The organism is Paraburkholderia sp. BGA-UO-ETr-F12 (genome assembly GCF_059567945.1).
Genome location: NZ_JCAQOZ010000013.1, coordinates 1 through 56,830, shown reverse-complemented (window position 1 = coordinate 56,830; position 56,830 = coordinate 1). Strand labels below are relative to the sequence as shown.

The 56,830-nt window shown below is 62.6% G+C and carries 52 protein-coding genes and 1 pseudogene (1 of these 53 cut by a window edge); 22 read left to right on the top strand and 31 right to left on the bottom strand.

Going from position 1 to position 56,830, the window contains the following annotated elements; translation table 11 throughout:
- The 3 genes from AC57B6_RS05875 to AC57B6_RS05865 form a co-directional block, all read left to right on the top strand.
- Positions 1–699, top strand: partial view of an L-carnitine dehydrogenase gene (locus AC57B6_RS05875; RefSeq protein WP_144193679.1) — the 3' portion only. It extends 267 nt beyond the left edge of the window; only the last 699 of its 966 coding nucleotides appear in the window; the start codon falls outside the window, past its left edge; the stop codon is at positions 697–699.
- 94 nt (positions 700–793) lie between these two features.
- Positions 794–1,312, top strand: coding sequence for a thioesterase family protein (locus AC57B6_RS05870; RefSeq protein WP_144193678.1), 519 nt, complete (start codon positions 794–796; stop codon positions 1,310–1,312).
- The gene (locus tag AC57B6_RS05865) at positions 1,305–2,264 is read left to right on the top strand and encodes an alpha/beta hydrolase (RefSeq protein WP_496420825.1); all 960 of its coding nucleotides are present in this window, start codon (positions 1,305–1,307) and stop codon (positions 2,262–2,264) included. Before AC57B6_RS05870 ends, AC57B6_RS05865 begins: the two co-directional genes overlap by 8 nt.
- A gap of 78 nt (positions 2,265–2,342) precedes the next feature.
- Here AC57B6_RS05865 and AC57B6_RS05860 read toward each other — a convergent pair whose 3' ends face one another.
- Complete coding sequence (locus AC57B6_RS05860; RefSeq protein ID WP_028198236.1) at positions 2,343–3,185, bottom strand: alpha/beta hydrolase; 843 nt, start codon at positions 3,183–3,185, stop codon at positions 2,343–2,345.
- 219 nt (positions 3,186–3,404) lie between these two features.
- Positions 3,405–4,181: an NAD(P)H-dependent oxidoreductase gene (locus AC57B6_RS05855; RefSeq protein ID WP_496420824.1), complete on the bottom strand. Its 777-nt coding sequence runs from the start codon at positions 4,179–4,181 to the stop codon at positions 3,405–3,407.
- 70 nt (positions 4,182–4,251) lie between these two features.
- Here AC57B6_RS05855 and AC57B6_RS05850 point away from each other — a divergent pair, with 70 nt between their 5' ends.
- A complete protein-coding gene (locus AC57B6_RS05850) occupies positions 4,252–5,166 on the top strand; it encodes a LysR family transcriptional regulator (RefSeq protein ID WP_496420823.1) in 915 nt (304 codons plus the stop codon).
- 89 nt (positions 5,167–5,255) lie between these two features.
- Here the strand turns inward: AC57B6_RS05850 and AC57B6_RS05845 are convergent, their stop codons facing one another.
- Entirely contained in the window at positions 5,256–6,137 is an 882-nt protein-coding gene (locus tag AC57B6_RS05845; protein ID WP_496420822.1) for an aldo/keto reductase family oxidoreductase, read from the bottom strand.
- Between the two features lie 106 nt (positions 6,138–6,243).
- On the opposite strand from AC57B6_RS05845, the gene AC57B6_RS05840 reads away from it, so the two are divergent.
- Positions 6,244–7,155, top strand: a complete 912-nt coding sequence (locus AC57B6_RS05840; RefSeq protein ID WP_281664964.1) for a LysR family transcriptional regulator — start codon at positions 6,244–6,246, stop codon at positions 7,153–7,155.
- A 75-nt stretch (positions 7,156–7,230) separates the two neighbouring features.
- Here AC57B6_RS05840 and AC57B6_RS05835 read toward each other — a convergent pair whose 3' ends face one another.
- Complete coding sequence (locus AC57B6_RS05835) at positions 7,231–8,394, bottom strand: porin (RefSeq protein ID WP_028198242.1); 1,164 nt, start codon at positions 8,392–8,394, stop codon at positions 7,231–7,233.
- Positions 8,395–9,106: 712 nt separating this feature from the next.
- Here AC57B6_RS05835 and AC57B6_RS05830 point away from each other — a divergent pair.
- The 3 genes from AC57B6_RS05830 to AC57B6_RS05820 all read left to right on the top strand — a co-directional run bounded on the left by AC57B6_RS05830 (position 9,107) and on the right by AC57B6_RS05820 (position 13,201).
- Positions 9,107–10,324 (top strand): sensor histidine kinase, encoded by a 1,218-nt coding sequence (locus tag AC57B6_RS05830; RefSeq protein ID WP_030100214.1) that lies wholly within the window; start codon positions 9,107–9,109, stop codon positions 10,322–10,324.
- 587 nt (positions 10,325–10,911) lie between these two features.
- Positions 10,912–12,744, top strand: coding sequence for a S10 family serine carboxypeptidase-like protein (locus tag AC57B6_RS05825; RefSeq protein ID WP_496420821.1), 1,833 nt, complete (start codon positions 10,912–10,914; stop codon positions 12,742–12,744).
- A 61-nt stretch (positions 12,745–12,805) separates the two neighbouring features.
- A complete protein-coding gene (locus AC57B6_RS05820; RefSeq protein ID WP_028198246.1) occupies positions 12,806–13,201 on the top strand; it encodes a hypothetical protein in 396 nt (131 codons plus the stop codon).
- Between the two features lie 99 nt (positions 13,202–13,300).
- Here the strand turns inward: AC57B6_RS05820 and AC57B6_RS05815 are convergent, their stop codons facing one another.
- Complete coding sequence (locus AC57B6_RS05815; protein WP_253044985.1) at positions 13,301–13,696, bottom strand: hypothetical protein; 396 nt, start codon at positions 13,694–13,696, stop codon at positions 13,301–13,303.
- Positions 13,693–14,679, bottom strand: a complete 987-nt coding sequence (locus AC57B6_RS05810; protein ID WP_496420820.1) for a hypothetical protein — start codon at positions 14,677–14,679, stop codon at positions 13,693–13,695. The genes AC57B6_RS05815 and AC57B6_RS05810 overlap by 4 nt, the downstream gene beginning before the upstream one ends.
- A gap of 347 nt (positions 14,680–15,026) precedes the next feature.
- Between AC57B6_RS05810 and AC57B6_RS05805 the strand changes: the two genes are divergently transcribed.
- Complete coding sequence (locus tag AC57B6_RS05805; RefSeq protein WP_496420819.1) at positions 15,027–16,493, top strand: metallophosphoesterase family protein; 1,467 nt, start codon at positions 15,027–15,029, stop codon at positions 16,491–16,493.
- Positions 16,494–16,672: 179 nt separating this feature from the next.
- A complete protein-coding gene (locus AC57B6_RS05800) occupies positions 16,673–19,006 on the top strand; it encodes a patatin-like phospholipase family protein (protein ID WP_081922948.1) in 2,334 nt (777 codons plus the stop codon).
- A gap of 21 nt (positions 19,007–19,027) precedes the next feature.
- Here the strand turns inward: AC57B6_RS05800 and AC57B6_RS05795 are convergent, their stop codons facing one another.
- The 3 genes from AC57B6_RS05795 to AC57B6_RS05785 form a co-directional block, all read right to left on the bottom strand.
- Entirely contained in the window at positions 19,028–20,158 is a 1,131-nt protein-coding gene (locus AC57B6_RS05795; protein ID WP_252890439.1) for an ATP-binding protein, read from the bottom strand.
- Positions 20,159–20,211: 53 nt separating this feature from the next.
- Entirely contained in the window at positions 20,212–20,955 is a 744-nt protein-coding gene (locus AC57B6_RS05790) for an alpha/beta hydrolase (RefSeq protein ID WP_052660791.1), read from the bottom strand.
- A gap of 224 nt (positions 20,956–21,179) precedes the next feature.
- A complete protein-coding gene (locus AC57B6_RS05785; RefSeq protein ID WP_028198250.1) occupies positions 21,180–21,884 on the bottom strand; it encodes a response regulator in 705 nt (234 codons plus the stop codon).
- A 286-nt stretch (positions 21,885–22,170) separates the two neighbouring features.
- Here AC57B6_RS05785 and AC57B6_RS05780 point away from each other — a divergent pair, with 286 nt between their 5' ends.
- Together AC57B6_RS05780 and AC57B6_RS05775 are read left to right on the top strand one after the other, a co-directional pair.
- Complete coding sequence (locus AC57B6_RS05780; protein ID WP_178370990.1) at positions 22,171–23,175, top strand: DUF535 family protein; 1,005 nt, start codon at positions 22,171–22,173, stop codon at positions 23,173–23,175.
- A 248-nt stretch (positions 23,176–23,423) separates the two neighbouring features.
- On the top strand, positions 23,424–23,804 hold the full coding sequence (locus AC57B6_RS05775; protein ID WP_028198251.1) for a DUF2917 domain-containing protein: 381 nt from the start codon (positions 23,424–23,426) through the stop codon (positions 23,802–23,804).
- A 96-nt stretch (positions 23,805–23,900) separates the two neighbouring features.
- Here the strand turns inward: AC57B6_RS05775 and AC57B6_RS05770 are convergent, their stop codons facing one another.
- The 12 genes from AC57B6_RS05770 to araD form a co-directional block, all read right to left on the bottom strand.
- On the bottom strand, positions 23,901–24,473 hold the full coding sequence (locus AC57B6_RS05770; RefSeq protein WP_496420829.1) for a hypothetical protein: 573 nt from the start codon (positions 24,471–24,473) through the stop codon (positions 23,901–23,903).
- 547 nt (positions 24,474–25,020) lie between these two features.
- A complete protein-coding gene (gene pcaF, locus AC57B6_RS05765; RefSeq protein ID WP_028198253.1) occupies positions 25,021–26,223 on the bottom strand; it encodes a 3-oxoadipyl-CoA thiolase in 1,203 nt (400 codons plus the stop codon).
- A 432-nt stretch (positions 26,224–26,655) separates the two neighbouring features.
- Positions 26,656–27,636 carry a D-erythronate dehydrogenase gene (denD, locus tag AC57B6_RS05760; RefSeq protein WP_281664958.1) on the bottom strand — a complete coding sequence of 327 codons (981 nt, stop codon included), beginning with the start codon at positions 27,634–27,636 and terminating at the stop codon, positions 26,656–26,658.
- A 24-nt stretch (positions 27,637–27,660) separates the two neighbouring features.
- Complete coding sequence (otnI, locus tag AC57B6_RS05755) at positions 27,661–28,449, bottom strand: 2-oxo-tetronate isomerase (RefSeq protein ID WP_281664957.1); 789 nt, start codon at positions 28,447–28,449, stop codon at positions 27,661–27,663.
- Positions 28,450–28,530: 81 nt separating this feature from the next.
- Positions 28,531–29,193, bottom strand: coding sequence for a 3-oxo-tetronate 4-phosphate decarboxylase (gene otnC / locus AC57B6_RS05750; RefSeq protein WP_144193668.1), 663 nt, complete (start codon positions 29,191–29,193; stop codon positions 28,531–28,533).
- Positions 29,190–30,500, bottom strand: coding sequence for a 3-oxo-tetronate kinase (gene otnK, locus AC57B6_RS05745; RefSeq protein ID WP_496420818.1), 1,311 nt, complete (start codon positions 30,498–30,500; stop codon positions 29,190–29,192). The genes otnC and otnK overlap by 4 nt, the downstream gene beginning before the upstream one ends.
- Positions 30,501–30,514: 14 nt before the next feature.
- Positions 30,515–31,405 (bottom strand): L-threonate dehydrogenase, encoded by an 891-nt coding sequence (gene ltnD, locus AC57B6_RS05740; RefSeq protein WP_030100200.1) that lies wholly within the window; start codon positions 31,403–31,405, stop codon positions 30,515–30,517.
- A gap of 68 nt (positions 31,406–31,473) precedes the next feature.
- Positions 31,474–32,178, bottom strand: coding sequence for a FadR/GntR family transcriptional regulator (locus AC57B6_RS05735; protein ID WP_496420817.1), 705 nt, complete (start codon positions 32,176–32,178; stop codon positions 31,474–31,476).
- A gap of 158 nt (positions 32,179–32,336) precedes the next feature.
- Complete coding sequence (locus AC57B6_RS05730; RefSeq protein ID WP_178370987.1) at positions 32,337–33,404, bottom strand: LacI family DNA-binding transcriptional regulator; 1,068 nt, start codon at positions 33,402–33,404, stop codon at positions 32,337–32,339.
- A gap of 118 nt (positions 33,405–33,522) precedes the next feature.
- On the bottom strand, positions 33,523–34,848 hold the full coding sequence (locus AC57B6_RS05725) for an MFS transporter (protein ID WP_496420816.1): 1,326 nt from the start codon (positions 34,846–34,848) through the stop codon (positions 33,523–33,525).
- 69 nt (positions 34,849–34,917) lie between these two features.
- Complete coding sequence (locus AC57B6_RS05720; RefSeq protein ID WP_496420815.1) at positions 34,918–35,652, bottom strand: ribonuclease activity regulator RraA; 735 nt, start codon at positions 35,650–35,652, stop codon at positions 34,918–34,920.
- A gap of 17 nt (positions 35,653–35,669) precedes the next feature.
- On the bottom strand, positions 35,670–37,469 hold the full coding sequence (gene araD, locus AC57B6_RS05715; RefSeq protein ID WP_496420828.1) for an L-arabinonate dehydratase: 1,800 nt from the start codon (positions 37,467–37,469) through the stop codon (positions 35,670–35,672).
- A 561-nt stretch (positions 37,470–38,030) separates the two neighbouring features.
- On the opposite strand from araD, the gene AC57B6_RS05710 reads away from it, so the two are divergent.
- Complete coding sequence (locus tag AC57B6_RS05710; RefSeq protein ID WP_028198265.1) at positions 38,031–38,855, top strand: IclR family transcriptional regulator; 825 nt, start codon at positions 38,031–38,033, stop codon at positions 38,853–38,855.
- A gap of 86 nt (positions 38,856–38,941) precedes the next feature.
- On the opposite strand, the gene AC57B6_RS05705 is transcribed toward AC57B6_RS05710, so the two are convergent.
- On the bottom strand, positions 38,942–40,243 hold the full coding sequence (locus AC57B6_RS05705; RefSeq protein WP_496420814.1) for an MFS transporter: 1,302 nt from the start codon (positions 40,241–40,243) through the stop codon (positions 38,942–38,944).
- Between the two features lie 108 nt (positions 40,244–40,351).
- On the bottom strand, positions 40,352–41,542 hold the full coding sequence (locus AC57B6_RS05700; RefSeq protein WP_496420813.1) for a M20 aminoacylase family protein: 1,191 nt from the start codon (positions 41,540–41,542) through the stop codon (positions 40,352–40,354).
- Between the two features lie 130 nt (positions 41,543–41,672).
- Between AC57B6_RS05700 and AC57B6_RS05695 the strand changes: the two genes are divergently transcribed.
- Entirely contained in the window at positions 41,673–42,581 is a 909-nt protein-coding gene (locus tag AC57B6_RS05695; RefSeq protein ID WP_030100191.1) for a LysR family transcriptional regulator, read from the top strand.
- Positions 42,582–42,588: 7 nt separating this feature from the next.
- Here the strand turns inward: AC57B6_RS05695 and phnN are convergent, their stop codons facing one another.
- From phnN to phnF, 3 genes are read right to left on the bottom strand one after another with little or no spacing between them, the layout of a single operon-like run.
- Positions 42,589–43,179, bottom strand: a complete 591-nt coding sequence (gene phnN / locus AC57B6_RS05690) for a phosphonate metabolism protein/1,5-bisphosphokinase (PRPP-forming) PhnN (RefSeq protein WP_454807212.1) — start codon at positions 43,177–43,179, stop codon at positions 42,589–42,591.
- Between the two features lie 2 nt (positions 43,180–43,181).
- Positions 43,182–43,904, bottom strand: a complete 723-nt coding sequence (locus tag AC57B6_RS05685) for a DUF1045 domain-containing protein (RefSeq protein WP_496420812.1) — start codon at positions 43,902–43,904, stop codon at positions 43,182–43,184.
- Entirely contained in the window at positions 43,901–44,659 is a 759-nt protein-coding gene (gene phnF / locus AC57B6_RS05680) for a phosphonate metabolism transcriptional regulator PhnF (protein WP_496420811.1), read from the bottom strand. Before phnF ends, AC57B6_RS05685 begins: the two co-directional genes overlap by 4 nt.
- A gap of 181 nt (positions 44,660–44,840) precedes the next feature.
- Between phnF and phnG the strand changes: the two genes are divergently transcribed.
- The 7 genes from phnG (at position 44,841) to AC57B6_RS05645 (ending at position 50,805) form a co-directional block, all read left to right on the top strand.
- Positions 44,841–45,326 (top strand): phosphonate C-P lyase system protein PhnG, encoded by a 486-nt coding sequence (phnG, locus tag AC57B6_RS05675; RefSeq protein WP_025496562.1) that lies wholly within the window; start codon positions 44,841–44,843, stop codon positions 45,324–45,326.
- Positions 45,326–45,949, top strand: coding sequence for a phosphonate C-P lyase system protein PhnH (phnH, locus tag AC57B6_RS05670; RefSeq protein ID WP_496420810.1), 624 nt, complete (start codon positions 45,326–45,328; stop codon positions 45,947–45,949). Before phnG ends, phnH begins: the two co-directional genes overlap by 1 nt.
- The gene (locus AC57B6_RS05665; RefSeq protein WP_496420809.1) at positions 45,949–47,088 is read left to right on the top strand and encodes a carbon-phosphorus lyase complex subunit; all 1,140 of its coding nucleotides are present in this window, start codon (positions 45,949–45,951) and stop codon (positions 47,086–47,088) included. Before phnH ends, AC57B6_RS05665 begins: the two co-directional genes overlap by 1 nt.
- Positions 47,085–48,008 carry an alpha-D-ribose 1-methylphosphonate 5-phosphate C-P-lyase PhnJ gene (locus AC57B6_RS05660; protein ID WP_025496559.1) on the top strand — a complete coding sequence of 308 codons (924 nt, stop codon included), beginning with the start codon at positions 47,085–47,087 and terminating at the stop codon, positions 48,006–48,008. The genes AC57B6_RS05665 and AC57B6_RS05660 overlap by 4 nt, the downstream gene beginning before the upstream one ends.
- A complete protein-coding gene (gene phnK, locus AC57B6_RS05655; protein ID WP_025496558.1) occupies positions 48,005–48,775 on the top strand; it encodes a phosphonate C-P lyase system protein PhnK in 771 nt (256 codons plus the stop codon). Before AC57B6_RS05660 ends, phnK begins: the two co-directional genes overlap by 4 nt.
- An 8-nt stretch (positions 48,776–48,783) precedes the next feature.
- Complete coding sequence (gene phnL, locus AC57B6_RS05650) at positions 48,784–49,551, top strand: phosphonate C-P lyase system protein PhnL (protein WP_496420808.1); 768 nt, start codon at positions 48,784–48,786, stop codon at positions 49,549–49,551.
- A gap of 120 nt (positions 49,552–49,671) precedes the next feature.
- Positions 49,672–50,805, top strand: a complete 1,134-nt coding sequence (locus tag AC57B6_RS05645; RefSeq protein WP_028198274.1) for an alpha-D-ribose 1-methylphosphonate 5-triphosphate diphosphatase — start codon at positions 49,672–49,674, stop codon at positions 50,803–50,805.
- Positions 50,806–50,814: 9 nt separating this feature from the next.
- Here AC57B6_RS05645 and AC57B6_RS05640 read toward each other — a convergent pair whose 3' ends face one another.
- Entirely contained in the window at positions 50,815–51,105 is a 291-nt protein-coding gene (locus AC57B6_RS05640) for a hypothetical protein (protein ID WP_035519556.1), read from the bottom strand.
- Positions 51,106–51,212: 107 nt separating this feature from the next.
- Between AC57B6_RS05640 and AC57B6_RS05635 the strand changes: the two genes are divergently transcribed.
- Positions 51,213–51,968 (top strand): glycosyltransferase family 2 protein, encoded by a 756-nt coding sequence (locus tag AC57B6_RS05635; protein WP_306173233.1) that lies wholly within the window; start codon positions 51,213–51,215, stop codon positions 51,966–51,968.
- A gap of 44 nt (positions 51,969–52,012) precedes the next feature.
- Here AC57B6_RS05635 and AC57B6_RS05630 read toward each other — a convergent pair whose 3' ends face one another.
- The 4 genes and pseudogenes from AC57B6_RS05630 to AC57B6_RS05615 all read right to left on the bottom strand — a co-directional run bounded on the left by AC57B6_RS05630 (position 52,013) and on the right by AC57B6_RS05615 (position 56,539).
- Positions 52,013–53,023 (bottom strand): lysylphosphatidylglycerol synthase transmembrane domain-containing protein, encoded by a 1,011-nt coding sequence (locus tag AC57B6_RS05630; protein ID WP_496420807.1) that lies wholly within the window; start codon positions 53,021–53,023, stop codon positions 52,013–52,015.
- Positions 53,024–53,185: 162 nt separating this feature from the next.
- Positions 53,186–53,338, bottom strand: a pseudogene (locus AC57B6_RS05625) (hypothetical protein); the annotation flags it as partial.
- 259 nt (positions 53,339–53,597) lie between these two features.
- The gene (locus tag AC57B6_RS05620) at positions 53,598–55,391 is read right to left on the bottom strand and encodes a diguanylate cyclase domain-containing protein (RefSeq protein ID WP_030100182.1); all 1,794 of its coding nucleotides are present in this window, start codon (positions 55,389–55,391) and stop codon (positions 53,598–53,600) included.
- Entirely contained in the window at positions 55,391–56,539 is a 1,149-nt protein-coding gene (locus tag AC57B6_RS05615) for an ABC transporter substrate-binding protein (protein WP_025495962.1), read from the bottom strand. The genes AC57B6_RS05620 and AC57B6_RS05615 overlap by 1 nt, the downstream gene beginning before the upstream one ends.
- Between the last annotated feature and the right edge of the window lie 291 nt (positions 56,540–56,830).

The following is a 56,830-nucleotide window of genomic DNA, read 5'->3' as shown; positions in this document are numbered from 1 at the left end:
AGCGCGCCTGAACGCGAGGAATTGAAGCTCGCGCTGCACGAGCAGATCAGTCGCGCAGCAAAGCCGGACGCGATCATCGCTTCGTCTACTTCCGGCCTGCTGCCGAGCGATTTCTACGCACGCGCGGTGAATCCGCAGCGTTGCATCGTCGGCCATCCGTTCAACCCGGTGTATCTTCTGCCGCTCGTCGAAGTGGTGGGCGGAGAACTCACCGCGCCGGCAACCATCGACGCCGCGATGCGGATCTACAAGTCACTGTCGATGCGGCCGCTCCTCGTTCGCAAGGAAGTACCCGGCTTTATCGCCGACCGTCTGCTCGAAGCGTTGTGGCGCGAAGCGCTGCATCTGGTCAATGAAGGCGTGGCGACTACCGGTGAAATCGACGACGCGATCCGCTTTGGCGCAGGCATCCGCTGGTCGTTCATGGGCACGTTCCTGACTTACACGCTGGCGGGCGGCGACGCGGGCATGCGGCACTTCATGCAGCAGTTCGGACCGGCATTGGAGCTGCCGTGGACTAAACTGGTAGCGCCGCGCCTGACCGACGAACTGATCGATCGGGTGGTGGCCGGAACCTCCGAACAGGTTGGGCCGCGCTCGATCAAGCAGCTTGAACGCTACCGGGACGATTGCATTACGAGCGTGCTGGCAGCGATCGAGGAAGCCAAAGCCCGGCATGGCTTGCTTCCCTCGGAGTGACGCGGCCGGGTGCCGGCAAGCATACCGCTGTGCAGGCCGCTTGCGCTCCCGCAGCGGCCGATGCAACTCATATTGATGAAGGAGACGTTTGCCCATGCCGGATCACGCTCCACTGCCCTGCTATCGCGATACCGTGCGCGCCGAATGGGTCGATTACAACGGCCACTTGCGCGACGCGTTCTACATGCTGATTTTCAGCTTCGCGACTGACGCGTTGATCGACGTAATCGGGCTGCCCGATCCGGTGCGCAGGGAACGCGGCCGCTCGATCTATACGCTCGAAGCGCATATCAACTACCTGCATGAAATCAAGGAAGGCGCGCAGGTTCGCGTCGATATGCGCGTGCTTGGGCATGATGCCAAACGGCTGCACCTTTACCTCGAGATGTTTGCCGACGAGGGTATCGAGCCGGTGGCCGCCGGCGAACAGATGCTGTTGCACGTCGATACCATTGGTCCGCGCGCTGTTGCCTTCGACCCCGACGTCGAGGGCCGTGTTCGAGCAATGGCACAAGCGCATACCGCGTTGCCGGCGGCCAGGTTTGCGGGCCGCGTGATCGGTTTGCCGGTCAAGACGCCACGCAATGAAACTGAGGGCAGCAAGCATGCTTGAACCGGAGATCGCCGCGTTCATCGAACGAACCGCCGCCATCTATGCAGGGCATTCCACGTCCCTGCCGCCGAGTGAGCAGCGCGCGATTTACGAGCGCTATGCAGCAGCGCTCACGCCACCTTTGCCCGCCGACGTGATCGCCGAAGACGCCGTGTTCCAGGCGAGCGCCGGGCATCCGATCAGACTGCGGCGCTATCGGAATCGTGGAAAAGCGAGCGGGACGCCGACCGGCACCGTCCTGTACTTTCACGGCGGCGGCTTCGTGCTCGGCTCATTGGAAAGTCATCAGATCATAACCGCACGTATTGCCGCGGACACCGGGCTCGATGTGATTGCGGTCGATTATCGGCTAGCGCCCGAACACCGCGCACCAGCCGCCCACGACGATTGCCTTGAAGTTACGCTAGCCGCCTTGAACGACCGGCTGCCGTTTGATTCGCTAGCGGGAAGCACCCTGCAACTGGCGGGAGACAGTGCCGGCGCCAATCTTGCCGCCAGTGTCGCCATGCGGCTACGCGACGACGGGGTTCAGGGCGTAAGCGGACTTGCACTGGTTTATCCGATGCTCGGCACCGAGCCGCAGATGCCCGCGCGGGAAACCGAAGCGCACGCGCCCATGCTGACGCTGGCGGACGTGCATGCGTTTCGCGATCTATATTGGGGCGAACACGGGAGTGACCACGCGCCTTATCCCGCGTGGACGATACCGCTCGATGGAACGCGTTTCGACGCACTGCCGCCGACGCTTGCCGTCGGCGTCGAACACGATCCGTTGCGCGACGATGCGAGAGTATTTGTCGAACGCGTCAACGCGGCCGGTGGCGAGGGCCGGTTATGGATCGGAACGGGCCTCGTGCATGGCTGTTGGCGCGCGCTCGAGTCGAGCCCCGGCGTGAAGGCATTGCATCGCACGGTCTGCCAGTTTCTAGGCGAGCATTCCGCCCTCTCGTGATGCCGTTGGACGGGATCGGATGAAGCGGGTCTTGAGTACAGCCGTTGGCCTTCATTCGCGGGTTGCCCCGTTCACGCCTCACGCCTGCGCCGCCGCGCCACTACGCCTGAACGAACTGGCAAAGAACAGTACCTGGTATTGCACCGCATTCGACCAGTACTCCCATGTATGTCCGCCTGGCCGCTCCGCGTAGTCATGCGGCACGCCCAATTCAACCAGCCGTGCATGCAGCATCCGGTTCGACTGAACAAGCGAGTCATTCACGCCGCAATCGATCGTCAATGCAATATGCGCATTTGCCAGACTACGGGCGTTTTCGACGATCGCCTCGTTGTTCCAGAAGTCGGCATGACGCGCCGGATCGCCAAACACCTCGTCGATGCCTGGTTCATCCTCGCACCCGCGGGGATCGACTGCCCCGCTAATACTGCCCGCGGCGCCAAATTCGTCGGGCCGATGCAGCGCGATATGCAAGGCGCCGAACCCGCCCATGCTCAAGCCCGTAATCGCGCGCGCCTGGCGCGTCGCAATCGTGCGGAAATGCGTGTCGATATAAGCGACAACTTCAGTGCCTATATAGGTTTCGTAACGGCTGCGCGGATCGACGGGGCTATCGATATACCAGCTCTCGTGACCACCGTCCGGCATGACGAGGATCACGTGATAGCGGTCGGCGAGCTTGCCGATATGCGAATTCGCGGTCCAGTCGGTATAGTCGCCACCCGAGCCGTGCAGCAGATAGACGACCGGGAAACGATCGCCGGCTTTGCCATGCGTGTATTGGTCCGGCAGCACCACGGTCGCGTCGAACGACTTATGCATGGCCGCACTGGGAATGGCCACGACCCTGGACTGAAACGCCCAAACCGGGTTGGTGAACAGCAGCGTCAGAATGAGCCAGAACACACGAGTCATTTTCATGGTTTGTCGCTCTCCCCTTTCTATGTGTTCGACGAACACTGTCTGGCATCTGGCGGCAAAACGCTGACAACGACTCTAACAACGACGACTTACAACCAAATTTCAGCGAAGCATACGGTTCTGTCAGCCTCGCGCCACTCCCGGCGAGCAGGAGCGGCCCAAGCCGAAGCGCGATGCGGCGCGGCTCCCTGCAAAGCGAATACAGCGACGGCGACGCGTCTATTCAACGTGTGCTGAAAAACCCACCCGGCCCGGTGCAACGTCGGATCGCAACGTCAGCGCCGGAATGTCGTACGCCCCGCCGTTCTGCGGGCGAAATGCGATCGGCTTGGTGTTCCACAGGTCATCGAGCCGTTGTCCGAGCGCGTCGCAAATCTCCGCGAACCTCGCTGCATCGATCCGGCTGGTCCGATGAACGACGAACGGCGGCAACACGTCGAAACCGGGGTAATACAGCACCCCATGCTGAATCGGAAACAACACGTCGTCGATGGGTCCGTTGATCCCTCGCGGGCTGTAGTGAGACTCCCAGCCCCCGGTTGTCACCATCAGCATGGCCCGTTTGCCGGCCATGGACCCTTCCCCGTAACGGTCACCCCAGCGTGCGTCGGAGTGCTCCCCCACGCCGTACGCAAAACCATAGGCATAGACACGCTCCACCCAGCCTTTCAGGATCGCGGGCATCGAGAACCACCACAGCGGAAACTGCAGAATCACCGCATCCGCCCACTTCAGCTTGTCCTGCTCGAGTGCGATGTCCTGGCTTTGCCGCCCGTCGCTATAGGCGCGTTTCGAGTCGAGAGAAGGATCGAAACGTGCGCCGGGTTGCGTATCCAGGCTGTCGTTTGCATCGAGCGACGCTTTCCAGTTCATGGCGTACAGATCGGAGACATGAACGACGTGCCCGGCGCCCTCGAGACGTTTTACCGAAAAATCCTTGAGCGAGCCGTTCAGCGACCGGGGTTCCGGGTGTGCATAGACGAGAAGAACATTCATGACCTGAACTCCGTTAAGAGAAAACAGTACGATAGGTCTGTGTCCGGTATATTGGAAATGAATTGCCAATATGTCAGGTATTGCCATGAATAATCTCAGAAGACTGGACCTCAACCTGCTCGTCACGCTCGATGTTCTGCTATCGGAACATAACGTGACCCGTGCGGCGGAACGCCTGAACTTTTCTCAACCGTCGGTGAGCGTGCATCTTGCCAAGCTGCGGGATATCTTTGGCGACCCCTTGTTGCTGCCGGGACCTCGCGGCATGCGTCCCACCGCGCGAGCCGAGGAACTGCGTGAGCCTTTGCGCCAGGCGCTCGACGCACTAGAGCACGCGGTGGCGCCGGCCAGCCCGTTCAATCCGGCCGAAGCAAACCATACATGGCGCGTGGCCGCCACCGACTACGCCGAATCGACGATTCTGCTACCCATGCTCGCCGGTTTGCGCGCGGCGGCGCCTGGTACCCGGCTGGCGATCGTCGAGGCTGTCCCACCTCGCATCGCGAAGCAGGCGGAACAGGGCGATATCGATCTGGCCTTCCATACCAGCGAAGGCGCGCCACCCGGATTACGCCGGCGGGTGCTGTTCAAGGAGCGCTACGTACTGGTAGGCCGCGCGGATCACCCGCGTCTGAAGCGACGGCCAACGCTCGCGCAGTTCTGTAAACTGGAGCATGTGATTGTCTCTCCGGACGGCGGCGGGTTTAGCGGCGTTACGGATGACGCGCTAGCCGAGGTGGGTCTCGCGCGCAGGGTCGTGCTCTCGGTCCCGCACTTCCTGTTCATGAAGTCGGTTCTGGCGGACACCGACCTCGTGGCGATGCTGCCTGCGCGCCTGGTGCGCGGCAACAGTGCGCTCAAAATCGTCGAGGCGCCGGTTGAAGTGCCGGGTTACGAAATGGCGATGCTCTGGCATGAACGCTCTCATCGCGACCCGGCGCATCAATGGCTGCGGGACTGCATCGCGGAGTCAGTGGCAATGTGAAAAGCGCGTGGGAGTTATGCGGGTCAGTCGGCGCAGAACGGGTTGAGCCACGCTTGTACCACCGTTTGCGCCCGCTTTGCTATCCGGGTCTATTTTCCCTCATGCCTCGCGCCGATCGCGTCCAGTTCAGCGAGCGCATCGTCGGTCAGACTCAAGCGTGCCGCCTGCATGTTCTCGCGCAAATGTCCGAGCGACGAGGTGCCCGGAATCAGCAGAATGTTGGCTGCGCGGTGGAGAAGCCATGCAAGCGCCACCTGCATGGGCGTCGCACCGATCCGTTGCGCGAGCGCGGACAGCGCCGAGGACTGGATCGGCGTGAATCCGCCCAGCGGGAAGAACGGCACATAGGCAATCCCCTGCCGCGCCAGTTCATCGATCAGTGCGTCGTCTTCGCGGTGAACCAGGTTGTAGTGATTCTGCACGCAGACAATCTCCGCGAATCTCTGCGCCTCGGCCACCTGCGTTGCCGTCACGTTGCTCAAGCCAATATGGCGAACCAGCCCGCGCTGTTGCAGTTCGGCAAGCGCCGCGATCTGTTTTTCAATCGATCCTTCGGCGGGTGCATGCACGCTGCCCATGATTCGCATATTGACGACGTCGAGTGCGTCGACGCGAAGATTGCGCAGATTGTCTTGAACCCCGCGCTCGATATCTTCCGGTTCGCTCGCCGGCAACCACGCGCCATCGTCACCACGGACCGCACCCACCTTGGTGACGATCAGGAGGTCGTCCGGGTAGGGATGCAGCGCTTCGCGAATCAACTGGTTGGTGATGTGGGGGCCGTAGAAATCGCTTGTATCGATGTGATTGACGCCCGATGCCACCGCTTCCCGCAGCACCGCGATTGCCGCTTCACGATCTTTGGGCGGTCCGAATACGCCGGGGCCGGCCAGTTGCATGGCGCCATAGCCCATGCGTTGCACGAGATGGCCGGCCAGCGGAAAAGTGTCCGTGCGATTGAAGTTCGACATGGTGCGCTCCTTGATGTGAGGGGTTGAGCGGCAGTATGGCGACGATTGCACTGTTCGATAATCCGGTCTAGATTGCACGGGTTGTTAAACATTTTGAACAATGAACATGGAATTCAACGATCTTGCCGCCTTCGTTTCGGTCGCCCGTGCCGGCGGCTTTCGCGATGCCGCGCGCGTCAGCGGCGTCTCGGCGTCCAGTCTGAGCATTGCCGTGCGCCGTCTCGAGTCGAAACTCGGCATGCGCCTGCTCAACCGAACCACTCGCAGCGTGGCCCCAACCGAAGCGGGACTGCGTCTGATCGAAAAGCTCACGCCCCTGTTCAGCGAAATGGAAGCCGCGCTGGACGTCCTGAACCGGTTCAGAGACAAACCGAGCGGCACACTCAAACTCAACGTCCCCTCGAGCGCCGCACGCATCGTGCTGCCGACCGTCATCCCCCGGTTCCTCAAGGCCTATCCGGACATACGCGTGGAAGTTGTGGTGGAGGACGGCTTCGTCGACGTGCTGGCAATCGGCTGCGACGCAGGCATTCGCTATGACGAGCGGCTCGAGCAGGACATGATCGCGATTCCAATCGGGCCACGTGTGCAGCGTTTTGCTACGGCCGCGGCGCCGGACTATCTCGACACCCATGGCCGCCCCGAACATCCGCGCGACCTGCTCGCCCACGCCTGCCTGCGTGGTCAATTTGCCGGCGGCGCGACGCCGACCTGGTACTTCGAGCAGAACGGCGAGGTGCTCCAGGTGAATCCGTCGGGACCGCTCCTCGTGAGACCGGGCGCGGCAATCGACCTGGCGATCAGCACGGCTGTCGCGGGCGTGGGGGTGATTCACCTGTTCGAGGACATGTTGCGCCCGCATCTAGATAGCGGCGCCCTGGAGCCTATCCTGGAGCCATGGTGGCAGCGCTTTTCCGGGCCGTTTCTTTACTATCCGGGCCGTCGTCATTTGCCGGCGCCGTTGCGCGTATTTGTCGACTTCCTGAAGGCAGACGGTCACGCAGAAAGTCCGGCATGACGGATGCCCTTCAACGCCGAGGCATCCGTCATGCAAGCTTGCCTCACGTGAGGCAAGCGAAGTCAGCGAGACCGCTCAGAATGCGTGACGCATCCCCACGGTGACGGCCACTTGCGAGTTCGACGACGAAGGCGACAGCGTGTTAATCATCGCGTGCGAGAGTACGGAGTCGGCCGGTGCGCCATGCACGTTCTGATAGACGCCTTCAAGATAGAAGTCGGTGCGCTTGCTGATCGAGTAGTCGGCCTGAAGCATCCCCGTATTCCATCCCGGCGACGAACCGTTATAGGCGCCGTGCGTATAGGTGTAAGCGCCCGACAGGCTCAACGCAGGGGTCAGCGCGTACTTGACGTTCGCTTCGTAGTTGTCGAGACGCAGCGAACCGCTCAGGCTGCCGGCGGAAGGGTCGTTTGCACCGAGGTAAGTGCCGGTTCCGAACGAGAAGACGCCCGACGCGTTGTCCAGTTGCGTGTGGCTCCAGACGAGGCCGACGGTAGCCGGCCCGAACGTGTAGTTGCCGCCCAGCGACCAGATACGTTGGCGTTGCGCAAGGAAATTCGCGCTGGTGTCGCCCGTGGTCACGGCGCCGCCCGCAGCGCCGCCCGCATTGTTGAATTGCAGATAGCCGGCCGCAAGATTGACGGGCCCCTGCGTGTAGGAAACGCCGAAACCGTATGAACGGTTGTTCGCGAAGCTGCCTGCCTGGTTGCTGAAGGCATACATCGTCTCGAAGGTGACGCCCCTATACGTCGGGCTCGTGTACTTGACCGTATTGTTCACAACGACCGAGTTGCCGGCAAGGTTGTCGTTTTCGAACGGATGCGCGGCCATGTTGCCGCCCCACGTGTTGAACTCCGCCGTAAGCGGTCCGACAAGATCGTTCATCACGTCAAACTGGCGGCCGAACGTGAGGGTGCCATACGGATCGCTCTGCAAACCGACCCACGCCTGGGAACCGAAACCGTCGCCGGAGAAAGCCTGAGCGCCGTTATTCAGCAGGAAGCCTTGTTCCAGCTTGAAGACCGCATGCAGGCCGCCACCGAGATCCTCCGAGCCCTTGAGGCCGAACACCGTGTTCTGCGTCGAGCTGCTCACTTCCTGCCAGTTGCTATGGCCGCCTTGATTATTCGTGTAGATCAATCCCGCGTCGATAAGACCATAGAGCGTCACGCTGCTTTGCGCATGCGCCGAAATAGCAAAGGCGCCCGAGAGCGCGACCACGAGTAAAGACTTTTTCATACTTGTTGGCTCCGTGATTAAGCAGTGGTGAATCCAATCCGCGATGTACGTTCGATACCGCTGGCGAGCGCGCAAATTGCCAACGAGACACGCGAAGGACAGGCAACGCACTGGCACGCCGGTGCGATGCGGTTGCCATGCCGGTTCCACAAAAATTCGATATCGTCGGTTGGTTAGTCGGTTATTGCGTGTGGCGCATTGCAATGATTTGCCAATTGCACTTACTGACTACTGTGTGGTTTTCAATTGGATTACGCGAGCGCGTCTTACGAAGAGCGCTATCGGAAAAGGATAGTGCGATGATAAGACATCGAAAATAAATACCGCGTCAAAAAAATAAACGGGCGTGGTGCCAAAAGTACACTGGTGCATAAGTGCGCCCCGTTCGCGCCACTCGCGGTCGCTGCCGCCGTCGGTGCCGAAAACGCCAGCTTCGAGTCGGGTTCGTTTGTGATTCCCCTGATGGTTGCCGGATCGCTATGCGTGGTCGGCGCCCTGTCGTGTCTATTCGTGGTCGGTAAGGCCAAGCCGTTGCCCTTGCTTGCCCGTGCCCGAACGGCAAAGATTGCCGGGCAAGGAGCCGCTTGAAGGCGAGCGCCAGCCGCGGTTACGTCAAACCTGCTGTTCAGTTGGCCACGCTTCTGCAAGAGATGTTCCACTGGCAAAAATTGCGGTGATAATGGGGTGGAAAATTCACCCCGACGCACCCACTATGACCGACACACGCCTTAGCCCGCTGCGCAAATTTGCCGATTTCGTTCGCGATCAGCGAACCCGCCTGACCGAACAATGGATGAAGACCGTTTTTGGCGATGTCGATCTCGTCGAGGCGGACAAGCTCACGTACCAGCAACTGGCCGATCATCTGCCGGAAATTCTTGAAGGACTGTGCCGCGCGCTCGACGTCGAAGATCTCGAACGCGTCGAGCCGGCGATCGAACGCGATGCGAGACAACACGGCATAGTCCGCTGGCGCCAGGGCTATCGGATCGAAGAGCTCGTCCGCGAACTCGACCTGTTTCACCAGGTGCTCGATGAAGCACTCGAAGAATTCGCGAACCAGGACAGCACATTCACGCGCCGCCACGAAAGCCGGGCGCGGCGCATGGTGGCCGAAACCCTCAGCATGGTGACGCTCACGTCGATCAAGGAGGCGGTCAGCGAACGGGATCGCAAGATCGACGAGTACACCGGCAGACTCGAGCGCGTCAATCACGAACTGATGCTCAAGCAGCGGCTGGTCGGCGATCTCTACGAATCGCGCATGCAAATCACGCGTAGCGTGGTCCACGATCTGCGCAATTTTCTGAACGCGTTTTCGATCGCGCTGCAACTGATCGGGCGCGCGCCCGCAAAAGCAGAGACCGCGCTGGCGTTGGCTACGCGGCAGGCCGCGGATATGAAGCAACTCGTCGACCAGATGGTCGAGTACTCCGTCGTGCTCGGCGACGACACGCCACTCGCAAGCGAACAGGTCGAGTTGCGCGCGCTTTACGATGAACTCGTCGCCTCTTCGCGCCCCGCCATCGAGGCGAAGGGGCTCAAGTTGCACTCGACGTTCGACCCGGCACTATCCGTGGCGACCTCAAATCGTCTCAAGCTCAAGCAGATTGCCGTCAATCTGCTCTCCAACGCAACCAAGTACACGAAGTCCGGCAAGATCGAACTGGCCTTCGCAACGGCCGGCGCGGAGCACTGGCTGATTCGCGTGTCGGATACCGGCGTGGGTATCGCACCTTCGGATGCACACCGGGTTTTCGACGAATTCGAACGCGCTGCGGGCGACGATATTCCTGGCACGGGCTTAGGCCTCGCGATCGTCAAGGAGCTTTGCCACCTGTTGAACGCTCAGATCGACTTTTCGTCACACGAGGGCGTTGGGACCACATTCGAGATCCGCTTCCCGCTGGGGCAGGAAAAAACCGAATGACCGTCCATCGGCAATGACAACAAGACCCGGCGATAAGCCTGGGTGTCGACCCTGCACAACAGCTTGGGGCGCAGCCTGGTTTCAAGCCGATCCCTGCTTACGTTTTTAATCCCATCGCGGGGACGATTTTTCTGCAACGGGATCAGGCGGGCCTGGAAATTTAATTATTACGATTAACAAACAAAAACATTTAATTTCGTAATAAATAGCTGATTAACTCAAACCAGCTCCGCCCATAGGCGGATTGACTCACGCGCGCATTGAGGTGCAACTTTCCGAAGTTGTAGTTACGGAAATTCGGCAGCTCCTTGACAAACTCCGGCCGCGTCACCTATTTTTCTTCTGCCGCCAATATACGAATATCCGATTAAGGAAACACATCCCCCAAAGCATCGGAATATCTAATCCAGATATTTAGTTATTCTACGCATACCGCATAGAGACACAGATCTATGCGCTTTGAAGCATGTTGGTCTCAACCGCTGTACGCCAATGATTCACCGTCAATATTTCGAACTCCGATATATTTCTTTCCGGCGCGAGCGGCCTTTGTGAAACGGTATCTGAACCCACCACCAAGGACAGAGATGAAACGAGACGAGCGTTTTACCGGCCATCGCCACTATCGTCAAGGCAGGCTGCCGGCCATGGGAACCTTAGCGGTCGCAATCATGCTTCTCGGAGGCTGCGGCGGAGGCGACGGCGCTTCTTCCTCAGGCACGGCTGTGAGCATGCAGCAGACTGCAGCGAATCAGCAACTCACCCCCGAACAGGCCGCCGCGCAAGCATCGAGAGCCAATCAAACCTATATCGATCCGGTCGCCTATTCAGGCAACGCCACAGATGGCCTCGCGCCGGCTCAGGCCTCGGAGAAGGCTGCGATCATGCACTACCAGTGGAAGTTGGGCAAAACGCCGATTAACTACACCACGACCACCGGCCATCTGACGGCCTCCGATGCAAGTGGCAACCCCGAAGCCACGATGTCCTATGTCGCATACACCGCACCGAGTACCAACGGCTCGCCGCGGCCCGTCACGTTTGTCTACAACGGTGGCCCCGGCTCCGCTTCGATCTGGCTGCGGCTCGGCTCGTTCGCGCCGACGCGGGTCGCGACGCCCGACCCGCTGTTCGGGAACTGGCCGAACTATCCGATCGTCGACAATAAGGACAGCCTGATCGACACCACCGATATGGTCTTCATCGATCCGCCCGGAACAGGTCTCTCGGAGGCGATTCTGCCGAATACGAACCAGAAGTTCTGGACGACCGACGCAGACGTCAACATCATGCGTGACTTCATCCAGCGCTATCTGACGGTCAACAGCCGCAGCAGTTCGCCGATCTATCTGTATGGCGAGTCTTACGGCACGCCTCGCACCGACATGCTCGCACTGGCGCTCGAATCGGCCGGCGTGCATCTGACGGGCATCGTCCTGCAGTCGTCAATCCTGAACTATTTCGCGGATGCGATCGAGGCTGTCGCCATTACCGACTCGACGAGCGCACTGGCGTTGGATACGGATACGTTGGCGGGGTATTTCCCCGGCTACGCGGAAGTCGCTGCCTACTACAACCAGGTGTCGCCGGCGCCGCTCAATCAGGATCTGTACGCACTCCAGACCAGCCTGTTCGTCACGGCTGCGTACAACCAGTTCAGGCGGTATTCGCAATCGTGGGTGCTCAGTCAACTCGGCATACCGGATGCGCTCGGTACGCCAGTGTTTCCCAGTGCTCAAACGCTTCAGGCGTGGACCTTCCCATCCAGTCTGACCACCCAGGCGCTGCGGGGTTACTTCGGCGCGAACCCGTTCTCGACGAGCCTCCTGCCCGGCACGACAATCGGCCGCTACGACGGACGCGTGTCATTGCCGAATTCGGATCCGCGTCTGCAAAACGATGGGGACCCATCCGACATCCTGATCTCCCAGCCGTTCACTACGGCGCTGGCGACGCAGATGCCCGACTACCTGGGATATACCGCGCCGAACGCGACTTACTTGCCGCTGAACGACAACATCATCAACGTGTGGGACTTCTCGCATGACGGGCAACCCCTGCCCGACACGATCCCCGATCTGCTGGGTGCGCTGACGCTCAACCCGCAACTCAAGGTGCTGGCGGAAAACGGTTTTCATGATCTCGCCACACCGTTCCTGAATACCGAGAAACAACTGGCGCGGCTGCAAACGGTGCCCGGCCTGAAACCGGACTTACAGGTCAACTTCTTCCAGGGTGGGCATATGATCTATCTGGACGACGTCGCCCGGCCGCGAATGAAACGGGATCTGGTGCGCTTCTATCGGGGCACGCCGATTCCGGATGCGCTCGCGCTCTGGACGCTGCCCCCGCCGTGGCGCGACGAGAGCCCCGCCAGTCAGCCGACCGCGACCGCTACAGCGCAAGCCACGGCACCCTGACTGAACTGACGCGATACGCCTCGTTCGCGATACTCTATTCACTCAATCAATGCGAGTCATCATGTCCCTTTTCGATATGTTGCGGCGTGTGTCCCCGTTACTCGTCCTCGGATGCCTGATTGGCAGCGCGCACGCGTTACCGCCGCAAGCGGTGGCGCCAGCCACACCGCCAAGCGGAGCGAGAGGTGTCGACGGGCCTTTCTTTCCTCAAAACCGTGTAGCGCCGGTCGCGCCGTCGACCGGTACGGCCCTGCAGCAGGAAGCCCAGCAACGGCTCGAAGCGCGGCTGGGCGCAAATACGGCCCTTAGCAATGGCGCGGCGGTCACGAAAACCCAGGCCCAGGCCGCGGGGCTCGGCTATGTCGCCAAGCACTTCGACCAGATCGATTCAAGCCACAAGGGGAGTGTGAGCCTGAGCGACGTCAGACAGTATCTTCAACAGCAGGGCCGCCAATAGCCAATAAACTGCCACGAGTCAGTGGCCATGAGTCGGGGCTGTTCCTGGCTGAAACAGCCCTTCTGACAAGCGCGAATGGCCGTTGCGCCATTCGCGCGCCTACCCCGCCCCGGCGCGCTTGCCGGCCGGCAAACATTCACTCATTACGCCGCCGCGATCGCTCAACCCGCGCACCACGACCTCGGACGACTTGCCGTCGCGTCTCGCCAATTCTGCAAGATCGAGCAATGCCGCGTATCTCGTCGAACAATCCTGTCGATGTTCAATCGCTCGATGCGCGCTATACGTTTCAGTGCGAGCTGCGTCCTCTCCTACTGCAATCGCCACACCCATCGCCACGATCATCGCTGCCAGCGTGGCCACCTTGAAAAACGTCCACCTGTGTAGCGCGTTGAAACGCGACCGGGGCGTGCGCGCGTTTGCCTGCCCGCTCATCCACGGCGGACCGGGAGGGCCGGCCTCGCCGCTGGCTCCCGCTCGCAGGTTTTCACTCATGACCAGTGGGCCGGCACCCAGACGTTACCCACCCAGTGCCCCGGCACCCACACAACCGGACGCGGCACGGGCGCCACATAAACAACGCGCGGCGCAACATATACGGCTGGCGGGGGCGGCGGCGGTGCATAAACCACCGGAGGCGGCGGCACATACACAACCGGAGGCGGTACGACCACAGCCGGCGGCGGCACAACTACAGCCGGAGGCGGTACGACGGCAACCGGCTTCGGTGCCACCACGACCGTCGTGCTGCCCGTCGCGACCACACCCGTGGTCACCACGGTCCCGCTTGTCGTCACCGTGTTGCCGCGTGTGCCCGTCGCGCTAGTCGACGTCGTCACGACACCCGGCGCAACACGCGTGGCCGTGCCGGAGTGATTCACTGTGCCGCCGTCAGACCCGGTCACCGTGCCCGAACGTGAGCATGAAGCGCCGGCGCAGTTGGTGGACGCCGAATGGTTGACCGTGTTGCCGTTCGAGCCCGTAATCGATCCGGACGACGAATACTGGCCTGGCGCCGTTCTGCTCACATCGCCGGATGTAGTGGCGGTTTTGCCGTCCGGTCCGGTAAGGCTGCCGGTATGCGAACAGGTGCCGCCCGCGCAATTGGTGTCGCCGGCATGCTGGACCTGGTTGCCGTAACGTCCGGTCGCCGTGCCTGAATTCGAGAACTGGCCTGGGGCGGTTCGGGTCACCGTGCCCGTGTTGGTCGCCAAACCGCCGTAGGGGCCGGCCACGCCCCCGGCATGCGAACAACTGCCACCGCCGCATGAGCCGTAACGCGCACCGTTGTAAGTGCCGCGTGATGTGTAGGCGGTGCCATGCTGCGACCAGGCAAAGGCCGACCCGCTGCCGAGCGCGAGTACGGCCACGGCTGCACTGAGCGCAAGCTTGCACAGCGCGCGGCGTGCGGATGCGGCGGTCGTCACGAGGGCCCGGGATGCGGCGCTGGCCGGAACGATGAACGAGCAGTTTTTCATGGAAAGTCCTTCCTGATTTCGGGCCACTTTTGCGCACTGCGGCGTGGCGACGAACGGACTATAGAAGGACCCGCGGACTTAATCAGCAGCGAAGATATGTCACCCCGTTTCACCGCGGCAGAGGTCCACAGGACGGGGGTTTTCGGGCGGTTCGAACGGGCCGTGACATCGCGCGACATAACTTGCTTGCGGCCAGTCCCGCCGCACGTCGCGTGCAGCGTCGAAGAGCGCGGCGCCCCTGTTCGACACCGCCTGACACTTTTCCGCAAAACGCGTGTCGTAGGGTTCGATGGATAGACCGGCGCAAACCGCCGACCTGTCACCCGCTTACTCTTCAAGAGGCGCTCATGTCGACAAAACGCGAGTCGAAGTCCAAAGCCAAGGCAAAAGAAAGCACGGCGAAAACAGAAGGCAAACGACAGTCGTCCAGCAAAACCGCGGCATCCGGCAAAAAAGCCGCCGCACTCGCCAGCGGCACGAAGCAGCCGGCGGAAACTGCCGCCGCCACAGCGCTCCGGCCACGGATGCTGGACAGGCCCGTATTCGCACAGCCTCAACCGACCGCCGATCCAACGGTGTTTCGCGTGCCCCATCCATCGGACGACGCGGCCTACAAGGAAATCGACTTACTCAATGCGGAGCACAAGCTGTTTCCGTTGCCCTTTCCCGCACCCAGAGGCGGCGTAGAGCCCCAGCTCACGCTCGCTGACGTCATGGGCGGCAATGCAACCGCCATCGACAGAATCACAGCCGCCGGACAACTGGTGTTTCATGCGCTGGGAGATTGTGGCAGCACGAAGGGCCCGACCACCCAGAACGAAGTGGCCGACAAATTGACCGCCGACTTCAATGAAGCCAGTGCCAGCGAGGTGCCGCAATTCGCGTTGCTGCTCGGCGACGTGGTCTATAACTTCGGCGAAGGCCAGTACTACTACGATCAGTTTTACGAACCGTATCGGAACTATCCGGCGCCGATCCTCGCCTGCGCCGGCAACCACGACGGCATGGTGTCGCCCGAGGCGCACGCCGCCAGTCTCACCGCGTATCTGCGAAATTTTTGCGCGGAGAGCTTCGCCGTGACACCCGAAGCCGGCGGCTTGTCGCGCACGGCGCAAATCCAGCCGGGCGTATTCTTCACGTTCGAGGCGCCGTTCATGCGCGTGCTGGTGATTTACAGCAACACGCTCGAAGATCCCGGCGTCATTGCGGACCCGAGGATCGGGACTACGCAGCTCGACTTTCTCGACGCCGCGCTCAAGCGTGTCAAAGCCGAGAAGTTCAGCGGCGCGCTCTTGATCGCGAATCATCATCCGCCGTATAGCGCGGGGGGTCACGGATCGAGCGTCGACATGCTGGCGCAGATCGACAAAATCTGCGAAGCCAACGGCGTGTGGCCGCATGCGTTTCTTTCCGGTCACGCCCACAATTATCAGCGCTTTACCCGTACGCGCAATGCGGACGGCACGCAGATTCCCTACCTGGTGTGCGGCAACGGCGGACACGGTCTGATCAAGCTCGCCGCGCAAGGTGCGCCCGCTATCCGCGCGCCGCAGATCATGCAGGCGGCGTCGGCTACTACGGACCAGGTCGTGCTGGAAAACTACGACGACACCAATTACGGTTATCTGCGCATTGTCGTCACCGCAGCGCAGTTGCGGATCGAGTACCACTCGGCGTCCGACGGTCTCAACACGAAAGCGCCAAACGACTACGTGACGGTCGACCTCGCCTCGCGCCAGGTGGCGCATTTCGTTGCGCCGGACATGGGGCACCCGAAGGCGGCACGAGCCGTGCGTGCTTTGGTGCGGCGCTAGCGGCGGGATCTCGCGCCGGGGCCCGGCGCCGCTCACCCTCGTCCGGACGCCCGTGCCAATATCCGCCTCCGGGCGCGTTGCGACTACGATTTTTCGCAAACCTGCGTTTACACCGGATCACCTGTTTTTGCCGGGGCAAAACCATGTAATCTCTCGGTTTTCTTCCAGAACGAAAACAGATGAGTCGAGCGTTGGCGAGGGCACAACTACTACAAACGGGGGCACGCAGGCGCCGCCGCCCTATCGTTCTTCGTTTGCGCTGCACTGTGGTGCTACTGGCGTGCGGGGTCGCCGCCTTCGCACGTCCCGCTCAGGCAGCCGAATCCGCCTGCGGCGCCCAAGGCGGTCCGGCCGGCCGCCCCTCCGTCGGTCTCGTGCTGTCCGGCGGCGGCGCGCGAGGCTATGCCCACCTCGGCGTGCTGAAGGTGCTCGAGGAAAACCGCATTCCGGTCGATTGCATCGCCGGCACCAGCATGGGCTCGGTAGTCGGCGGCCTGTACGCGAGCGGCATGACGGCGCAGGACATGCAAAACCGCCTCGCGGGGATCAATCTCGCCGACATCGCATTCGATATCACCGAACGCGCCGATCTGCCGCAATCGCGCCGCGAGGACGAGCGGCTGTATGTGAATAGCCTGTCGCTCGGCTACGGCGCCAATGGTTTCCGTTTGCCGGTCGGGCTTGTCCAGGGCAATCGCCTGCAGGCCCTGTTGCAGGACTGGACCTCCGCCGTGCCTGGCAACGTATCGTTCGACCGCTTGCCCATCCCCTATCGGGCGATCGCCACCGATCTGCGCACCGGCCAGAAAGTCGTGCTCGATCACGGTTCGCTGCCGCAGGCGATTCGCGCCAGCATGGCATTGCCTGGCCTGTTCGCGCCGGCCGATATCGACGGGCGCACGCTGGTGGACGGTGGCATTGTCAGCAATCTGCCGATCGAAACGGCGCGCGACATGGGGGCGAACGTCGTGATCGCCGTCGATATCGGCTCACCGCTGCGGCCGCTGGATGCGCTGGCTTCGCCCGCCGACGTGATGCAACAGATGATCGGCATCCTGATTCACCAGAACGTTGCGCGCCAACGCGAACAGTTGCAACCCGGTGACGTCGTGATCGAACCGGCGCTCGGCTCGCTGAGCTTTACCGATTTCGCCAACGCGAGCCAGGCGATCGCGGCCGGCGCCGCCGCCACGCGCGCGGTACTGCCGCAGCTTGAGCATCTGGCGCTCTCTCCCGCCGACTACGCCGCGTGGCGCGCCCGGCATGGTGCGCCCGCCATGCGTCCGGTACGGATCACGCAGATCGAGATTGCGTCGCAAGGTGCGGTGCCCGAGTCACGCATTCGCAATGCGTTGCATGTCAAACCCGGCGACGTGTACGACCCGACCGCGCTCAACAAGGACTTGCTGGCGCTCTCCAACACGGGCGACTTCGCCAGCGTGAGCCAGCAACTTGTCGACGACGGCGACGACCATAAACTCGTCATCTCCGCGCAGCAGAAGCAATGGGGGCCGAATTTCCTGCTGTTCGGACTCGGTCTATCGAGTAGCTCGACGGACGAAGGCGGCTTCCGGCTGCATCTCGGTTATCGCCGGCCGTGGCTCACTTCGTCCGGGCTCGAAGGACGCGTGGACGGGACCGTCGGCAGCGACCTGATCGACCTGCACGCCGAGTTGCGGCAACCGCTGTCCACTTCATTCGGCTATTACGTCGCGCCCTATGTCGAGTTTCAGCGCCGCTACGCCAACCTCTACGACGATTCAGGCAACATCAAGGTTACGCAATACCTGTTGCAGACCGAGCGCGCCGGGCTCGACTTCGGCATACCGCTTGCGCGTCTCGGCGACTTCCGGATCGGCGTAGCCTACGCGCACGGCTTCGCTTCGCCGCAATACAATTTGCCGCTGGACGACGGTACGCCTAACTCGCCGCTGCTGTTCCCCGATATTTACGGGCGGCAGCTCAGCGCGCGCGCACGTCTCGTGATCGATCAGCTCGACGATCCGCTGTTTGCCCGCAAAGGTTACTTCGGCGAACTACGCGTAGAACGTTCGTTGTTCGCGGGCAGCGACAGCTTCACCGAGGTATACGGCAAAAGCATCGTCGCGGCCAGTTATGGGCGGCACAGCATCAACGCGAGCATCGAAGCGGGTAACGACTTCGGCGGCACCAACCTGACCAATCCGTTCGGCTTCACGCTAGGCGGCTTCCAGCATCTGTCGGCCTATGCCGCGGACCAACTATCCGGCAATTCCATGCTGTACGGGCAGGTCACGTACATGAATCAGCTCGCTGTCTTCAACGCGTCGCCGATTCGCGGCCTGTTTGCGGGGCTGAGCATTGAAGCCGGCAACGTCTGGAACCGCGATTCCGAGTTCGGCAGCGGGCCGCTGAAGCGCAGCGTGACGATTTTCACCGCGTTGACCAGCTCCTTCGGACCGATATATCTGGGTATAGCGTTCGCGCCGAGCGGCCGCCATAACTTCTACTTCCAGTTGGGCCATACCTATTGACGCTGCCCGGGAAAGCGCATTTCACGCCACGGTCCCCACCGGCCAGCTCATTTCGAAGCGCGCGCCGCCGAGCGTCACGGGATCGGTGACGGCAATGCGGCCGTGGTGGGCGCGCAGCACCTGTTGCGTAATAGCCAGACCGAGACCATAGCCGCCGGTCTGGCGATCGAGCCGCACGAAGGCATCGAAAATGCGCGCCCGCTGGTCGGGCGGCACGCCTGTGCCGTCGTCTTCCACGTAGATTTCCACGTTGCCGTGCCTGACGCTCAGGCCGACCATGATTCGCGACTGCGCGTACTTACTCGCGTTGCGCAGCAAGTTTCGCATTGCGTAGGACATGAGGCGCTTATCCATCACAACGCGGAGCGACGGGTCGACCCCGGTTTGCGCGATCAGTTGCTTGTCCGCGTACAGCAACGTGGCATCGGTGATCTGGCTGTCGAACCATGCCGCAAGCGCGGTCGATTCGAGGTTCGATTGCAGCGAGCTGTATTCGAGGCGCGCGTAGGTCAGGCTCATGTCGATGAGCTCGTCGAGTTCGGTGACATCCTGGCCGATGCTTGCCAATGCGCTGTTGTATTCGGCCGCGGAAGCGGGTTCTCGAAGGTTCTCCAGCGCGAAGCGCACGCGGGCGAGAGGCGTGCGCAGTTCATGGGAGATGCCGTTGGTGAGTTCGCGCTGCGCGGCGATCAGGCGTTCCATGCGTTCGGCCAGCGCGTTCAGCGTACGCGCCAAAGGCCCGATTATCACGCTATGCGATTCGCGGGCACGGGTGTTGAAGCGGCCGCCGGTGAAGTCGATTGCGCGTTCGCGAACCATCACCAGGTCCAGCCAGACCGGACGCATCCAGCGGTAGGCGGTTATTGCCGGCAGCAACAGCGTGACCAATGCAATGGGTATCGACGCCTGTGCCGTTGCCAGCGTTTGCCAGATCGACGGCGATGTTTTTAGCACGAGGCTCAGGGTGGTGATCGATGCCAACAGCACTAGCGCTGTTAGCGTTAGCAGGCGCAGGTAGACGCGCAGGTACAGTCTCGACCAGCTCGGAATCCGGTCTGCCCGCGTGTCCGTCCACGAGCGGCGGAAACGGTGTAAGCGCCACCTGACGTAGCGATAGGGGCTGAGTTTCTTTTGCTCCGCAGCAGGTGGCATTTCTTTCTTCTCTTCGCTTCTTTTGATGCGGTTGTGGTCTATCCGGAGCGCTGCTAGACCCTCTGCACAAATGCCAGAGTTTGCTCCGCTACCCTTTCACGTTCGTTGTCCAGTGTGATCATGTGATAGCTGTCGGTCAAGCGCACGAGGGTCACCGAGCGGCTCCCCAGATTCTCGCATACGAATTCCGCCGAACGGATGCTCGTCACCTCGTCTTCCTCCGAATGCATCACCAGGGTTTCGCACGTTACGCGGCCCAGCGCCCGCTTCACCGCGAAGCGCATCCAGTCGACCTGCTCGATCGCCGACAGCGGCACGTACGGGTAGTGGACGCCGCTGCCCTTCTGCACATGGCGGCGGATCAGGTTGCGAATACGCGCGTTCTTGATGCCGAACGGCTCGCCCTCCGGAACGCGAATCAGGTGACGCAGGCCCGGCACGCAGTACATCAGATAGCGCAGCGGACGCAGACGCGAACCGCCCCAGCCGTCGAGGAATAACGGCGGCGACAGCAGAATCAGGCGCCCCGTCGTCATGCGCTCGCGCGCACTCAACATCAATGCGAGCAATGCGCCCATCGAAATGCCCGCGACGTCCACACGCTCGTAACGCGCTATCAGCTCGCGGTACGTGTGGCTCAGCAACTGCATGTAGTCGCTCAGCGTCACCCGGCTCAATGCGTCAGGGTTCGAGCCGTGGCCCGGCAGCGACGGCAAATGCACGTCGTAACCGATCTGCTCGAACTTGCGGTCGAGCGCGCCAAAATCATGGCGCGTGCCACCCAAACCGTGAATCATCAACACGGCATGGCCTGAAAGTGGGGAAACGCGAGCGGACATCACTAAGCCTGTGGTTGCACAAGCCTGCGATCCTAATCATCCGCGCCTTGCATGACTGTCGATTTGCTACCGCATTTGTGGAGTTTTGTCGGCCGATTTTTCGACGTATTACTCAATCGAAACTCAATGCCCACTCACTTTTGACCCCGGCTGCCCCTCAGTGCCGGCTACAGCAAACGCCTTCAGTCCCACGCCAGCTTGCTGAACTGATAGCCCTTGCCGCGGACCGTTTTGATGCGCTGCGGAGTACCGGAGTCGTCGTGCAGTTTGCGGCGCAGCTTGGAAATGCCGCCGTCGATCGTGCGGTCGAGGCCGTCGAATTCGATACCGCGCAGCTGCCGCATCAATTCGTCGCGGCTCACCACTTCGCCCGCGCAACTCACCAGTGCCCAGAGCAAGTCGAACTCTGCCGAGGTCAGATCGGGCAGGCTGCCGTCCGGCAGCTTGACCGTGCGGCTGGCCCGGCTGATCTCGAACTTGCCGAAGGTGTAGCTCTCGGGTTGAGCGTTCTCCACCGGCCGCGTGGTCACGCGGCGCAGTTGCGCCTTGATGCGCGCCAGCAGCACGCGTGGTTCGACCGGCTTATGCACGTAATCGTCCGCGCCGAATTCGAGGCCCAGCACTTCGTCGAACTGCTCGTCGCGCGCAGTCACCATGATGATCACGCCGTCGAATTGCTCGCGCGCCTCGCGGCAAATCTGAAAGCCGTCCTTGCCAGGCAGGTTCACGTCGAGAATCACCAGGTCCGGGCGGCGCTTGAAAATGGCCGGCACGGCGTCGTTACCGTGCAGCACCGTCTCGACCTCGTAGTCGTGTTTGCGCAGGTAACCCGCGACCAGCGCCGACAGGCGGTCATCGTCTTCGACAAGCAGAATCCGGAATGGCATGGGACGAATCGTTCAGGGCTAGTTGTTTCAGTAGCGGCGGGCAGCGGCGGCTGCGGCATAGCGCGGTGCACGGCCAGCAAGCGACTGTGACGCGCCGGATACCTATCCGCACAGCGCGGACCGGCCGGCAACGGCCGCACGAGCCGGCTCGACGCACAGCATAGCTGATGCGCCGCACATCTTGCGACACGCTAAACAAAACTCGACAAACGCACAAGTAATTCGACACGGACACGTAACCCGCGCGACTAGCATCCGCTCCGTTGAAGTAGCCAAAGGATTTGCCATGTCGACTGTCTCGAACGATGGAAGCCGCACCCGCTCGCCGTGGTTCACGCGCGCCGTTGCCTCCTTCGCGGTCATCCAGCAAGCCGCCCATTCACTCTACCCCGGCACCAGCCTGTTTCATCGCTGGCGACGCGTGCGCCTATGGCTGCGCTCGCTGATATCGTGGCGCTCCACGCAAATATGGCTCAAACGCTGCGCCGTTTCGCCCCTCCACGATCTGGTGAAACGTCACCCCACCGCGCTTGAGCGCATGCACCGGCCGTTCCTCCATACCCGCTTCAGCCCGCGCGAACGCCTGATGGCGAGCCTCGATCACCAGGCACTGACGCAGCAACGCGTGCCGCAACTCGCCGCGCGGATCGCCGCGGTCGGCTCGGCGACGATCGCATCGTTCGGGGTGGGCGCCGAGCGCTGGTATGTATCGCTCGAGTCGATTGAACAATTCCAGAAGGAAGGCGACTGGACCCTGTGCATCCGCGATGCGCGCGACAGGCGCATTGTTTCCTGCACGTTCAGTCTCGCCTATCTCGGCGGCAAAGTACGGCGGCCACGTCTTTGCATCGGCTCCGTGCAGGGGCCGGACACGTCGGTCAACGGCCGCGAGCTGTTTCGCGCGCTCACCAAGCGCTGGTATGGACTGCGGCCGAAAGTGCTGGTGGTCTACCTCGCGCAATGTGTCGCCGCAGCGCTCGATGCAGGCGGCACCTTCATCGTTTCCAGGCAGGCACACATCTACGCCAACTGGCGTTACTGCCTGAAAAAGCGTCGTGTGGCCGCCGACTACGATCGCCTGTCGATGGAATGCGGCGCGCTCGCGCGCTGGAACGGCTGGTTCGTCCTCGCACCGCCGGCGCGCTACCTGGCCGAGCGTCAAGGTGACGATACCGGCAACGCGACCCGGCGCAAGCGTTATGCATTGCGAAGCACCCTCGCCGCCCAGATTCGTCGCAGCGTCACCGCAAGCACAACGGATCGACTCCGCGCGCCTCGCTTTATCGCCTGAATTCATTGCGATTTTTTTATTGACAAGACCTGCGGCAAAACGGCACACTCGATCTCATGTTGACGCACACCTCCCTCCCCGTCGCGATTAAAAATCGAACAATGCATGCCATCGTCGGCAGGCATTTGGGAGCACGTGCGCGTTAGCAGTCTGAATCTGCAAACAAGGACCCAAAGGCCCCGCCGGTAACGGAAGGGGCCTTTTGTTTTATGGGTGCTCCGTCCGCCGGCTCGATGACGGAGAGCAAGATGGATCAGGCAAGCCCGCAATGCATGGATGACGACTCAAGTCGGTCGGCGTGTCGACACAACGAGGGTCTTCCCAAGGTCGTACTACATTTTTCCGTAGCACCAGGCGCCACGCTGACATGGCGTGTCGACGCCGACAGCACACTCAGTGTGCAAGGCGCGCGCGTATGGCTCACGCGCGTCAACTCGCCCTACGATCATTGGCTCGAACCGGGCAATGAGTTCCGGCTGCGCCGCGGCGAACGTGTGTGGCTTAGCACGGATAGCGAACGCGGCGCGCGTGCGTCGTTGAGTTGCGCGCTGCCGGCCAAACGTGGTTTCGTGAGACGTTGGCTGGGATGGCTTGCAGGATTGGGACTGGAGGCGCCGGCGGCTCGATAGCGTGTCCCGAGACGACTCGATGATCGAACTTTCGTACCGTGGAAAAGCAAACACCCCTGCAACGAGGGGTGTTTGCCGATTGCCATGCCTAGCCAGTTACTGCGGCGTCACCTGCACGGCCGCCGCCGAAACGAATACCGCGTGGATCGTATCGCCAACCTTGACGCCCTTCAGATCGACGTCAGGTCCGACCTCGAGCGTTTGCGTCTGATAGGCGCCGCGCAGCGTGACGAGGCGCTTCTTGTGATCGATCTTCTGCACGGTGGCCAGCACTTCGACCTGGCGCGCGGATGCAAAGCCGCCCGAGGCCGGCGCATACACCTGCGTATCGACGCGCGCACGAATACCCTTGTCCGCGCCGGTGACCTTATCCGCCTTCACCAGCAACGCATTCTTGTACAGGACATCGACCCGGTCGCCGATCTGCAGCTGATCGAAACCGGCGACCTGCTGGCTCACCAGCACGACTACCACGTTGCCGGCCGGCCCGTTGAGCGTGAGTGTGCGGGTGCCCGGATCGATACCCACGATCTGCGCCTTCAGATGCACCGGTTGCACCTCGCTGACGATGCCTTGCGCGGCACTCGCCATCGCGTCCTGCGCCCACGCCGGTTGCGCGGCGGCGAAAGCCGCCACCATCAATGCTGCTCCAATCGTCGCTGCCTTCATCATTTACGCGCTCCTCGATAAATTGTTCAATCTGGCGCCATGGCGATCTGAAACCCCAGGATGCCGATTAACGCCACGAATGCATCCAGCTTCAGGCGTTCACTTATTAAAGCGGTGCAGGGCGATGATTGTACATGCCTTACAAGAAGCTTCGGTCGTTTATATTGCGATTTTCAAATCAGCGAACAGCATGATGCGAAATCCCGCAGCACGGCCTCGCCGCAGTCTCAACCGGTTGACAGCAGCGCTTCAATCTCGCCTGCCATCCCTATACGGCGAGAATGCACAATATGCACACAGCATTAAACGCATACTGCATGGCGAGGGGACCGGTCATTATTATTTTCATCGACGGCATTCGTCACGATGCAATCTGAATCGTCCATTAACGACGATTAAACACACATTCAATTACCGGTGCGTCCAAACCGAGGGCAGAAATAAAACAGCCCCTTTGCGTGAGCAAAGGGGCTGTTCATGATGTGGCTGCAAGATGTTGTGCGCGCAGCCTCGACGCTACAGACGTCGCTGCACCGCTGCGAGACCGTTACACGCGCTCGATAGCGATCGCAATGCCTTGACCCACGCCGATACACATCGTGCACAGCGCAAAGCGGCCCTGCGTGCGATGCAGTTGATACATCGCGGTGGTCACCAGACGCGCGCCGCTCATGCCGAGCGGGTGGCCGAGCGCGATCGCGCCGCCGTTCGGATTCACACGTGCGTCGTCATCCGCGACACCGAGCGCGCGCAGCACGGCAATACCTTGCGAGGCAAACGCTTCGTTCAGTTCGATGACGTCGAACTGGTCGATGGTCATGTTCAGGCGCGCCAGCAACTTCTGCGTGGCCGGCGCCGGGCCGATGCCCATCACGCGCGGCGCAACGCCGGCCGTGGCGATACCCAGCACGCGTGCACGCGGCGTAAGGCCAAAACGCTTCGCGGTTGCTTCGTTCGCCAGCAGCAAAGCCGCCGCGCCGTCGTTCACGCCCGACGCATTGCCGGCCGTGACCGTGCCGTCGGGACGCACCACGCCTTTCAGCTTGGCGAGCGCTTCAAGACTGGTTTCGCGCGGGTGTTCGTCCTGCAGCACGGTGATCGGATCGCCCTTCTTCTGCGCGATCGTCACGCCGACGATTTCCTGCGCGAGCGTGCCGTCACGCTGCGCGCGTGCGGCTTTCTGCTGGCTGCGCAGCGCAAATGCATCCTGATCCGCACGGCTGATCTTGTAGTCGGTCGCGACGTTCTCGCCGGTCTCGGGCATCGAATCGACACCGTACATCTGCTTCATCAGCGGGTTCACGAAACGCCAGCCGATCGTCGTATCGAAGATATCGGCCTGACGCGAAAACGCGCTGCTTGCCTTGCCCATCACGAACGGCGCGCGGCTCATGCTTTCGACACCGCCGGCCAGCATCAACGCGGCCTCGCCCGACTTGATCGCGCGCGCGGCAATGCCCACGGCGTCCATGCCCGAACCGCACAGGCGGTTCACCGTCGAGCCCGGCACATCTTGCGGCAAACCGGCCAGCAATAGCGACATGCGCGCGACATTGCGATTGTCTTCACCGGCCTGGTTCGCGCAGCCGTAGATCACGTCGTCGATCGCGCTCCAGTCGACGTCTTTATTGCGCTCCATCAGCGCCTTGAGCGGCACCGCGCCCAGATCGTCGGCGCGAACCGACGACAGCGAACCCGCATAGCGGCCGATCGGGGTGCGAATCGCGTCGCACAGGAATGCTTCGGTCATGTGATGTCTCCAGTTGATGTGCTGCGTGCGCTGTGCCGCCAACGGATGTCCGCTAGCAGCACGAGCCGGCTGCTCCGCAGCATCGGCCCGGCGAGTGCAATGGGAAACGGCCGCATGGCAGCCGTCGTATCAATTCAGCTTAGCGCAGGATAGTAAACGATGAGCCGGGAGTGGCGGTCATTTGTTCTATATACGAACACACGGTCATATATCGAACAACTAGCTGCGATGATAGGCGTGTCGCGGAAACCATGTCAAGCAAAGCCGGTTCCGGACCAGGGAATACGCGGGGGCGTATGGATATGAAGATTGACGTGCCCGCGCCGGGAAAAGTGCCCTTGCGCCGGCCTGCACGCGGTTTTGAATCATTCTGCGGCCTACGGTGCTCTCGCCCTTGCAACAGCGCCCCCGGCACAGGCCGTTATTAGCGCACTAGCGGATCGAAATACCCTCGTCGGCGATATAACTGCGAATCACATCAGCGAAACTGCGGTCTCCGCTCAAGCCCAGCCGTTCGGCGCGCGAGGCGTCCCACTGGCCCGGCCAACTGCCGACAATCTTCTCCACCCGCGCATCCGGCGCCCATACAATCCGCCCCGCAACCTCTTCGCCCGCCACGTCGCGCAGCGCTGCCACCATTTCGTCGACGCTCACCGAAATCCCCGGCAAATTGAGCGCGCGCTGGTTGCCGAGCGCGGCGGAATCAAGCTCGAGCCCGGCGATCAGACTTTCAATCGCTTTGCGCGGCGACAACAGCCACACACGCGTCGAGCCCGCTACGGGGCACACGGCGGTTTCGCCGTTCAGCGGCTCGCGAACAATGCCGCTCGCGAACGACGACGCCGCCGCGTTCGGCTTGCCCGGTCGCACGCTGATGGTAGGCAGCCGCAGCACCCGGCCATCGACGAAACCCCGCCGCGTGTAATCGTTGAGCAACAACTCCGCGATCGCCTTCTGCGCGCCGTACGACGATTGCGGATTCAGTGCGGTATCGTTCTGCACGACCTCGGGCAGATCGCCGCCATACACGGCCACCGAACTCGTGAACACCACCCGTGGCGTGTGCCCGCGCTGCCGGCAGGTTTCCAGCAGCAAGCGCGACGCGTCCAGATTGATACGCATGCCGAGATCGAAATCCGCCTCGGCCTGTCCGCTGACGATCGCCGCAAGATGGAAAATTGCCGCGGTACTGTTATCGATCACGCGATCGAGCACGCCGCGCTCGGCGATATCGCCCACTTCCGAACGCACGCGGCGGTCGCCGAAATCGCTTCCGTGCACCACGTCGAGCAGCACCAGTTCGGTAATCGCTTGTGGCCGGCCGCGCTCGTCTTTCACGACGCCGCGCGTCAACAGTTCACGCGCGAGACGCTGGCCAAGAAAACCAGCACCGCCGGTAATCAGTACTTTCATGATGGGCTCCGTCCTCAGTTCTTATCAACGCGCGACGTTCAGATATGGCGCGAGCCAGCCGAGTCCCGCCGATGTGCCGGCCCGCGGCCGGTATTCGCAACCGATGTAGCCGTCATAGCCCAACGTGTCGATCAGATCGAACAGATACGGATAATTCAGTTCGCCTGTATCGGGCTCGTGGCGTTCCGGCACGCCCGCAATCTGAATATGGCCAATGCCTCCCATATCGCGTTTGAGCTTCACGGCAAGGTCGCCTTCGACGATCTGGCAGTGGTAACAGTCGAACTGCACCTTGAGATTCGGCGCGCCCACTTCAGCGCAAATTACTTGCGCGTCGTCCTGACGGTTCAGAAAGAAACCGGGCATATCGCGCGTATTGATCGGCTCGATCACGACGGTGATGCCGTCCCCCTGCGCGGCCTTGGCGGCATAGGCGAGATTCTTCAGATACACCTCGCGATGCCGCGCGCGCGGTTGATCCGCGCCGATCAAACCGGCCATCACATGCAGCTTGCGATTGCCGAGCACACGCGTGTAATCGAGCGCGGTTTCGATGCTGCGGCGAAATTCGTCTTCGCGGCCCGGCAGCGATGCAATGCCGCGTTCGCCTGCCGCCCAATCGCCGGGCGGCGCATTGAAGAGCGCCTGATTCAGACCGTTCGACTCGAGCCGCGCCTTGATGTCGCCGGCACGAAAATCATAGGGAAACAGAAACTCCACGGCCTTGAAGCCGTCTTTCGCCGCAGCGGCGAAACGGTCGAGAAACGCGTGCTCGTTGTACATCATGGTCAGGTTGGCGGCGAAGCGAGGCATGGCGGAAACTCCCTGGTAACGGTTTGGATCGGTGCGGAAGCATTCAATGGACGTGAGCGCCGGGATTGCCCCAATTGGCATCTACCAGCGCGCGCCGAACACCTTCCGAAGTTCTTCAAGCGCCGCCTCGTCGAGCGGCGCGGGGCGTGGGTTGGTCATCAGCCAGAGACGCGCGGTCTCTTCGAGCTCTTCAAGCGCATACGATGCATGCGCCACTGAGCGCTCCCACACCACCGGACCCAGCCGCTCGAGCAGGACCGCGCGAACCGTGCCCGCGAGCGCGGCGATCTGCTCGGCCACTTGCGGATCGCCGGGTCGTTGGTAACGGATCAGCGGGACGTGGCCCACTTTCATCACGTAGTACGGGGTGATCGGCGGCAGAACATCGTTGTCGTGCCAGACGCCGGCGAGCGTCAAGGCAAGCAGATGCGTCGAATGCGTATGGACGATGCCGCGCGTTTCATCGTTGCGTGCATAGATGCTCCGATGCAGCGCAAGCGTTTTCGACGGTTTGCCGCCAGATACCGCGTTACCGTCAAAATCGACCTTGGCGATATCGGCCGGATCGAGCCGGCCGAGACAGGCATCCGTCGGCGTGATCAGCCAGCCGTCGTCAAGGCGCGCGCTAATGTTCCCCGCGCTGCCCACCGTATAGCCGCGTTGATAGAGACTCGCACCAGTCACGCAGATTTCTTCGCGCACGCGTGCTTCGTTCGTCGTGTGAAGTGCGGGCGTGCCGGTCATGGCGTAGCTCCGTCGAGGTGGCGTAGCGCCTTTTCGAAAAAGTCGACTGTGCCGAAGTTGCCCGATTTCAAGGCGAGCGCGAGCGGCTCGGCATCCGTCGTTGCCGTGGCCGGCACACCCGGATCGATCTGCGCGCCGATCCGCAACGTGCGCACGTCGAGTGCCTGCACCACGGCACCCGAGGTTTCGCCGCCCGCCACCACGAACTTGCGCACGCCGCGCTCGCGCAAACCACGCGCGATCGACGCCAACGTGGATTCCACCAGGTGCCCCGCTTCGTTGACTCCGAGTTCACGCTGCACCGCTTTGACTTCGTCGGGCGTGGCAGTCGCGTAGATCAGCACAGGTTCGTCTTTATCCAGGTACGGCTGCGCGAAGGCCAGCGCCTGGTCGACCACCGCTTCACCGCGCGCCGCCGCAAGCGGATCGATGCGGAACGCCGGCCGTCTCTCGCGCCAGGCCGCCACTTGCGCATTGGTCGCTTTCGAGACGCTGCCGGCCAGCACCGCCGAAAATCCTTCGACGCTCGGCAATTGCGCGGCATCGCCGCGTTCGGCGAGCAGGCCGGCGCGACGAAAGTTGCCGGGCAGACCTAGCGCTATACCGGAGCCGCCCGTGATCAGCGTCAGGTCGGCGCATGCCTCGCCGAGTACGTGAAGATCGGCATCCGATACCGCATCGGCGATCACCATGCGCACACCGTCGCTGCGCAATGCGTCAAAACATTCGCGTATCGCCGACACGCCTTTAGCCACGGTGTCGTAACGCACGAGGCCGACTTTCGAGCCGGTTTGCCTTTGCAGCACGCGCACGAGATTCGCATCGCGCATCGGCGTGAGCGGATGGTTCTCCATCCCTGACTCGTTCAGCAATGTATCGCCGACAAACAGATAGCCGCGATAAATCGTGCGGCCATTCTCGGGAAACGCCGGGCAGGCAATCGTGAAAGCCGTTGCGCCGGACTCGCTGGACAGCGTATCGAGCAACGCATCCGTGACCGGACCGATATTGCCGGCGTCGGTCGAATCGAAGGTCGAACAGTATTTGAAGAAGAACTGGCGGCACCCTTGCTCGCGCAGCCAGTCCAGTGCGGCGAGCGATTGGGCGACGGCATCGGTGGCGGCAATCGTGCGCGATTTCAGCGCGACGACCAGCGCGTCGGCTTCCACGACATCATTCGACGCGGGCACGCCGATGCTCTGCACCGTGCGCATGCCGCCGCGCACCAGCATGTTGGCGAGATCGGTGGCGCCGGTGAAATCGTCGGCGATGCAGCCGAGCAGCGCGCGTCGGGGCGAAGTGGTCATGGCGGACTCCGCGCTTACTTCGCCGCCGGCAAGTCGATGCCGGGGAAAATCTTGATCACCGCGGAATCGTCTTCGCCACCATACCCTGCACTCGACGCCATCATGAACATCTGATGCGCCGCCGCGGATAAAGGCAAAGGAAACTTCGAGCCGCGCGCGGTATCGAGCACCAAACCGAGATCCTTGACGAAGATATCGACTGCCGAGAGCGGCATGTAATCGCCATTCAGAATATGCGGCACGCGATTCTCGAACATCCACGAATTGCCCGCGCTATGCGTGATGACCTCGTACAGCGCATCGGGATCGACCCCTTCGCGCAAACCGAGCGCCATCGCCTCGGCGGCCGCGGCGATATGCACACCCGCCAGCAACTGATTGATGATCTTCACTTTCGAACCCGCGCCGTGCGCCGAACCCAGCCGATAGACCTTGGCGGCCATTGCGGCCAGCACGTCCTCGCATGCGGCATAGGCCGTGTCGGGGCCCGACGTCATCATCGTCATTTCGCCGGATGCGGCGCGTGCGGCGCCACCGGACACCGGCGCGTCGAGCATCTGCAAACCAGCCGCTTCGATACGCTTGCCGAGCGCGATCGCGAAGTCCGGTGCGACTGTCGCGCTCGCGATCACCACGCTGCCGGGTTTCATCGTGGCGACCGCACCTTGCGCGCCGAACAGCACCGCTTCGGTTTGGGCGGCATTCACGACCAGCGTGACGACCACCTCGCATTGCGCGCCAAGCTCGGCCGGCGACGCACAGCCGACACCGCCTGCCGCAACGAACACTTGCAGGATTTCGCTGCGCAGGTCGCACGCGTGAACCCGAAAGCCCGCGCGCAACAGCGAGCGCGCGACGCCCATACCCATCGCTCCGAGACCGATAACGCCGACGTTTCTGGACATGCTTGACCTCTAATCTGGTTAGCCCTATGCACCCCGAAAGAACCTAATCCGGGGCGCCTCAGCTCAGTTCAACAGATACCTGCTTCCGCAAGCCGCCGCGCGGCATTGTTCATATGGGTGCTCGCCGCATTGCGCGCCGCCGCGGCATCGCCCGCCCGGATCGCCGCGACGATAGCCGCGTGCTCTTCACGCACCTGACGTGAGAAATCGTCGCGCAGCGCCTCGTTGCGCCGCGTCACCACGGTGCCGGCCTCGAGGTACTGGTTCAGGAAGACGAGCGTCTTGAGGAAATACGGATTGCCGGTGGCGACGGCGATCGCGCGGTGGAACGCGATATCTTCTGCGACACCGTTCTCGCCTTCGGCCACCGCTTCGTCGATCTTCGCGAGAGCGGAATCGATCGACACCAGGTCCGCGTTGCTGCGGCGCAGAGCGGCTTCCGCCGCCACCTCCGCCTCGATCGCCCGCCGCAGCGCGAGGATTTGCAGCACCGAGCCTGCTTCAACCGCTTCCGCATAGTCGATGCGCAGCGGCCGGATCGCGCCGTGCGCGGCGATGAACACGCCACTGCCCTGGCGTGGCTCGACCACGCCTTCGTTCTTCAGCCGCGAAATCGCCTCACGGATCACCGTGCGGCTCACTCCGAACTGCTGCGCCAGCACCGCCTCGGTCGGCAACTTGCCGCCACGCGCGAAAGTGCCTTTGTCGATTTGCCTGAGCAACTGCTGCGCGACGGTATCGCTCAGTGCGCGAACAGGAATCTTCTCGAACATGGGATGTCCCGATAGATCATGTTGTCGGGTCATCATACAAATTTACGAACCTGGCGACATCCATGCAAACCCTCGGTTCGCTGCCCGTCATGGATAGTGGCTCGATGGCCCAAGCGGCCGGCGCGCGGGTGTCTCGCCCGCCACCTGGCGCAGCGGAATCAGGCCGTTTCGCGCTCGACGATCTGAAAACCGACGTCGGTCACCCTGGTGTTGCTCTCGCCGCCCAGACGATCAAGCAGGCAGCGCGCGGCGGTGAGTCCGATGCGGGTACCGTCCACACGCACGGTGGTGAGTTGCGGCGTGGTTTCGGCGGTGAATTCGAGGTCGCCGAAACCGCAGATCGACAGTTGCGACGGCACGCTCAAGCCGAGCTGTTTGCTCGCGCCAAGCACACCAAGCGCCAGCAGATCGGAACCGCAAAATACCGCGTCGAGTTGCGGCGCCTGTTCGAGCAGCGTCGGCAATGCGGCTTTGCCGAGCGCCACCGAACTCGGCGGCGACACCAGCACCTCGGCGACGTCGTGAATGCCCGCCTGTGCAAGCCGGTCGCGAAAGCCGTCGCGGCGAGCGCGTGCGCGCTCGTCGTTCGCCGACACGAGGCCGGGTGTCCGCACATTGCGTTGCAGAAAGTGCCCGGCCACGGCGGCGCCGATCTGATAGTGCGAAAAGCCGACCAGCATGTCGATCGGCGTATCGGTCATATCCCAGGTTTCGACGATCGGCAGGCCCACATTGCGCAAGCGTTCACGCAAAGAATCCGTATGGGCAACACCGGTCAGCAACACACCTTCCGGACGCCGGCTCAGCACCGCGTCAAGCAAGGCCTCTTCGCTCGAATCGCTATAGCCGCTCAAGGCCAGCAACACCTGATAACCCGCGCGCGACATGGTCTCGCTGAACACCTGGATCGTGGTGGAGAACAGCGAATGGGAAATGGTCGGCACGATCGCCGCGATCAGCCGCGAACGTGCTGACGACAGCCCGCCCGCAAGGCGATTGGGTACATAGCCGAGCTTCTGCACGACCTGCCGCACGCGTTCGAGCGTCTCGGGCGCGACCGTTTCGGGGCTATTGAAAACGCGCGACACCGTAATCGGCGCGACGCCCGCTTGCGCGGCGACATCCGTGATGCGCAGACCCTTGGCGCCGCCACGCAAGCGTTTCGCTGGCGCCGCCGCCTCGGTCATCTCGGGGCTGGCAGCGGCGGGAGGCTTGTGATTCGGCATGGCTCGGTGGCTAGGTGGCTAGATGATGGTTCGCGCGTATTGTAGACCGCGATAGAGCGTCCGCAGCGAAACGCTCCAACGTGCCGGGCGTACTGGACCGGAAGGACCCAAAGCAGTTCTACTCGGTCACGGGCAGATGGCTTTGCGCGATGGAGCCGCCTCGATTACGACGCAGGATAAACAACGTGACGACGGCAAACACCAGCAGACAGGTCGCCGGAATCAGCATCGGCGTCTTCACGCTGCCAGTGGTTTGACGCACCCACGGCACCAGATTCTGCGCAATGAAGCCACCGATATTGCCCAACGAATTGATCGCCGCGATGCCCGCCGCGGCACGCGCGCCGAACAGGAACTTCGGCGGCAGCGTCCAGAAACACGGGATCAGCAAATACATGCATGGCGCGCCGAAGCAGAGCGCGGCAAACCGCAGGGTGTTGGTGGGCAGAAACACGGCGCTCAGGAAACACGCGACGCCAAGCAACGCGGACACAAGCATCGCGACGATGGCGCGATTGCCGCCGCGCAGCTTCGACGGCAGCCACGCCAGCACGATGGTCGCCATCAGCCAGGGAATGATGTTCAGCAAGCCGTTGGTCGTATTGCTGACGCCGAAACCTTTCACCAGCGTCGGCAGCCAGTAGCTCACGCCATAGACGGAAATCGACAGCATCATGTAGTAGAGCGCCATGCCGATCACGCGCGGTTCGGTCAACACGCTCAGCAACGAGGCATGACCGGCGTAGCGTGCCTTCATCTGCGCGCGTTCCCCGTCGAGCGTGTCGGTGAGCCATTGTTTTTCGTCGGCGGAAAGAAACGCCGCCTGTTTCGGCGAAGCCGGCAGCAGGCGCAGTACGATGAAGGTCAGCAGAATCGACGGCAGACCCGTCACGATGAACACAAGCTGCCAGCCGTGCAGTCCCGCGAGGCCGCCCTTGTCGAGCAGCCAGCCGCAGATCGGCGCGCCTACCATGTTGCCCAGACTGCTGCCGACGGTGAAATAGCCGAGCATGCGCACGCGATGCCGCGACGGAAACCATAACGTCAGGTAGTAAATCACGCCCGGGTACAAACCCGCTTCAGACGCACCGAGCAGGAAACGCAGCACGTAAAACATGGTTGCGTTCTGCGTAAACGCGAGAAGTATCGTGACGACGCCCCACGTGAACATGATGCGCGCCATCCAGCGAGGCGCGCCGTACTTGTGCAGCAACAAATTGCTCGGCACTTCGAACAACAGATAGCCGATAAAAAACAGCGACGCCCCGAGCCCGTACGCGACCTCGGACAGTCCGAGACTGCCGAGCATCTGCAGCTTGGCAAAGCTGATATTGGAGCGGTCGATATAGGCTACGAGATAGAGCACGCCGAGCAGCGGCATCAAACGGAGTGCCAGGCGATTGATCAGACGCGATTCGTCGATCGCCGGTGTCGTGATATTCACTATGTCTCCTGCGCTCGCGCCGTTCGCGCGAGCAATGGCTATTTGACGGCTCGAACCAGCGTCAGCGCGTTATTGTTTTTGTGCGCGCCATTGCGCGTAAGCAGCCAGTGTTTCCTCGTTCGGCGGATACGTGCCGCGCAGCGGCCGGCCATCTTCGATGCGCTGCGTGATGAACGCTTCAAGTTGCTCCTGCTCGGTGGCGTCACGGGCGATTTCAGTTGTCATTTCGCGCGGCACGATGACCACGCCGTCCACATCAGCCACCACGATATCGCCGGGATACACCGGCACGCCGCCGCAAGCGATCGGCACATTCATATCGACCGCATGATGCCTCGCCAGATTTAGCGGCGCACTCGCGCCGGCACACCAGATCGGCAAGCCCAGTTCCGCGATCGTGCCACTGTCGCGCACCGGGCCATCCGACACCATGCCGGCGACGCCGCGCTTCGCCAGACGCAGCGCGAGAATCGACCCCACCGACGCGACCGCGCGCTCGCCGCGGCAGTCCTGCACCAGCACACTACCAGGCGGTGCCGTTTCAACGGCTTTGCGCTGCGGATGATCCGGGTCCTGAAACACGCCAACGTGGTCGATATCCTCGCGAGCCGGGATATTGCGCAGCGTGAACGCCGGGCCGACCACGTTGGGCGCGCCGGGCGCCGGTTTGACGAGTGGCGCGACGCCTTGCAGGAATGCGTTGCGCAAGCCGCGCTTGAAAAGCTGCGTGGTCAGCGTGGCCGTGCTGACGTGCCGTAGCTGTTCGAGCGTGGCCTCGCTGATGGCGATGTCGGGTGTGGTCATGAGAAGTCTCGATCGAGTTAGTGGATCTCGGGTTCGGTGCGCGTCGCAGCCGGCGCGCCTGGCTCAAACGGCGCGGCCTGTGCCTGACTTTGCGGCGCGCCCGGGTTCACGGGCTCTTCAAGGAAGTCGAAGTCGCAGCCCTTGTTGGCCTGCGTCACGTGCAGTTGATGCATCACGCCGAATCCGCGCTCGAACGGCCGCTTGGGCGGTTGCCATGCGGCCTTGCGCGCCGCGAGTTCCGCATCGCTCACTTCGACGTGCAAACGCCGCGCCGGCACGTCCAGCTCGATCATGTCGCCGTCCCTGACGAGCGCGAGTGGACCGCCCACGAACGACTCGGGTGCCACGTGCAGCACGCACGCGCCATAACTGGTGCCGCTCATGCGCGCATCGGAAATGCGCACCATGTCGCGCACGCCCTCTTTCAACAGCTTTTGCGGAATCGGCAACTGGCCCCACTCAGGCATGCCCGGCGCACCTATAGGACCCGCATGCTGCAGCACGATCACTGAATCGGCTGTGACGACCAGGTCCTCCGAATCGATGCGCGCCGCCATGTCGGCGTAGTCCTTGAAAACCACCGCAGGACCACGATGTTTCTGCAGATGCGCTTCCATCGCCGCCGGTTTGATCACCGCGCCGTCCGGCGCCAGATTGCCGGTCAGCACCGCGAGGCCGTCGCTGGCAACGAGCGGATTGCTACGTTTGCGAATCACGTCGTCATTGAAAATTTCCGCACCCGCAATGTTCTCGCCGAGCGTCGTGCCATCGACCGTCATCTGCGTGCCGTCGATCAGGTCGCCCAACTCGACCAGCAACGCGCGCAGGCCGCCGGCGTAGAAAAAGTCTTCCATCAGATACTGGCCTGCGGGACGCAGATTGGCGAGCACGGGCGTAATGCGCGCCAGTTCGTCAAAGCGGGCCGTCGTCAGATCGACGCCGGCGCGACGCGCCACGGCAACGAGGTGCACGATTGCGTTCGTCGAGCCGGACATGGCCAGCACGGTGGTCACCGCGTTGTCGAACGACTTCGCGGTCAGGATGTCGGACGGTTTCTGATCGGTCCACACCATCTCGACGATGCGCTGCCCTGTCAGCGAGGCGAACTGCGCATGCCGCGAATCGACCGCGGGAATCGACGAGAAGCCGGCCAGCGTCAGGCCGAGCGCTTCGGTGGCGCTGGTCATCGTCGACGCGGTGCCCATCGTCATGCAATGGCCCGGCGAGCGCGCGATGCCGCTTTCGATCCCTTTCCACTCTTCTTCGGTGATCTTGCCGGCGCGCAATTCGGCCCAGTATTTCCACGTGTCCGAGCCGCTGCCCAGCGTGCGGCCGTTCCAGTTGCCTCGCAGCATCGGCCCCGCCGGCAGATAGATGGACGGCAGATTCATGCTGATCGCGCCCATCAGCAAACCGGGCGTGGTCTTGTCGCAACCGCCCATCAGCACGCAACCGTCGAACGGATAGGACTTCAGCAACTCCTCGGTTTCCATCGCGAGGAAGTTGCGGTACAGCATCGTGGTCGGTTTCTGGAACGGCTCGGCGAGCGTCATTACCGGCATCTCGACCGGAAAACCGCCGGTCTGCCAGATGCCGCGCTTCACTTCCTCGACACGCTGCTTGAAGTGCGTGTGGCACGAGTTGATCTCGCTCCATGTGTTGACGACCGCGATTACCGGCTTGCCCATGTAATCCGACGGGTGATAACCCATCTGCGCGGTGCGTGAACGGTGGCCGAACGAACGCAGGTCGTTCACGCCGTACCAGCGGTAGCTGCGAAGCTGCTCAGGGGTTTTGCGGGTCGATGACACGGACATCTCCATGGTAGCGATACCATCGCGCTTCAAGGATTGGAATCCGGCGAAGCTTCTTGGTGGTATGCATGGTAACGCTACCATTCGAATAACGTCGCTAAGGGATTCCACTGATGTGGGCTGGCGTCGGCCGGCGTGCATCTCGCATCGGCCCGTTCACCGCAGGTGAAGGTGCCGAACGTGTCGACAATTGCCGCTTGCTGCCGTCGAAAGGGTACGGTCATCGCTTTTTCGAACGACTGAACGTACGGCGACGAGGCTGTCGGATCAGCCTGCGCTTCTCGCACGGCGGTGGAGTCGCTCTTTTCTTGCGAGGGGTTGTCGGTGGCACATACACATGCAAGGTGAAATTAGGTCGCCGATCGGCGTATGGAGGGGAAATAAATGAGGCGCCGGGAGCAAGAAACCGCTGCCTTGCCGCGACCTATACTGTCGGCGAGCCAGGCCAGTTTTTTGTTTGGCGAATCAGAAGGCTTAAGTTATCGTCACGCCTTTGCACCGCATCGCGCCGGCCGAGCCACGCGAGTGCCGTGCGCCCTTCTTCGAACGCATCTTTCAAGGTCCATGAGCAAAGCCCTGCCGCCGTCTTCCGCCGTTCCTGACAACGCCGAACCGGCCTCGGACAAACCGGGCGACTCGTATGTGCAGTCGTTCGCGCGAGGCCTCTCGGTGATCCGCGCATTCAATGCCAGCCGCCCCGAACAGACGCTCACCGACGTTGCCGCGGCCACCGGCCTGACACGCGCCGGCGCACGCCGCATCCTGCTGACGTTGCAGACGCTCGGCTATGTGGAGGCCGAAGGCCGCCTGTTCCGCCTCACGCCGAAGATTCTCGACCTGGGTTTCGCGTATCTGACCTCGATGCCGTTCTGGAATCTCGCCGAGCCGGTGATGGAAAACCTCTCGGCGCAGGTTCACGAGAGCTGCTCGGCAGCGGTGCTCGATCGCACGGAGATCGTCTACGTGCTGCGCGTGCCGACTCACAAGATCATGACCATCAACCTGTCGATCGGCAGCCGCTTGCCGGCGTATTGCACGTCGATGGGCCGCGTGCTGCTGTCCGCGCTCGACGACGAAACGCTCGACGCGACCCTGAGTTCGGCGCCGCTTTACGCGCACACGCCACGCACGGTGACCGACAAGGAAGAGTTGAAAAAGCTGATCGCGCAGGTGCGCCGCCAGGGTTGGGCGATCGTCGATCAGGAACTGGAGGGCGGTCTGATTTCGTTGTCCGCGCCGATTCGCAACCGCCAGGGGCGCGTGATCGCGGCGATGAATATCAGCGGCAACGCTCAGCGTAATTCGGCCAAACAGATGGTGAAGGCGTTTCTGGAGCCGTTGCAGGAGGCCGCGCAGACCGTCTCGGAGATGGTGGCGCGGCGCGGCTGATTTGATTGCACGCAGGCGTTGTGATCAGGCCGCGTTTCTCTCGCGCGCGCCGATCCTGGCGGAAGCCCCACGGAGGGGCCGCGCGATCAATCGATCGGTTTATCCGCTGTCTCTTTCAGCATCGACACCGCAATCAACGACACGATCACACACCCGGCTACATAAGCGGACGGCGCCAGCTTGCTGCCGGTCAGTTTGATCAGCCACGTCGCAACCAACTGCGCGGTACCGCCAAATACGCACACGCTCAGCGCATACGCGATCGAAATGCCGGTGGCGCGCACACGCCGCGGGAACGACTCGCACATCAGGGCAAATTCCGACGCCGATCCCATCGAGTAGAACAGCAGCATCAGCGCGGTCGCCGACATGATGACGGGCAACTGCGGGAAGCGGTTGATCAGCATGAAGGACGGAAACAGCAGCAGCACCAGCACGCCGCGCCCGAATAGAATCGGCCGCTTACGGCTGCCGATACGATCGGACAGCATGCCGAATAACGGACACGTAATGAGCATGACGAGCCCCGACGCGACGCCGACCAGCATCGACAGCGACATCGGCAGGCCGAGCGTGTGGATCGCATAGGTCGGCATGTAGAAGGTCAGAATGTAGGTCGAGACCGTGCCGCCCATGACCGTGAGCGTAATCAGCAATAACGGCCGCAGATGCGCCGTGAAGAGTTCGTGTAGCACGCCGCGCTCGATGGCGTGGCCGTGCGCGCCGACCGGATCGTCCGCGAGACGGCGGCGCAGGTAGATGCCGACCGGCGCGATCAGCACGCCGATCAGAAACGGAATGCGCCAGCCCCAGCTTTCCAGCGAGTCTTTCGGCAAAGCGCCCGACAGCGCCGCCGCGATGCCCGACCCCATCAGCGCCGCGCCGCCTTGCGTCGCCAGTTGCCAGCTGGCGCGAAAACCGCGCCGGGTCCCGCCGCCCTGCTCCAGCAAAGTCGACGTTGCCGCGCCGAACTCGCCGCCCTGTGAGAAGCCTTGCACGAGACGCGCCAGCACGATCAGCAGCGGCGCGGCGAGACCGATCTGTGCATAGGTCGGCGCAATCGCGATCGCCCCGGTGCTGGCCGCCATCAGCATGATGGTCAGATTGAGCGCCGCCTTGCGGCCTTTGCGGTCCGCATAGACGCCGAGCATCACGCTGCCGAGCGGCCGTGTGATGAAACCCGCCGCGAACGTCGCCACGGATAACAGCAGCGAAGTCGTGGGATCCGCTGACGGGAAAAACAGCTTGCCGATGATCACGGCAAAAAAGCCGTACACGGTGAAGTCGAAAAACTCGAGCCAGTTGCCGATCACCGCCGCGGCGATCGCGCCGCGACTGGTGCTTCGGGTGGTGTCCATAGCGCGGCTTCGATCCGTTGCAGTGTTCATCACAGGTCTTCCTCGTTGTTATGCTTGTGTGTCCGGCGGTGCGAACTCCATGCCCGCTGACCGGCTTGTTATAAGCGCCGGGAATGCTTCAGCGGCGCCCCAACCCCCTCATCGCCCCAGATACCGCTCCACCAGCCGCGCCCAGAACGCCGCACCAACCGGCAGATTGCGATCGTTGAAGTCGTAATGCGGGTTGTGCACCATGCAACCGTCTTCGCCCGCGCCGTTGCCGATCCGCAGGAACGTACCGGGCCGCTTTTGCAGCATGAAGGCGAAGTCCTCGCTACCCATCAGGATGTCGGTCTGCTCGACCACCTTGTCGTCGCCAACCAGTTCGCGCGCCACCTGTACCGCGAAATCCGTTTCGGCATCCGAATTGATCACCACCGGATAGCCTTCGATGTACTCCACCACCGCCTTGCCGCCATAGCTCGCCGCCTGGCTCTCGGCGAGTTCGGTAATGCGCTTTTTCAGCAAGGACCGTACTTCAGGGCTGAAGGAACGCACGCTCAATTCCAGCTTCGCGCTGCTGGAAATCACGTTGTTCGCGGTGCCCGCATGCATCGAACCGACCGTCACCACCGCTGGCTGCGACGGGTCGACGTTACGCGCGACGATCGTCTGCAAGGCCATCACGACGCTCGCCGCCACCACCACCGGATCGACCGTCAGGTGCGGACGCGCGGCATGACCGCCCACGCCCTCGATCGTGATGATCGCCTTGTCGCCCGCCGACATGAACGGCCCCTTGCGAAACAGCATCACGCCCGGCTCCTCGCCCGGATGATTGTGCAGGCCGAACACGGCGTCGCATGGGAAGCGCTCGAACAGGCCGTCGTTGATCATCTTCATCGCACCGCTGTCGATACCGCTTTCCTCGGCCGGCTGGAAATACAGATGCACGGTGCCCGAGAAATTGCGGGTAGCGGCAAGGTGCTGGGCGGCGCCGAGCAGCATGGTCGTGTGGCCGTCGTGGCCGCACGCGTGCATCTTGCCGTGCGTGCCGCTCGCATACGGCAGACCGGTCTGTTCGATGATCGGCAGCGCGTCCATGTCGGCGCGAATGCCGATACTGCGCGTGCCCGTGCCCAGTTTCAGTGTGCCCACCACCCCGGTTTGGCCGACACCGCGCGTGACCTGCCAGCCCCACTGCTCGAGTTTCTCGGCCACCAGTGCGGCGGTTTGCACTTCCTCGTAGGCCAGTTCCGGGTGGTGATGAATGTGATGGCGGATCTCGCGCAGGCTTTCGGCGGCAGGCACCAGATCGGACACTTCAGTAAAACGCGCGGCTTCGCTCATCTATCGCTCCATGGGAATTCAAGCCGCATCACGCGGCAAGCAGGCAAGCACTATAGCCATGCCGTTTTGTTCGAATAAGATGCTGTTTTTTTCACCCTGATTAACAAGCTTTATATACGGGATTACCCGCATGAAACTGCAACAACTGCAAGCGTTCGTCGCCGCCGCCCATCATCGCAGCCTGCGCGCCGCCGCGCGCGAACTCGGCGTGACGCAGCCGGCCGTCACGCATACGATCCGCGAACTGGAGAGCGCGCTGAATGCCGAGTTGATGATGCGCAGTGTGCGCGGCATCGAGTTGACCGCCTGCGGGCTTGCGCTGTTGCCGCGTGCCGAACAGTTGCTGGGCGATATGCGCCGCGCCGTCGAAGCGGTCGAGCAGGTGAAGGGGGAACTGGCCGGCAAGGTGAGCGTGGGCACGATGCCGTCGATCGCGCTGACCGCGTTGCCGCATGCGGTGTCGAAGTTTCGCCGCGCCATGCCGCTGGTCAGTCTGCATCTGGAAGAGGTCACGATCCCGGATGCCGTCGCGCAATTGCGTAACGGCTCGCTCGATATCGCGGCGATTCATCACGTGCAGGCGCTCGACAGCGATCTGGTACAGGCGCCGCTCTACTCGACCCAATTCGTGATCGCGATGCGCGCCGGGCATCCGCTCGCGAACGTCACGCGCCTCCATGAACTGCTCGACGCGGAGTGGATCGTGACGGTGGGCGCGGATCACTTTCCGCATAGCGTGATGATGACGATGTTCAACGCACACGGCTTGCCCGTGCCGAAGCGACTGGTGCGGGCGCCGTCGTCATTCGCGGTGACGCTCGGGCTGGTATCGCAAACGGATGTGATCGGCTGCTTTACGCGGCCGCTCGCGCAAATGGTCGCGCCGCTCGGTATCCGCGTCGCGCAGATCGAAGAAGCGCTGCCGAACTACGATCTCAGCATCATCTCGCGGCGTGATCTGCTGCCCACACCGGCGGTGCGGCAGTTCGTGTCGTGCCTGCAGGACGCAACCCGGGAGCGGATGGCTGCCGCCGGGTAGCCTCCGCTTATCGGGCGTTGAGAACGTTGGTCACATCGCGAATATCGCCAACCTCTGTTTGCGCCTGCAAAAAAGCAATCAGCGCGTGCCCCGCGTCTTCCAGCGCCCCGGAGTTATCGATCGTCGTGCACCGGATTCCCGCCGGCAGCGAAAACGGCGCCCGGCGTGCGAGTCGCGACGCGACCTGTTCCGCCGATTCCCGCGCCCGCGCGCCGAGCCGCGCCTCGAGAATATGGGGCGCTGCGTTCACATGTACGACTTCCGCGTACGGATAGCGCGCCAGCGTATGCTGCAAATGCTGACGCGAGCCATTGACGACGACCGTGCAACCACGCGCAAGCCATGCATCGACTTCGATGCCGATGCCGTAGCGCAGCGAATGGCTCGACCATTCGAGCGCGAACAGACCGAGTACCGAGCGCGCCGCGAACTCTTCGACGCTCAACGCGACATGCGCTTCACCGTTGCCGCTAGGCCGCGTGATGTAGCGATGCGCAAATAGAATCGGCTCGCCCATCAGGCGGCTGCGCGCAAAATTCAGCAACGAATCCTTGCCCGCGCCGGACGGTCCCATTACATAGATCAAACGACCTGCCATGGTTATCTCGCCTCACGGGTCTGGAACGGCACACGCTGCCACAAAACGAACGGCTCGCCGGGCGCGGGTTCGACAAAGAGCGCTGCGTGATCGATTGCGAGCGGCCCGAGCACGGCTGTCCGCGCCTGCCACCATGCAACCAGCGTCGCGCGCTCAGCCGCATCGGCGAGCGAACTCGATAGTGTCATGTGAAAACGGAATTCGTCGAAGACGTACGGATAGCCCCATTCGATCAGCAATGCACGCTGCCGTTCGCTCAGCGGCGCGGCGAGACGGCGAGCGAGCGCGCTGGCGGACGGCCTCGCGCGCAGTGCGTCGAGCGTTTGCAGCGCGCTCGACGCAAGCCGGCGCATATTCGCTTCGCCGTCCGGATCGGCGGGACGTAGCGCGACGAAATCGCCAAGCGTCGCGGCTTCGACAGGCAGAGCAAATCGGCTTTGAGCGCCGGCCCATTCGCGCGCTGCGTCGAGCAGATTCTGCTGGGTCACGCCTTCTGCAAGATGAAACGGCGCAACCAGCGTACCGTGCCAGCCATAACGACGCGGCGCTTCGGTGAGATCGGCCAGCGGACGCGCCAACCCTTCCGGTTGCGGCGAGATGCATGGTTCGCCGCTTTCCGCGTCGCGCGCGAGCCACGCCGATCCCGCCTGCCACCACGCCGACTCGCGCGAAGGTGCGTAATACACGGCAAAACGCGCCTCGGCGCCCCACACCGCGCCGCTCACAGGTCGTGCTCCACCAGCAACTGCACACGGTCCGCCGCAAAATGCGTAAAGCCATATTTGACCGGCGTGCCCCCCAGATCGACGTCGACGTTCTCGACCCACAACACCGGCTGCTGCCGGTTGATATTCAAACGCCGCGCCACTTCCGGCTCAGGCAACACACTGCCGATACGGCTCCACTTGCGCAGATAGTCGGTCACGCCGAATTCCGCCATCGACTTCGTCACGCCGCCGGTGCGCTCCAGCACCTCCGGCAAATCCGGAAAACGCGCGGCCGGGTACCAGTTGCGCGCGAAGGTGAGCGGCACGCCATCCGATTCATGCAACGACTCGATCCGGTAGACCGATGCGCCAGCCCGCAGGCTCAGCGCCTTCGCGACGTTCGGCTCGGCCTTCACGCGCGCGGCCGACAACATCGTGCCCGCCGCCGCATGATTCTGTTGCCGCAAGTTTTCTGTAAACCGCGTACGCCGGCCAATCGTATAGTCGATCGCGCCGGGCTGCACGAACGTGCCGCGGCCCTGCTCGACGCTGACGAGGCCCAATGCCGCGAGGCCGAGCATGGCGCGGCGCACGGTGTGCCGGTTCACGTCGAAGCGTTTGGCCAGTTCGCCCTCGCTCGGCAAACGGCCTTCTTCGCCAAAGCCGCTTGCGGCGATTTCGGCCGCCAGAATCTGCTCGATCTGCCGCCAGACGGCAACGCCCGCGCCGCGTTCGAGCAGCGTGCCCGGCGTCGCGTTGTCGTTCGATGTCATGGTGCTGTCATTCCCTTGAGTTCAAATATTCGTCATGCCATGCATTGTAGTGCGCAAGCCGTGATGGAAATATGAATCGCAGCGTATGCGCTACAGGGCTGTGCAAGCATACGCTTAAACGTCTAGACGTTTAGACGAATAGATGCTCAAATGTCCACTCGCTGGATCAACAGGAAATTCGATGAGTGCCACTCTCGCCTCGCCTTCCTCCGCCATGCGGCGCGCATGGATGGCGGTACTGGCCCGCACGCCCCGCGCCGATCTCGAAGCCGCACTGAATCGCGCGCTGCAAGGCGTCCCGCCCCCCGCTTATGACTGGCTGCGGCCACCCGAAATCGGCCTCGCGATGGTGCGCGGCCGCGTCGGCGGCAGCGGCGACCCGTTCAATCTCGGCGAAGCCACCGTCACGCGCGCCACGTTGCGCTTGCGCGCCACGGGTGAGGCAGGCGCGGCGGTGGGCGTTGCCTGCCACCTGGGCCGCGACCGCCGCCGCGCTGAACTGGCTGCGTTAGCGGATGCGCTGCTGCAAATGCCCGAGCATCACGCAGCTTTGCATCGGCAATTGATCGAGCCGTTTGCCGCACAGCAGGCCGCCGAACGCGCAAAGCGCCGCGAAGATGTCGCGGCGACACGCGTCGAATTCTTCACCATGGTCAGAGGCGACTGATGGAAAACTCGCAGAACGCATTGCCGACTTCATTGGCCACACTGACGCCCGGCTTCGCCGATCCGGTTCACGATACCCAGGCGGTATTCCGCATCCTGCTCGACGCGCTGTCGCGTCCCGGCACGGTGGGCGTCGTCCAAAAGGGTTTGCCGGAAGTGCGGGAGACGCCGGCCGCGCTCGCCGCATTCGCCGCGCTGCTGACGCTGTGCGACTACGCCACGCCTGTATGGCTTGCACAAACCGACGCGGCGCTGGCGTCGGCATTGCGGTTTCACACCGGCGCGCCAATCGTCGACGAACCCGGGCTAGCCGCTTTTGCCTATGTTCACGACGCAAGCGCAATGCCGGCGCTGGAAAGTTTTCCTCTCGGCGCAGCGGAATCGCCTGAGCAGTCGGTGACCCTGCTGATCCGCGTCGATGCGCTGACGGGCGGCGCGCCGGTCGAGCTGAGCGGCCCCGGCATCGAGCACACCGCAACGATCGCACCGGCCGGTTTGCCGGCGCATTTCTGGCGTGAACGCGCCGCCCTCGCGCCGCTCTTTCCGTGCGGCATCGATTGTTATCTCGTCTGCGGCAGCACGCTGATCGGCCTGCCGCGCACAACTGAAGCGAAGGTGAACTAATGTACGTTGCCGTCAAGGGTGGAGAACGCGCGATCGAAGCGTCGTGGCGTCTGCTCGACGAGGCGCGTCGCGGCGATACGCGGCTGGCCGAACTCAGCGTCGCACAGATTCGCGAGCAATTGCGTCTTGCCGTCGCGCGGGTGATGACCGAAGGCTCGGTCTACGACGAAGAACTCGCCGCGCTCGCGATCAAACAGGCCGCGGGCGACCTGGTCGAGGCGATCTTTCTGCTGCGGGCGTATCGCACCACGTTGCCGCGTTTCGGCTACACGCAAGCGATCGACACGGAAGCCATGCAGGTGGCGCGCCGTATTTCCGCAACCTTCAAGGACGTGCCCGGCGGTCAGGTGCTCGGCGCGACTTACGATTACACGCAACGTCTGCTGGATTTCGCGTTGCTCGCCGAAGGCGATGCCGGAACCGATGCAACGCGCGCTTCCCCACAGACCACTCCGTGCGCGGCCGAAGCCATGCCGCGCGTGGTCACGCTGCTCGACAAGGAAGGCCTGATCGAGCAGGAACGCCCCACGCCGGACGCGCCCGAACCCGGCGATCTGTCGCGCGAACCGCTCGCCTTTCCCGCAAACCGCTCCACGCGCCTGCAGAATCTCGCACGCGGCGACGAAGGTTTCCTGCTCGCCATGGGCTACGCCACGCAACGCGGCTACGCGCACTCGCATCCGTTTGCCGGTGAGATCCGCTTCGGCACGATCGCTGTCGAAATGGAACTCGACGAGTTGGGTGAGACGGTCGAGATCGGCGATATCGAGGTCACCGAATGCCAGATGATCAACCAGTTCGCCGGCAGCGGCGCGGTGCCGCCCACCTTCACGCAAGGTTATGGCCTTGCGTTCGGACACTCGGAACGCAAAGCGATGGCAATGGCATTGGTGGATCGCGCGTTGCGCGCCGAAGAACTCGGTGAGACGCTCGCCTCGCCGACGCAGGACATCGAGTTCATGCTTTCGCACAGCGATAACGTCGAAGCATCCGGCTTCGTTCAGCATCTGAAACTGCCTCACTACGTCGACTTCCAGTCCGAACTCGAACTCGTCCGGCGTCTGCGCGCAAAACATGGCGCGGAGGATAAAAGTCAGGATAACGAGCAAGGCAAGGATCAGCAGGAGCAAGCCGCATGAACGCGCCAGATACCTCCCTCACCACCGCTTCGTACGACAGCGCCGCGGACGGCTACAACTTCGCCTACCTCGACGAGCAGACCAAGCGCATGCTGCGCCGCGCGTTGCTCAAGGCGGTTGCCGTGCCGGGCTACCAGGTGCCGTTCGGCTCGCGGGAAATGCCCTTGCCGTACGGCTGGGGCACGGGCGGCATTCAGGTCACCGCGGCGATCATCGGCAAGAACGATACGCTGAAGGTTATCGATCAGGGCTCCGACGAAACCACCAACGCCGTGAACATCCGCCGCTTCTTCGCACGCACCACGGGCGTGGCGACCACGCGCCGCACAACCGAAGCGACGATCGTCCAGACCCGTCACCGGATTCCCGAAGCACCGCTCACCGACCGGCAGATTCTGGTCTATCAGGTGCCGATGCCCGAACCGTTATATCGGCTGGAGCCGCGCGTCGCCGAATGCAAGAAGCTGCATGCGTTGGCCGATTACGGCTTGATCAGCGTGAAGCTGTACGAGGATATCGTGCATCACGGCAGCATTGCCACCACGTATGACTACCCGGTGATGGTCAACCACCGCTATCTGAGCTCACCCTCGCCGATTCCGAAATTCGACAACCCGAAGATGCATATGAACCCCGCGCTGCAATTGTTCGGCGCCGGCCGCGAGCGGCGCATCTACGCCATCCCGCCGTACACCGCCGTGCGCAGTCTCGACTTCGACGATCATCCGTTCGAAGTGCAGAAGTGGCAGCATGCGTGCGCGCTGTGCGGATCGACGGAGAGCTTCCTCGACGAAATGATCGTCGACGACGCCGGCAAGCGCATGTTCGTTTGCTCGGATAGCGACTACTGCCATGAACGCCGCGGCGATCAGGACCTCGAGTTGCCCTCGTACGAAGCGCGCAAAGGAGAAACCGCATGACGCCGCTGTTGAGCGCCCGCTCGCTCACCAAACAATTTGGCGGCCGTAACGGCTGCAGGAACGTCAGCTTCGATCTGTATCCGGGCGAAGTGTTATGCATCGTCGGCGAATCCGGCTCGGGCAAGACCACCCTGCTCAATACGCTCGCGCTGAAAACCGAAGCCGATAGCGGCTCGCTTCACTACACGGCCACGCATGGCGAGAAGCTCGATCTGCGCGGCTTGTCCGAACCGCGCCGGCGTCTGCTGATGCGCACCGAGTGGGGCTTCGTGCAGCAGAATCCGCGCGACGGCCTGCGCAGCGGCGTCTCCGCCGGCGCGAATATCGGCGAGCCGTTGATGGCCGTCGGTGCGCGCCACTATGGCGATATCCGTCACACGGCGACGCGCTGGATGGAGCGCGTCGAACTCGACGCCACCCGTATCGACGAATTGCCGGCGGCGTTTTCCGGCGGCATGCAGCAGCGCTTGCAGATCGCGCGCAATCTCGTCACCGGTCCGCGTCTCGTCTTCATGGACGAGCCGACCGCCGGCCTCGACGTTTCGGTCCAGGCGCGCCTGCTCGATCTGCTGCGTACGCTGACCTCCACGCTGCATCTGTCGGTGCTGATCGTGACGCACGATATCGGCGTGGCGCGCCTGCTTGCGCATCGCCTGATGGTGATGCAAGGCGGTGAGGTGGTCGAGGCGGGTCTAACGGACCAGGTGCTCGACGATCCGCAGCATCCGTACACGCAAACGCTGGTTTCCTCGGTCCTGCCGGTTTGAGGCTCACAATGCAATCCATTGAAACAAGCAAGCAATCGCAAGCCCCCGAACGCGCGTTCAGCGAGAACAACGCGCTGATGCTGCGCGCGGTCGGTATCGGCAAGACGTTCACGCTGCATGGCCAGGGCGGCGTGCAGATCGAAGCGCTCGCAGGGGTGTCGCTCGAGGTCGAGCGCGGCGAGTGTGTCGTGCTGGTCGGGCCCTCAGGCGCGGGCAAGAGTACGCTGCTGCGCTGCCTGTACGGCAATTATCTGGCCAGTACGGGCTCCATTGCGATTCGCGACGCAGCGGCGGATCACGGGCAGCCGGTCTCGATTACCGGCGCCGAGCCGCACGACGTGCTGCGGCTGCGCCGCGGCGTAGTGGGTTACGTCAGTCAGTTTCTGCGCGTGATTCCGCGCGTGCCGACGCTCACGCTGGTCGCTGAACCGCTGCTGTCGCGCGGGGTGGCGCAAGCTGAAGCCGACGAGCGCGCCGCGACCCTGCTGGCGAGGTTGAACGTACCCAGGCGTTTATGGACGCTCGCACCCGCGACCTTCTCCGGCGGCGAACAGCAGCGCGTGAACATTGCCCGAGGCCTGATCGCCGGCCATCCGGTGTTGCTGCTCGACGAGCCCACGGCCTCGCTCGACGCGGAGAACCGCGACGTGGTCGCCGATCTGATCGTCGAGGCACGCGAGCGCGGCGCGGCGATTGTCGGCATCTTTCATGACGAAGATACCCGCAACAAGGTCGCTACGCGCCGTCTCGAGCTCCAGCCGCCGCTACGGCACTAATTGACACGAAGCGGCACTACACTTAGCCGCCAGGCTGAACCAAACAAGCTGAACCACTGAGCTGAACACTGAGTCGAAGCACTGCGGTGCAATACTCAAGACTGACTACGGAGCAAGTCGATGTTGATCAGGAACGCGCGCATCGTGACGCGAGACGAAGTATTTACCGGTGTGATACGCATCGAAGACGGCGTGATTCGCGACGTCGAGCGTGGCACGACCTCGGCGCGCGAAGCGGAAGATTGGGACGGCGATTATCTGTTGCCGGGCCTGATCGAACTGCATACGGACAATCTGGAAAAGCATCTGGCGCCGCGCCCGGGCGTGCAATGGAATACCGACGCCGCCTTCGTGATCCACGACGCGCAAGTGGCGGCAGCCGGCATCACCACGGTGTTCGACGCCCTCGCGATCGGTTCGCGCTCCAACGTCGGGCTGCGCGGCCGCGATCTGCAAACCCAATGCGCCGAGTCCCTCACGCGCTTCTCGGAGCGCAAGCTGCTGCGCGCCGAGCACTTTCTGCATCTGCGCTGCGAGATCGCCACCGCCGACGTGGTCGAGGTGTTCGACTCGCTGTGCGGGCATCCGTTGCTGCGGCTCGCCTCGGTGATGGATCACACGCCGGGCCAGCGTCAATGGCATGACCGCGAGCAATGGCGCCGCTTTCAGGAACGTAATGGCAAGCTGACCGACGAACACGTGGCGACCGCGCTGGCCGAACTGACCATCGAACAGGAACGTTATGCCGATACGCACCGGCGCGAGATCGTCGCGCGCTGCAACCGGCTCGGCATTCCGGTGGCCAGCCATGACGACACGCTGATCGAACACGTTGAGCAGGCCAAAGCCGAAGGTATCGTGCTGGCCGAATTTCCGACCACCCGTATCGCAGCCGAGACAGCACGCGAGCACGGCATTTCGACCATCATGGGGGCGCCGAATATCGTGCGTGGCGGCTCGCATTCCGGCAACGTGTCAGCGCTCGAACTGGCGAAGGCCGACCTGCTTGATATTCTGTCCTCGGATTACGTGCCTTCCAGTCTGATGACGGCGGTGTTCGAACTCGTCAGCAAGGCCGGCTGGACACTGCCGCGCGCCATGGCGACGGTCTCTGCCGAACCGGCCCGCACAGCGGGCTTGCATGACCGCGGGGCGATCGAAGCGGGTTTACGTGCGGACTTCGTGCGGGTCACGATGCTCGACGCCCTGCCGGTGCCGCGCGCAACCTATCGCGCCGGAGCACGGATCGTTTGACGAGCGGGTTCAGGCCTCGCTGGATACGGGCAGCAGCGGTTCGACCGCTGCCCAGCGCGTCCAGCGGGGCGTGCGGTCAGGGGCTTCGACGCGCAGGGTGCGTGAGCCGTCGTCGAAAACGAGGGATTCGATATGGAAGGCGCTACCCTCTTCAACACCGGCTTCGCGCACGTGACCGGATTGGTAGGTGAAACTGAGATTGCCCTCACGCAACAGCTCGAGGTAGGTATCGAAGTCAGTTGTGGATGAACGTGTGGCCCAACGATTCAGGAGGGTGGCGGCGATTTCGGCGTCGTACATTCTGGACCTCTCTGGGCATAAGCCGTATCCCGACTATAGCTGAAAATTCTGTATTGTGCTGCAGCGCACCATTGCCCGTCCACTATGGATTCACCTAACCCGCTTCCATGACAGATCTCGCTCCAAACAGGCATTCTCCGCGCATGTCTTGCGTCATCTGCGCCTACAACGAAGCGCCCCGCATCGGCGCGGTGCTCGCCATAGCCTGGGCTCACCCGTTGCTCGGCGAGATCATCGTGGTGGACGACGGTTCGACCGACGGCACCGCTGAAATAGTCGAACGCTTTCCGTCCGTGAGGCTGATTCGAGGCGGGGAAAACCGCGGTAAAAGCGCTGCGATGGCAAGCGGAATCGCCGCGGCGACAGGCGAGTGGCTCATGCTGCTCGACGCCGATCTGAAAGGCCTAACGGCCGAGTGCATCAGCGCGCTCGCCCTTCCCGTTTTACAAGGCAAGGCGCAAGTCAGTCTGAGCCTGCGCCAGAACAGCCTGCTGGCATTTCGCGCGATCGGCCTCGATTTTGTTTCCGGCGAGCGGGTCGTCAGAAAAACGCTGCTGAGCGAAGTCCTGCGGGAGGTTCACGGCATGCCACGTTTCGGGGTCGAAGTGTTCATGAACCGCCGCATCATCGAACGCCGCCTGCCGATCGCGGTCACGCATTGGCCGCGGGTCACACAGGCCCGTAAAACCGAGAAGCTCGGCTATTGGAAAGGCCTCCGCGCGGAGTGGCGCATGATCGCGGACCTCTTCAAGGCTGTGTATCCGCTCGCGCTGATTTCGCAGACCTTCCAGTTACTCTGCCTGCGTATCGATGATCATCCACGGGCGAGTTTTGCGGCACGGATGAAAAAAGTGCCCGACTAGTCCGCACTGAAACGCTCACCTTCCCAGCGCCGGATCGCGACGTCTCATTCCGTTGCCGCCGGCAATGCGCTGCGCCCTCTCGTCGCGAGCGCAGCGAAACTCGCCGCGCCGAGCATCAACGGACAGTAGAGCGTCGCGAAGCGCCACAGTACCAGTGCCGTGGCGATGCTCGCTCGCGGCACCCAGTTGGCGAACGCGGCGGCAAGCGCAATATCGCCGGTGCCGCCGCCTGCGGGCACGCCGGTCCACAGCGCGGCATGCAGCGCAACCGCCTGCACGGCCAGAACAAAGCCCAAGGGCAGACGGTAGCCAAGCTCGCGCAAAATAAACCACAGCGCACCATAGCGAAGCAGCCACTGCTGGGTAGTCAACACCAGTAGCGCGGCAAGCCGCCACTTGGGGCCGCCCACCAGCTCTCGCCATTGCCGGCCAACGCTGCGGCAAAAGCGCGACACCCTCGCCCGGCGCTCGTGCAGCCACCGGACCCGCCGGCCCGTGGCATCCAACGTTGTCGCCACGCGCTGACGGTACAGCCAGCAGACGCCCGCGAGACACGCACCGCCTGCGAGAACCCCCAGCACGAGCGGCGCGCTCGCATGCGGCATCAATTGCATCAGTGGTCCGAACGCGAACAGCAAGGAGACCGGCACCGCGGTTGCGAAGAACGCGAGATCGAGCGCCTGATCCGCGCTGACCACCGTCGTCGCCAGCGACCACGACGCCCCGGCGCGCTGCAGCAAGCCGATATTGACGCCATAGCCTGCCGCGCCCAACGGCGAAACCAGAAACGCGAAATCGGCCAGCAAGGTGATGCCGACCGTGCGCAGGAAACTCACGCGCAATCCGAGCGCGGTTTGTATCAGTTGCAGTTTGCCGGCCTTGGCGAGGCCGCTTAGCGCAGCGCTCGCGGCAAGCGCGAGAAACACATAGAGAGGAACGCCGCCCAGCCCCGCGAAGGCCGCATGCGAATTGAGAGCGAATGGCGCGCCGACGGCGAGGCCGATACCGGCCAGCGCCACCAGCACTGCTGCTTTACGCGTATGAGATCTGATCAACGAGGGCCCCGGCAAGTGCGGCAAGGCCCGGTCTTCCGCGCGCGAAGCAAGGCGAGCGCTGCTTCGCGTGTGAAATCGAGGCCGTCCGAGGCCTCATGATAACCACTCGACGCTGCGGTTTCGTGACTAACGGCTAGCTAACGACTAGCTAACGGCCAACAATCAGCGGCTCGCTATGAGCGGCTGACGGGCGGACGGCAGTTGCCCCCAGTCGACCAGCACTCGCTGGATGCTACGGGCGTACGCATCGCGCTGCTTCGGCGTTTCCCAGTGATACGGGCCGATGGCGCGCCAGGTATTGCCGTACTTGACCATCTACGCCGCGACAAAAATTGGGGGCGGCGCAGCGCCGGCAAAATTACTAGAGCAGCGCCTGCTCGATCTGCCGTTGCACGGCGTCGAGATAAGCATGTGAAGCGTCGGACACGGCGAGCCGCACAACCGGCATCGGTGGCGCCCTATGGTCCTGGGCCGGCATCGGCGGGCGCGGCCTCTTTCGATGCGGCGCGGGTTCGCCTCGCAATGACCCTCGCGGCTCGTCGGCGCTCCGCATTACCGGCAACCAAGCGGCGCTTCAGGCCGTCGGCTCCGCCTCACGGCCTTCCGTTGCCCCTTCGCGCGCCTGTTCCAGCTTGCGTGCATCGAGCACGTCCTGATAGCGCAGATACCCGCACCGTCCACCGGATTTGGCCGCATACATCGCCGCGTCGGCGTTGAGCAGCAACTCCTCGACCGTGGCGCTGTCGTCCGGAAACTGACTAATGCCGATGCTCGCGCCCACCGTCATCCTTTGTCCGTCGATCACCAATTCCTCATTCAACGCGTCCATGATCCGCGAGGCGATCCCCGGTGCGGCCTCGGCGGAACGCGGCCCCTCGACCAACACGATGAACTCGTCACCGCCCAGACGCGCGGCCACATCCGCCGAGCACAGCACCTGCTTCAGCCGGCGAGCCACCGCAGCCAATACCTTGTCCCCAATCGAATGGCCGAACTGGTCGTTGATCTGCTTGAAGCGGTCGAGGTCGACAAACAAGACTGCGATCCCTTCCTCACGCCGCGTGGCCTCTTCGATAGCGGTCTCGAGTTTCTGCATGAACAACATGCGGTTCGGCAGGCCTGTCAAACCATCGTGCGTGGCGAGATGCACGAGCTCGCGTTGCTTGGCATGCAACGCGTCCATTTGCGACTTGATTTCCCGGCGTAGACGGTCGAAGCAGCGCGCCAGTATGCCGATCTCGTCGGTCCGTTTGAGCGGCAGTGTTTCCATTGCGTGCTCGGCGAACAGATGCGTTGCGGCGTGCGCGAGAATGTGCAGAGGCTTGGTCAGGGCACGCGCAAACAGAATTGCCAGGAACAGCGCCAACACGCTGAAGATCAACACCATGCGAATGATTCTATTACCCAGTTGGGTCGCGCCGGACAGTACGTTATCAAGCGGCTTGCCGAGACCGATCACGATAAAGCGGTTGCCCTCGGAGTCGCCGAACGGCCTGCGCACGAAAGCCAGCACCTGACCGGTCGCCTGCCGCGGCCGCACCAGACCGTTCAGCAGAACTTCGCTTTCTGTCTGATCGAAGAGCGGCTTGGTGGCGGAGAAGCTATCCTGCATCAGCACGCGGCGCCCCCGATCGAAACCGAACGTTTTCGATACATCCGGATGAACCAGGAAGTCGCCCCATTCGTTGGCAAGATAGACCTGGTAATCACTCGGCAAATCGCTCTGCAAACGGTTGAGCAGGCGGGCCAGATCGATATCGATAATGACCACGCCCACCACCGCCCCACTCGCGTCCGCCACCGGCGTGCCGAGCCGCAGTGTGGGCTTGCCCTCGGCGGCATGCGTACCGTACTCGTGATTCACCAGGATCGGCGAGGTGTAAATGCGCCCAGGCGAGAACGCCAGCGTATCGAACACGTACGCGAACTGGCCTTTCTCCTGCAAGCTGTCGCCCTCGACCCGCACGAGGCCGTCCCCATCGCGGTCGAAGCGGATCAGTTCGAGTCCATAGTGCTTGCGGGTAATCAACCGGATTTGCAGATACTCGGGATGGTGAACCATGAAGCTGGCATACACCTTCGCCAACTGCTCGCGCGGCGCATTCGCACCCATGCCGTTGTCCGTGCGCACGACTTCCGCGGAAAACGGCAGGCTCGCGAGGACCAGCGCGTCCGCGCCGACGTCGTCGATCGCCATGGAAAAGCGCTGGCCCAGCAGCTCGGTGGATGTCAGCAGGCTCTGTTCGGCTTCGTTCACCAGCATCGTACGATTGGCACGATACGTGTAATAACCGGTTGCGCCGGATGCGAGCACGCCAATGCACGCGAGCAGAATCGATAACTTGAACGTCAAGCCGGGACGTATCATCAAAAGCGCTCCGACCTGTCACCGGACACGATTCGGGTCCATAGTTCTTCGCGCCGCTGAATATCTTCCACGGGACCGATCCAGACGATGTGCGCCTGGTCGTTGCCTTCCGCTGGCGCCGTCAACGTGTTGGCGAGCCCCTGACGTTGCGTGAGCAATGCACTGACGTCCGGTTCGATCATATAGTTGATCCAGGCAAGCGCGAGCTCGCGATCCCTGGCCGAACGCGTCATCGCCCAGCAGTCGAGCCAGGCGAGCGCCCCTTCGTCGGGGATCACGTAGCCCACGTCGGCACCGGCGCGGCGCAACGATTCAACCTGCTGGGTGCCATAGTTACCGAACATCAAGGCAACTTTATGCTGGACGAAGTACGCGGTCGCTTCTTCCGGCACCGTGTAATAGGTCAGCAGGTTGCGGCGCAGATCGACGAGCTTGCGGGCAATCACGCGCATCTGCGTGGCATCGAGCTGGAACGGATGGGGATATCCGAGCGCCAGCGCGGTGAACGAGAAATTATGCTGCGCGCTATTGAAGTCCAGCACCTTGCCGCGGTAACGCGGGTTCCACAATTCCCGCATCGAGCGCGGCGCAACGGCGAACTGCTTACGGTCATAGATCAGCCCCATCGACGAATACGTGAATGGAATCGCGTACACCTGGCCCGCTGAGGTCAGCCCTTCAATCGATGAGCGCGCCTGAAACCGCGCCAACTGTTTCTTCGTATTGGGCAGACTGGTCAGATCGAGCGGCGCCAGCAGATTCGCGCGGGTATAGCGCTCGATTTCGGCGGTGTTGGCCGCGAGCACGTCGAACGGCGGCGTATCCTGGGCATGCATCTGCGCCCACAGCGCCTCGTCGGAATCCACCCACGTGACTTCAACCTTCGCGTTGTAGCGTGTTTCGAAAGTCTTGACGACGTCGGCGTCGGCATAACCCGGCCATGCCAGCACACGCAAAACGTTGCCGGCCGCCGCGACGGGCGCTGACGACAAAAGGCTAGCGCAAATAGCGGCATTTATCAGCAGCGTCAAAAAACCGGAAAAGCCGCGGCTGCCCAACGAATTCAGGCGCGCCGCCGCGACTGCAAATCGACACCGCAGCGATGGTTTGAAACAGCGCATTTCATCTGCCATCGAAATCGTTAGCATATACAACACCGCTTAGCAGAATGTCATTAAGACGAACGCAAACAGGCACACGGCCTTTAACCTTATACGTCGTACCCGCTGACTTTGTTCAGACAGAAATCGATACATTCGCACGCTGCGAAGGCTGCTGTGCAAAGCGTTGATAATAGCGCCAAGTAATGCATTTTTGGGGCTCTTTCAAAAATGGAGTGGGTAATGCGGCTCACGACGCATGCGGATTGAGTGCTGAGAAGTCGAGCTTTCCGGCGATGAGGAACAGCACGGTGCGCATGGTCTTGAAGCTGGCGTACC

Excerpts from the sequence above, each read along its gene's own strand:
- AC57B6_RS05830 (WP_030100214.1), top strand. The coding sequence starts at position 9,107 with ATGACCGACACACGCCTTAGCCCGCTGCGCAAATTTGCCGATTTCGTT.
- araD (WP_496420828.1), bottom strand. The coding sequence starts at position 37,469 with ATGTCCGTGTCATCGACCCGCAAAACCCCTGAGCAGCTTCGCAGCTAC.
- ltnD (WP_030100200.1), bottom strand. The coding sequence starts at position 31,405 with ATGTCCAGAAACGTCGGCGTTATCGGTCTCGGAGCGATGGGTATGGGC.
- AC57B6_RS05770 (WP_496420829.1), bottom strand. The coding sequence starts at position 24,473 with ATGAAGGCAGCGACGATTGGAGCAGCATTGATGGTGGCGGCTTTCGCC.
- phnF (WP_496420811.1), bottom strand. The coding sequence starts at position 44,659 with ATGACATCGAACGACAACGCGACGCCGGGCACGCTGCTCGAACGCGGC.
- otnC (WP_144193668.1), bottom strand. The coding sequence starts at position 29,193 with ATGACCGGCACGCCCGCACTTCACACGACGAACGAAGCACGCGTGCGC.
- AC57B6_RS05635 (WP_306173233.1), top strand. The coding sequence starts at position 51,213 with ATGACAGATCTCGCTCCAAACAGGCATTCTCCGCGCATGTCTTGCGTC.
- AC57B6_RS05640 (WP_035519556.1), bottom strand. The coding sequence starts at position 51,105 with ATGTACGACGCCGAAATCGCCGCCACCCTCCTGAATCGTTGGGCCACA.
- denD (WP_281664958.1), bottom strand. The coding sequence starts at position 27,636 with ATGAAAGTACTGATTACCGGCGGTGCTGGTTTTCTTGGCCAGCGTCTC.
- AC57B6_RS05720 (WP_496420815.1), bottom strand. The coding sequence starts at position 35,652 with ATGACCACACCCGACATCGCCATCAGCGAGGCCACGCTCGAACAGCTA.
- AC57B6_RS05780 (WP_178370990.1), top strand. The coding sequence starts at position 22,171 with ATGTCGACTGTCTCGAACGATGGAAGCCGCACCCGCTCGCCGTGGTTC.
- phnH (WP_496420810.1), top strand. The coding sequence starts at position 45,326 with ATGGAAAACTCGCAGAACGCATTGCCGACTTCATTGGCCACACTGACG.
- AC57B6_RS05645 (WP_028198274.1), top strand. The coding sequence starts at position 49,672 with ATGTTGATCAGGAACGCGCGCATCGTGACGCGAGACGAAGTATTTACC.
- pcaF (WP_028198253.1), bottom strand. The coding sequence starts at position 26,223 with ATGACCGAAGCATTCCTGTGCGACGCGATTCGCACCCCGATCGGCCGC.
- AC57B6_RS05695 (WP_030100191.1), top strand. The coding sequence starts at position 41,673 with ATGAAACTGCAACAACTGCAAGCGTTCGTCGCCGCCGCCCATCATCGC.
- AC57B6_RS05860 (WP_028198236.1), bottom strand. The coding sequence starts at position 3,185 with ATGAAAATGACTCGTGTGTTCTGGCTCATTCTGACGCTGCTGTTCACC.
- AC57B6_RS05785 (WP_028198250.1), bottom strand. The coding sequence starts at position 21,884 with ATGCCATTCCGGATTCTGCTTGTCGAAGACGATGACCGCCTGTCGGCG.
- otnI (WP_281664957.1), bottom strand. The coding sequence starts at position 28,449 with ATGCCTCGCTTCGCCGCCAACCTGACCATGATGTACAACGAGCACGCG.
- AC57B6_RS05775 (WP_028198251.1), top strand. The coding sequence starts at position 23,424 with ATGGATCAGGCAAGCCCGCAATGCATGGATGACGACTCAAGTCGGTCG.
- AC57B6_RS05870 (WP_144193678.1), top strand. The coding sequence starts at position 794 with ATGCCGGATCACGCTCCACTGCCCTGCTATCGCGATACCGTGCGCGCC.
- AC57B6_RS05735 (WP_496420817.1), bottom strand. The coding sequence starts at position 32,178 with ATGTTCGAGAAGATTCCTGTTCGCGCACTGAGCGATACCGTCGCGCAG.
- phnL (WP_496420808.1), top strand. The coding sequence starts at position 48,784 with ATGCAATCCATTGAAACAAGCAAGCAATCGCAAGCCCCCGAACGCGCG.
- AC57B6_RS05800 (WP_081922948.1), top strand. The coding sequence starts at position 16,673 with ATGAGTCGAGCGTTGGCGAGGGCACAACTACTACAAACGGGGGCACGC.
- AC57B6_RS05665 (WP_496420809.1), top strand. The coding sequence starts at position 45,949 with ATGTACGTTGCCGTCAAGGGTGGAGAACGCGCGATCGAAGCGTCGTGG.
- AC57B6_RS05705 (WP_496420814.1), bottom strand. The coding sequence starts at position 40,243 with ATGAACACTGCAACGGATCGAAGCCGCGCTATGGACACCACCCGAAGC.
- phnK (WP_025496558.1), top strand. The coding sequence starts at position 48,005 with ATGACGCCGCTGTTGAGCGCCCGCTCGCTCACCAAACAATTTGGCGGC.
- AC57B6_RS05850 (WP_496420823.1), top strand. The coding sequence starts at position 4,252 with ATGTCAGGTATTGCCATGAATAATCTCAGAAGACTGGACCTCAACCTG.
- AC57B6_RS05810 (WP_496420820.1), bottom strand. The coding sequence starts at position 14,679 with ATGAAAAACTGCTCGTTCATCGTTCCGGCCAGCGCCGCATCCCGGGCC.
- AC57B6_RS05660 (WP_025496559.1), top strand. The coding sequence starts at position 47,085 with ATGAACGCGCCAGATACCTCCCTCACCACCGCTTCGTACGACAGCGCC.
- AC57B6_RS05820 (WP_028198246.1), top strand. The coding sequence starts at position 12,806 with ATGTCCCTTTTCGATATGTTGCGGCGTGTGTCCCCGTTACTCGTCCTC.
- AC57B6_RS05710 (WP_028198265.1), top strand. The coding sequence starts at position 38,031 with ATGAGCAAAGCCCTGCCGCCGTCTTCCGCCGTTCCTGACAACGCCGAA.
- AC57B6_RS05855 (WP_496420824.1), bottom strand. The coding sequence starts at position 4,181 with ATGAATGTTCTTCTCGTCTATGCACACCCGGAACCCCGGTCGCTGAAC.
- AC57B6_RS05790 (WP_052660791.1), bottom strand. The coding sequence starts at position 20,955 with ATGATTCACGGTTTGGGTGGCACGCGCCATGATTTTGGCGCGCTCGAC.
- otnK (WP_496420818.1), bottom strand. The coding sequence starts at position 30,500 with ATGACCACTTCGCCCCGACGCGCGCTGCTCGGCTGCATCGCCGACGAT.
- phnG (WP_025496562.1), top strand. The coding sequence starts at position 44,841 with ATGAGTGCCACTCTCGCCTCGCCTTCCTCCGCCATGCGGCGCGCATGG.
- phnN (WP_454807212.1), bottom strand. The coding sequence starts at position 43,179 with ATGGCAGGTCGTTTGATCTATGTAATGGGACCGTCCGGCGCGGGCAAG.
- AC57B6_RS05815 (WP_253044985.1), bottom strand. The coding sequence starts at position 13,696 with ATGAGTGAAAACCTGCGAGCGGGAGCCAGCGGCGAGGCCGGCCCTCCC.
- AC57B6_RS05825 (WP_496420821.1), top strand. The coding sequence starts at position 10,912 with ATGAAACGAGACGAGCGTTTTACCGGCCATCGCCACTATCGTCAAGGC.
- AC57B6_RS05795 (WP_252890439.1), bottom strand. The coding sequence starts at position 20,158 with ATGCCACCTGCTGCGGAGCAAAAGAAACTCAGCCCCTATCGCTACGTC.
- AC57B6_RS05615 (WP_025495962.1), bottom strand. The coding sequence starts at position 56,539 with ATGCTAACGATTTCGATGGCAGATGAAATGCGCTGTTTCAAACCATCG.
- AC57B6_RS05865 (WP_496420825.1), top strand. The coding sequence starts at position 1,305 with ATGCTTGAACCGGAGATCGCCGCGTTCATCGAACGAACCGCCGCCATC.
- AC57B6_RS05835 (WP_028198242.1), bottom strand. The coding sequence starts at position 8,394 with ATGAAAAAGTCTTTACTCGTGGTCGCGCTCTCGGGCGCCTTTGCTATT.
- AC57B6_RS05805 (WP_496420819.1), top strand. The coding sequence starts at position 15,027 with ATGTCGACAAAACGCGAGTCGAAGTCCAAAGCCAAGGCAAAAGAAAGC.
- AC57B6_RS05620 (WP_030100182.1), bottom strand. The coding sequence starts at position 55,391 with ATGATACGTCCCGGCTTGACGTTCAAGTTATCGATTCTGCTCGCGTGC.
- AC57B6_RS05840 (WP_281664964.1), top strand. The coding sequence starts at position 6,244 with ATGGAATTCAACGATCTTGCCGCCTTCGTTTCGGTCGCCCGTGCCGGC.
- AC57B6_RS05730 (WP_178370987.1), bottom strand. The coding sequence starts at position 33,404 with ATGCCGAATCACAAGCCTCCCGCCGCTGCCAGCCCCGAGATGACCGAG.
- AC57B6_RS05845 (WP_496420822.1), bottom strand. The coding sequence starts at position 6,137 with ATGTCGAACTTCAATCGCACGGACACTTTTCCGCTGGCCGGCCATCTC.
- AC57B6_RS05700 (WP_496420813.1), bottom strand. The coding sequence starts at position 41,542 with ATGAGCGAAGCCGCGCGTTTTACTGAAGTGTCCGATCTGGTGCCTGCC.